Genomic DNA, 57,671 nt, shown 5'->3' with positions numbered 1-57,671 from the left:
AGGGCGGTGAGGGTCGGCGTCTCCGGGGTATTGGTGGCGGTAAAGCCGTGGCGTTCCCCCAGCAGATTGGCCTTGAAGATGGTATCGACCACATGGATATGGTTGAAGATCCTGAGGCAAGTGTGGTGGGCCTCGCCATATTGCTGCGCATCGAGTGTGGCGATCGCATCCAGCAGTTCGCCATCGGCCCAGCGTTTGTAGTGAAAGAGGGATTGCAGTGTCTCGTTGCTCATCGCGTCCTTGGCCTTATCGCTTCGTGAAGTGCGGCATGGTAGCCAAAATGGGTTCAATACGAAACCCGTTCTATTGCTGTTCTGCCCCCGCCATACAAAAAGCCCCGAGAGCAGGGCGCTTTCGGGGAAGAGGAAAAACATCGACAAGGAGTTACCAAGGCATTGGGTCAAACCTGAACCGGATCAGGCATCGACATAGAGCACCTGACCGCTAATAAAACCATCGACGGAGCGCTCAAACGCCTTGCCGACCAGAGCGCCCGGCACCGGCTGGAAGCCGGGCATCATCTCGCCATATACGTCCCACGCCTCTTCCAGTACGGTCGGGTTGACCACATTGATGCGAATGCCGCGGGGCAGCTCGTGGGCCACGCACTGGACAAAGGTATCGATGGCGCCGCTGGTGGTGGCATCGGCAATGGCCAGCGGGATCGGCTTGATATTGAGGATGCCGGAGATCAGGGTGAAGGAGCCCCCCTGATTGATGTAGTTGAGGCCGATATTGACCAGATTGATCTGCCCCATCAGTTTGCTCTGGATGGTGGTTTGCCACTGCTCGTCGCTCATCTCGCCAAAGGGGGCGTATTCGCAAAATCCTGCGGTATTGACCACCGCATCGAAGGAGCCCACGTTTTGGTAGAGCCGTTCGATGGACTCTCTGCTGGTAATATCCACCTGAAAATCACACCCCTCGCCGGAGCGGCTGGCGGTAATGACCTTGTGCTTGCCCAGACCACTGAGGGCGGCTTGCCCCATTTTCCCCTGAGCACCAATCAGAATGACCGTTTTCATCGTTAACCTCGCTTTGCTGGAAGAGCTGCAAGGTTAGAGAGCCACTGATACAATGTAAATCATTGGTAATTTGTATGTGATACAACTGAAATTGGTGAGGTAAGGGTGGAGAAGATCGATATCAGGCAGATGCGGGTGCTGGTGCTGCTGGTCAGATACAAGAGTGTGTCGCGGGTGGCCGAGCTGCTGGAGATCTCCCAGCAGGGGGTGAGCAGCCATCTGAAAAAGCTGCGCGAGCTCTTTCCCGCCGAACTCTTTATCCGCCAGAGCGCCGGGTTGCAGCCGACCGATTACGCCTGCGATCTGGCTGACAAGTGCGAGCAGATCCTGGCCGATATTGACGGGGTCTTTGTGGCAACCCCCTTCGACCCCGCCAGCAGCCAGCGCACCTTCAGGGTGATGGCGAACGAATATGCCCAGCTCGCCATTATCCCAAGGTTGGCGAGCGCCCTGCGCACTCAGGCGCCCTCCATCCGGCTCGATGTGGTGGACTTTCAGGCCGAAGCGCATCTGGAGGCGCTGGCCAGCGGCGAGGTCGATCTGGTGATTGGCTTTGATGCCTATCTCGACCCGGGGTTGCTGCGTGCCACCCTGCGCCGGGATCACTACTGCTGCGTGCTGCGCCGCGACTCCCGATATCTTCCGGACAACGCCCCGCAGGATCTGGCGGCCATCCCCTTTGTGCAGTTCGCCAACAGCGTTGGCAATTTCGAAGGGCAGATGAGCCCGCAGCAGGTCGCCAGCGCAGCGGTGGCGACGCTCCCCTGTTACACCTCGCTGCAAGCCTTTATGTCGGTCAATGACGTAGCGGCCTGCATTCCGTCGGCCATCGCCGTCCTCGGTGATTTTCGTGTGCTGGAGCTGGCCGGAGCGCCGCAGCCGTTTGAGGTGGTGGTCGGCAGGCATCGCAAAAGCCAGGGCAATCTCGCCATCGAGTGGCTGGCCGAGGTGATCAAGTCGGTCAGCGATCTTGTCGTGCCCGGATAACGTCGCCGTTTGCACAGAGCGGCCGCCACCAGCCAGCGCGCTAACGGCAGGCTGGATCTGCGGGAGAAATCCTGCGATGGTGCGGGCAGTTATCCGCTTGTCCCGTTATCGAGTGAAAAGGAGTTGAGATGCGCATTGCCATGATTGGTCTGGGGGATATCGCCCAAAAAGCCTATCTGCCGCTGCTGGCGAGCGATGAGCGGGTTACCCCGCTGCTCTGCACCCGCAATCCGGCGGTGCTGGAAAAGCTCGCCCGCCAGTATCGGGTCGCCGAGTGCTTTACCGATGTGGCGGCCCTGCTGGCCAGCCGTCCCGACGCCGTGATGATCCACGCCGCCACCGCGGTGCATCAAGAGCTGGCCGAGCAGTGCCTGCGCGCAGGGATCCCCACCTTTGTCGACAAGCCGCTGTGCGACAATCTGGTCGAGGCAGAGGGGCTGGCCAACCTCGCCATCGCGCAAGATTGCGCCCTCTTTACCGGCTTTAACCGCCGTTATCTGCCCGCCATGGCCGAGGCGCGCGCCCAGCCGCTCACCGAGCTGAACTGGCAAAAGCACCGCTTTGCCCTGCCCGGCAAGGCGCGGGATTTTATGTTCGACGACTTTATCCATGTGCTCGACAGCCTCTGTTTTTATGGTGGCGTGCCGGGCGGCGACTTTCATGCGGTATTGCGCCCCTGTGCGCAGGATAACAGCCTGTTGGCCGGGGTAAGCGTCAGCTGGCAGAGCGGCGATCGCGCCATCAGCGGCAGCATGAACCGCAGCGCCGGGATCACCGAGGAGCGCATCGATGCCTACGGCGACAACCTCTCCCTGCACCTTGAGAACTGCACTCGCGGCATCATCGCCCGCGACAAGCAGGCACAGATGCTTGCCCCCAACGACTGGCAGCCGGTGCTGGCCCAGCGCGGCTTTGCCGCCATGCTGGAGCACTGGTATCAGCAGATTGAATTGGGCAAGGCAGACAGCGAGCTGATCGCCTCCTACCTGCATGGTCACCGGCTGGCGGAGCAGCTGGTGGCGCTGGCTGACCAGCGGAGTTAAGGCTGGCTGGAAGCCTGAGAGATATGAATACGAGGTGCGCGAAGATAGTGCACCAAAAACAACGGGGGCCGCAGTTGCGGCCCCCGTTGTTATGGGATGAGATGCATGGGATCAGATGCACTTCACCGGCTTGGGCAGCCCGCCAATCTTGGTCGCCTGCTTGGCGGGCCCTTCCGGGAACAGCTTGTAGAGATAGCGGCTGTTGCCCTTCTCGGGGCCGTACTGTTTCTCCATCGCCTTGACCAGCGCGCGGATGGCGGGGGAGGTGTTGAACTCCAGATAGAAGGCGCGCACAAAGCGCACCACTTCCCAGTGCGGCTCCTCAAGCGTGATCCCCTCCTGCGCGGCCAGTACCAGCGCCAGCTCCTCGCTCCAGTCGTTGCTGTTGAGCAGGTAGCCCTTGGCATCGGTCTCGATGAGTTGGCCGTTGAATTCCAGCTGATGTTTTTCGGACGCAGACATGGGGGCTCCTCGCTAATGGGGCTATCAGGATTGGGCGGGCATGGTAGCGCCTTGATCCCCGGTGAGCAACCGGCTCTCGTTGGCCAGATGCAGCAGCTGATCCGCCAGCTCGCTGATCAGGTTGAGCTGCTGGGTCAGCATCAGCTGCTCCTCACTGCTGTCTGGACTGCTGTCCGTGCAAAGAATGGGGCACTGACCACCGATGGTGCTGGAGGGGTTGCCCGCCAGATGACCGGCGGCCTGCTCCAGGGTGTGGCAGATGTGGTGGCGCACCTCATCCAGCCCGCTGATGGCCTCCAGCTTGTCGCGATGGGCCCCCAGTGCCGAGATGTAGGAGAGCAGGGCGTGGTTGCGCCAGGTGAGGGTAAAGCAGAGATCGAGGAAACGGCGGCGCTTTTGCGGCTCCACCAGCATGCTCTGCCAGGCGGTAGCCAGTTCGCTGTCCGCCAGATGGGCGCTCTTGCGTGCCACCCGATAGTCGATGGACTCGTCGCGCTGCTGCTTGAGGCTTGCCAGCACCGCCGAGAGGTAGCGGGCGTTGGCCGAGAGCGAATTGGCGATAAGGGTCGGCAGCCGCTTGTACTGCCAGTCCGGCCAGAGCCAGGCCACCAGCCCGTAGGAGATGAGGCAGCCGAGCAGGGTATCGAGCAGCCGCGGCCCGAGGATCGCAAAGCCGATGCCATCGAGCAGGTTGAACGCCATCAGCACGTAGAGGGTGATAAAGCAGACCGCGGCGCTGTAGTTGTTGCGCACCTGGGTGAAAAAGAGGAAGGCGGCCAGCCCCATCACTACCAGCTGAATGTGCAGCTCAGGGAAGAGCCAGAGCACCGGAATGCCCACCAGTATGCCGGCGAAGGTGCCGAGCATCCGCTGCACCAGTCGGCGGCGGGTGGCGCTGTAGCTGGGCTGGCAGACAAACAGCACGGTCAGCAAAATCCAGTAGCCCTTTTCCAGATCAAAGGCTTGCAGTATGCCGTAGCCGATCACCAGCCCGAGTGACAAACGCAGCGCGTGGCGAAACACCATGGAGTGCAAGGTGAGGTGCTGCTTGAGCTGGGTCAGCAGCGGTAGGCGGGGTGGCTTGGCCAGCGCGGGCAGCTCCTGCTCTGGCAGCTCGGGGTTTTGCAGCACTTCGGCGCTGCCGAGCAGCTGGTTGATGCTGGCCAGATTGCGGCGCAGGAACTTCATCGGCGTCAGCAGGGTTTTCGGGTAGTGCTGCTTGAGATTGGTGAACTCCAGCTGATCGCCAAGGGCCTCAAGCGTCCAGTGGATGCGCTTGTTATGGGCGTAGGGCTTGTGCACCAGAATGGCGTAACCGAGCCGCTGGCACGCCTCTGAGAGCTGCAGGAACACCTCCTGAAATCCTTCCAGTACGATGCCCTGCTTGAGCTCAGCTTCCAGCCGGCTGTAGGGGTAGTGGCTGGAGGTGGCGCGCTCGTGAATCTCCAGCGCCAGCAGATAGAGGCGCAGCAGGCTGGCCAGCTCCGGGCTCGCCGGATGGCGGCGGCTCAGGCGGGCGTTGAGGGCCGACTTGGTGAGGGTCAGCGCACTCACCAGATTGATGTTGAGCTGGGCCAGATTGTGGCGAATGGCCTGGGCGCCGTGCTCGTCCGCCGGGAAGAAGCGGGATTTTTCCAGCAGGTAGCGGCCAAGGGCGAAGTAGCTCTGGGCCAGCTGCTCGTGCAGGGTCTTGTAGGGCAGCAGCCAGAGCCAGATAAACGAGACCAGCCCGTACCAGAGGGCGCCAGCGCCGAGGGCCAGCGGCTGGTAGAAGAGATCCGGCGCCTTGGCGGCTCCCAGCATGGTGTAGATGGCGATGAGCAGCGAGCCGAAGCTGATGGTGGCGTAGCGGGCGCCGAGCGCTCCCACCATCACGAAGATAAAGGTGGAGCTGGCGAGCCCGATGGCAAACAGCCAGGGGGTGGGGTAGAGATACTGCACGCACAGGGACGCAAACATGAAGCAGATGAGCGTCATGGCGAGGTTTTTGAGGCGTCCCCACAGGCTGTCGTCGGTTTCGGCGATGGCGCCCGCCACGACCCCGAGAGAGAGCAGCACGGTGAGCTGGATATTGCCTGTAGCCAGGGTGAAGGCGAGCAGACCGAGAATGGCCAGCAGCACCTTGAGAGCGAAGTAGATGTGACTATCGGTCAGCAGTCGGCGCAGCAGGCCAGAGAGATCCATCGGCATGAAACAGGAACAACCCTTGAACGAAACGAGGGCAGGATGTTACCCCGCCAAGCGAGAAGCGGCCCTGATTTGGATCAGGGCCGCTTCGCATCATATCCTTGATTTGCAACTTATCCTGACAGAAACAGGAGCCAATAAAAACCCCGCCGAAGCGGGGTTTTTGATTAGTTGCGGTTGCCGCCAAGCAGGCTCAGCAAGCTCAGGAAAATGTTGTAGATGGAGACATACAGGGTGACGGTGGCGGAGATGTAGTTGGTCTCGCCGCCGCGCACGATCTGCTGGGTAGTCAGCAGGATGGCGCCGGAGGAGAAGAGCATGAACATGGCGGACAGAGCCAGGCTCAGGGCGCTCATCTGCAGGAAGATGTTGGCAATCATGGCCACCAGCAGTACCCAGAAACCGACGAACAGCATGCCGCCGATGAAAGAGAGGTCACGCTTGGTGGTCAGGGCGTAGGCCGACAGACCGAAGAAGGTGAGCGCGGTACCGCCAAGGGCGGTCATCACGATCTCGCCACCACCATTGTTCATGTACATGTTGATGATGGGGCCCAGGCTATAGCCCAGCAGACCGGTCAGGGCGAAGGTGAAGACCAGGCCCATACCGTTGTTGCGATTCTTCTCGGTCAGGAACATCAGACCGTAGACACCGATCAGGAACACGGCCCAGTGCAGCGGCGGCATGTTCATCACGGTAGCGACCCCCGCCACCACGGCAGAGAAGCCCAGAGTGAGGGAGAGCAGCATATAGGTGTTACGCAGTACCTTGTTGGTATCGCGTACGGCACTTTGGGTGCCAGTGTAGATAGAACGGGTATCCATCTTGGGTGTCCTCTTGATGTCCGGGTGAGACGGCGAGCAGCCGCCTCGTGATCGCTGTTTGTTACTGCATGTTTACGCATTGTATGTAGAACAAATAGGGATGACGAGGAACAATTTCAAGCCACCTGCCATTTTGCTCCCGCACACTATCCCACAGGAAATATGTATTGCATATGAACAAGGGCTTAGCGTAGTATGCACGCCGTTCGGAGGGGTGGCAGAGCGGCTGAATGCACCGGTCTTGAAAACCGGCGATGGGCGACCATCCGTGGGTTCAAATCCCACCTCCTCCGCCATATTCAAAGAGAAAGCCCAAGCGGTCACCCGCTTGGGCTTTTTTGTATCTGCGGTTTTTATCGGTCCACCTGATGGCGTGCTGGCTATTGCCACTCCCGATAGCTGGTAAGGCGGTAGCCGCGCTCCGCGATCAGGGCGGGCAGGGACTGGTCGGTCAGGATCGCCAGTTCGTTGAGGCGGGGCTGGCAGTAGGAGCTGTCCTGCATCTCCAGATCGATAAAGGAGGGGTGGCACATGATCTCGAGCGAATGGGCCCCCTGTTCACTGGCCTCATCGAGCAGTTGCAGCAGGTCGGCCTGGGTCAGTTGCGTGCCGTAGAAGCGGTCGTCGAAGCGATCGCAGCTGTGCGGATGGTTGACGGTCAGGCCGTGGCGGGCTATTTCTCCCCGGTCGATGCGAAGGGGCAGACCATGCGCCTTGGCGAAGGCTTCCACCAGCGGGTAGATAGTCGGCAGCATATGAACATGGTGGTGGCTGTCGATATGGGTCGGCTGCTTGCCGAAGATCGCGACAAAGCGCTGATACTGACTCGCCAGCTCACCGGATATCTCGGCCAGATCCAGCTCTCCCGCCTCGCTCTTGTGCCAGATCCCCTTGTTGAGCTCGCCCAGCTCGTTCACCAGCGAGGTGAGCGGCGTGAGCGGCTTCCCCCAGCTGAGCATAAAGTGCAGCCCGACTGGCAATTCTGGGAAGCGTTCGGCCAGCCAGGCGGCGTGTGCGATAGCGGGGGAGGTGACGATGGCGCTGGTGGAGCTGACGACTCCGTGCTCGAACGCCTCTATGATGCCGTAGTTCTGGGCGCGGCAGAGGCCGAAGTCGTCGGCGTTGATGATCAATCTCTTGCTCATGAGGGTTCCCTTGCGGTTAAGCGCCCCGCCGGTTCGGGCGGGGCGTGCTGGCCTCAGGCGAGGGCGTCGATGGCGGCGGCGAAGTTGGGCAGGTGTTCGCGGTGGGCCAGCAGCAGCTCGCGGGCGACGATGCGGGCATCGTTGTCGGAGTGGATCAGCGGGTTGAGGTTCATCGCCAGCAGCAGGTCATCGAAGTCGCCACTGATGGCAGCCTTGGCGGCGGCTATCTCGAAGCTCTTGATGAGGTGCACCAGCCCGTTCACTTTGTCGTCAAAGCGGGTGAGGCGCGGGTGGGGGATGGCACCGTCACGCCCGATAAGGCAGCTCATCTCCACCGTCCAGTCGGCCGGGATATTGGTGACATGGCCCTGATGGGGCACGATGACGTAGTGCTCGCTCTGCTTGTCGTTGTAGATGGCGCTGATCACTTCGCAGGCTGCATCGGAGTAGTAGGCGCCGCCACGCAGCTCCAGCTCTTTGGGCTTTTCGCACAGCTCGGGGTTCTGGTAGAGCTCGAACAGCTTCTTCTCGACCTGCTGTACCACCTGAGCTCGGGCACCGCCCTTGTAGAACTCACCCATCTCGATCCCCAGCATCTCTTTCTCCTTAAAGTAGTAACGCAGGTAGGAGCAGGGAAGCAGGCGCAAGCCGCGGATAAAACCGTGATCGAACGGCAGGTCGAAGATGTTCTTGACCGAGCTGGCGCGGGTCAGGCTGCCATCGGCGACCCCTTCCAGCAGCTCGTCAAAGCGGGATTCGCCGTTGACCAGCACATCGCCGATAAAGACCAGATGGTTGAGGCCGAACAAATCCATGGAGAGGTGATCATGCTCGGTCAGCTGGAGGGCATCGCGTACAAACATCTGCATGCCGACCGGAATATTGCACACCCCGATAAAACGGCGGAAGTTGGTATGACGGCGCACTGCTTCGGTCACCATGCCAGCCGGATTGGTGAAGTTAATCAGCCAGGCATCCGGGCAAAGCTCTTCGACGTCGCGGATGATGTCGAAGATGACCGGTATGGTTCGCAGCCCCTTGAACAGGCCGCCTGCGCCGTTGGTCTCCTGCCCCAGCATGCCGTGACTGAGCGGGATGCGCTCATCCTTCTCCCGCGCCTGCAGCTGGCCGACCCGCAGCTGGGTGGTGACGAAGTGGGCGCCCACCAGTGCCTCGCGGCGATCCAGGGTTTTGTGCAGGGTCATGGGGATGCCTGCCTGGCGGATCATCCGTTGGCAGAGGTCGAAGATGATGTTCAGTTTCTCTTCGCCAGCGGGAATATCTACCAGCCACAGCTCGCTGATGGGCAGCTCGGCATAGCGCTTGATGAAACCATCGACCAGCTCGGGGGTGTAGCTGCTGCCGCCGCCTATGGTCACTACCTTGATCTTCTCGCTCATAAATCCCTCTTCATCGATCTTTCTAGGTTTGATGGTGGCCGCTCTGTCTTCATGGTGAGAGGGGCCGCAGCCGCCTGTGGCAGGGGCTGGTCACAATGGATTGGTTCTCTTGAACCGGGTTGTTTAGGTCAGCAACTCGCTGGTCTCAGGCTGAACTTTCGAATTTCGGATAGAGATATTTGCGGTAACTGCCCGGGGTAAACGAGGTGAGCTTCTTGAAGTTTTTGATAAAGAGGCTGACGTCGTTGTAGCCGGTCTCGAAGGCGATATCGGCCACCGAGTTGTTGGTCACCTCCAGCTGCATCTTGGCGTAGTTGATCCGGATCTCGTTGATGATCTGCATCGGCGTCTTGTTGTAGTAACGCCGGGTGGCCCTGGTCAGATACTCCTGGCTCTTGCCACTGAGGGAGACCATGTTGGCCAGCGCATCCTCGGCAAAGAGGGGGCGATCGTGCATCCTCTCCACGGTTTCGTGGAGCCAGAGCGGAAGATCATCGCTGGCGGAGGTGTCCTTGTAGTGACGCAGCCGGTTCATCACCGCGTAGGTCACCACTTCGAGAAATTCGGTCAGCGCCTCTTCCCTAAAGCCCGGCGAGACCAGCACCGATTCGATGTAGCTGAGGAACTCGCTCTTGAGCGCATAGGCCTGTGAGGCGACGAAGTGCTCCGGCAGCAGGTATTTGAAGTGCTCGTCGAAATAGGTGCGGGTGATCCCGACGTTGAAGATGCGGGTGGTGCCGAACTCGTAGAAGCTCTGATGGCGGGAGCCGAGCGGGATAAACACCACGTCCCCCCGCTCCAACAGCACCCGCTTGCCGTTGACCTCCTGATAGTAACGACCGGTCAGTACCAGGGTGAACTCGTAGTAGTCGTGCTGGTGCAAACCGGTTCCGCTCACCTGTTTGTTGTAGATGAACATGTGGAACGGTTTGTTGTTAAACAGTTCGGTTTCCCGGATTGTTTTAACGCTCATGAGTCGCTTCCTGATCTGCGGGCCGATGACGGGGCCTCTCGCCCCGTCCGGAGGTTATTGGTTCTGCAGCTTTTCGTGCAGCTCGATCAGCTCGCAGATCAGCTCACGGGCCAGCATGGAGGTCATCAGGTGATCCTGGGCATGGACCAGCACCAGGGTGACCGGGATCTTGCCTTCCCCCTGATCGTCCTCGATCAGCTGGGTCTGCACCAGATGAGCGGCATTGAGCGCCTCGCGGGATTGGGCCATCAGCTGGTGAGCGGCGGCCAGATCCCCCTCCTTGGCCTTTTTCAGCGCGGTGTAGGCGAGACTGCGGGCCTGCCCGGAGTTGATGATGAGCCCCATTACCACCTCTTCCAGATCGTTGCTGGTGGTGGCCTCTTCAGTGATGTTGTCCAGATCGAACATGTGTCGTTCCTTACGTAAATGCGTTGATTGAAACCGTTAGTCGAAGCCGTTAATTGAAACCATGGTTGCGCGCGACCTCGGTAAACCAGTAGCCGCTCTTCTTGATGGTGCGCTGCTGGCTTTCCAGATCGAGGCGGACGAAGCCGTAACGGTTCTTGTAGGCGTTGAGCCACGACCAGTTGTCGATAAAGGTCCACAGGTGATAGCCGCGACAGGCGCTGCCCTCTTCCAGTGCGCGATGCAGCCACTCGAGGTGCTCGCGAATGAACTGGATGCGGTAGTCATCCTCCACCCGACCCTCGGGACCGATAAAGCGCTCTTCCCCTTCGACCCCCATGCCGTTTTCCGAGATGTAGCAGGGCAGGTTGCCGTAGTTGACTCGCAGGTCGGTGAGGATGTCGTAGATCCCTTTTTCGTAAATCTCCCAGCCGCGGTGGGGGTTCATCTTGCGGCCCGGCATCTCGTAGTAGTCGAACAGATCTTCCGGCGTACGCGGTACACCCTGCCACGCCACCTCTTTGGCCTTGACCCGGCGCGGCTGGTAGTAGTTGATGCCGAGGATATCCACCTTGCCGGCGGCGAGCCGCGCCTTGTCACCCTCTTCGCTCTGCGGCAGCAAGTCGTACTGCTCTAGCAGCGCGACCAGCTCGGGGTCGTAGCTCCCCTTCAGGGCAGGATCGAGGAAGCTCTTGTTGAGCAGCAGATCCGCGATGCGGGAGGCGGCGAGATCTGCCGGATCCTGCGAGCGGGGATAGGTCGGGCTCAGGTTGAGGATGATGCCGATCTCGCCATCATGCTGGCAGGCGCGATAGGCCTGCACGGCACCGGCATGGGCCAGCGCGGTGTGATAGGCGACGGTGGCCGCCCTACCAAAATCGACCACGCAGGGGTAGTGGTAGTGGCCAAGGTAGCCGCACTCGACCGGCACAATCGGCTCGTTGAAGGTGAACCAGTGCTTGATGCGACCGCCAAACAGGTCGAAGCAGCGGGTGGCGTAGCGCACATAGGCGGCCACCACTTCCCGGCTCTCCCAGCCGCCACGCTCCTGCATGCACATCGGCATGTCGAAGTGGTAGAGGTTGATAAGCGGGGTGATCCCCTCGGCCAGCAGCCGGTCAAAGACGGCGTTGTAGAAGCTGACCGCCTCCTGGTTGATTTCGCCCACCCCGTCCGGGATCAGCCGTGACCAGGAGATGGAGGTGCGAAAACTGTTGTGCCCCAACTGCTTGAGCAGTTTGATGTCGCTCTCGAAGTTGTCATAGAAGGTGGAGGCATCGGTCGGGCCGACCCCGTTGTGGAAACGCTGCGGTTCGATGGAGAACCAGTAGTCAAAGATATTGGCGGATTTGCCGCCGCGGTTGGCGGCGCCTTCCATCTGCGGGGCCGAGCTGGCGCTGCCCCACCAGAAGTTATCCGGAAAACGATACTGCATGGGTTACTTCTCCAGGCTGTTAGGGGAGGAGTTTTGCTCCTCCCTTGCTGTCATTGGAATGGCTGTTATCAGAACTTCAGAGCCAGAGCTATATCCTCTTCGCTCTCCTCTTCTTCATCGATGACGTTCTGCGCTTTGTTGGCAATCAGCACGAAGGGGATGTACATCATGGTCGCGACACCCAGGTTGAATATCGCCAGACAGAAGGCGGCCACGCTGCCGTTGGTGTTGAAGAAGGCTCCCAGGCCGGTCGGCATGGTCCATGGCGCTATGTTGGTGATGGGCGGGATGATCCCGGCGTAGTAGGCCGCCATAGTGATCCCCATCAGTACCGGGTGCACCAGGATGAAGGGCACCAGCAGGATGGGGTTCATGATGACCGGCAAGCCGAACAGAATGGGCTCGTTGATCTGGAACATGCCGGAGGGCAGACCCAGCTTGGCGACCTGACGGTAGTCATCGCGGCGGGAGACCATAAAGATGGCGATGATGAGGCCCAGCGTGGCACCGGTGCCGCCGAGGAAGACGAAGGAGTCGGTGATCGGCTTGGCCCAGAAGTGGAACTGCTTGCCTGCCTCCAACGCCGCTTCGACCGAACCGTACTGGTTGTAGAGGGCTACGTTTTCCAGGGCGAAGGGGAAAAGTACGCCTGACTCCAGCGCAGTGAGCGCCAGCATGCCGTGTACACCGAAGAACCAGAGGAAGGAGGAGAAGATCACATAGACCCAGCCCACCAGACCCCCCATATTGGCCAGCGGGGTGGAGATACTGTCCATGATCAGCTGGTGGAAGTTGGTGCCGGCATTGTTCAGCAGGTAGGAGATCACCCCCATGATGGAGAGGATGATAAAGCCCGGAATCAAAGCCGAGAAGGAGCGGGAGACAGAAGCTGGAACGCTGTCTGGCAGGGTGATGACCCAGTTGCGACGGACGATAAAGGCGAACATTTCGGCCACGGCGATACCGATCAGCATGCCGGAGATGATGTTGGCTCCGCCCAGCCAGTTGGCGCCGACCGCATAGGCTTCGCCCACGCTGAACGGCGTGACGGTCATAAAGGCTGCAACCGACAGCAAACCGGAGGCCAGGGGGTCGGTCTTGCGCTCTTCGGCCAGTGCCAGACCAATAAAGAAGGGGGCCATCAGGGACATGATCCCCAGGGTGCCGTTATAGACGTTGCCGCCGATACTCTTGAGGCCATCAAGGATGGCGATGGTGGCGGGATCGATCCGCACGCCGATAGAGTAGAAGAAGGAGCCTTCGCCAAAGCTCAGAAAGACGTTGTTGATGAGAACAAACATGGCCCCGACCAGCGTCAGGGGCATCAGCTTGATAAAACCGTTCTTGATGGCGTTGACATGAGGTTGTTTGCCCAGCTTGACGGCTATGGGCAGTATGACCTTCTCCAACGATGCGATGATGTTGCTCACAGGGGTCTCCTTACTGCGCGAGGCTCTTCTTGATGGAGGCTACCGCTGCCTTCAGTACGCCGAGGCCATCGACCTTGCCGTAGAGCAGGGTGTCGATCACCTCGACCGGCTTGCCCGGCAGTTGCTGCTGGATCTCCGGCAGCATGTAGGCGATTTGCGGGCCCAGCAGCACCAAATCGGCATCCTGTCCCTTCTCGCCAGCCAGGGTCTCCGGATAGGCATCGATCAGCACCGGCACATCATATTTTTCTGCCTGCGCCTTCATCTTTGAAACCAGCAGTGAAGTGGACATCCCGGCAGAGCAAAACAGGTAGATACGCTTCTTTTCCATAACCCTTCCCTCAACGCTTGAAAACCAAATGAACAGATCGGTCGAGATGGTTGCCTGTTGTGTTATCAAGACAAATCAATCATCTCCAGTTGACTTCATTGTATCGGCATCTGGGTTCCATCTGGTATTTCGATGTTTTTATCAATAGTTTCTGGTTGACCTGTTGTTTTGCCGTTGCTCACATTTCTGATGGGTTGGCACAAAGGAAATGAGATTGAATGGGGCGTGAAGAGGATGACTCTCTTTTTTAATCGTTATTTTTCAGCTAGTTATTTTTATGCTTTTGTGGGCGGCTGTAATGTGGCTGGAAAAGATCAATAACGGGTGACAGCTCACATTTATCAAACGATGCAATCTTATTGATATTTAATTTGGCTGTGGCGAGTTGCCACTTTTTGAGCAAGGTGTGCGCTCATTGACCATTTACGGCAAATGGATTGACGAGTGAGGCTGGTTGTTGCTGAGCAGAGCGGGTTGAAAGAGAGGGGGATCAGACACTCTTGCAGGGGATGTGGCGGTACGTCAGAGTTAAATGAGTAAGGGCTGAGGGGGTCAGTGCAGTGAGAGGAGAAGGCACAAAGGGATAAACAAGCTGACCCCGGAGTGGCTCCGGGGTCGGCGGGATAGGGGTTAGAATCCGCCCCTGATAGCGCAGGGGGAAGCGGCCCTGACTGTCGGGCTGGCCGAGGAAGGGGAGTCCTTGTTGCATCTGCGGTGGCAGTTCTGGGCCCGGTTTCAGGGTGCCCTGGAACAGGTATTGGCCATTGGGTTGCAGCTCGAGGCGACCTATGGTCTGCACCGCATCGGAGCCCTGCTTGAGTTCGGCCACCAGTTTGGAGTCGAGGCAGGTGAGTTTCAGCTCGGGGTCGGCCAGATCCAGCTTGCCCGCCGGGGTATCGGCGCTGGCGTTGTACCAGTCGAGGTTGCCGTAGAGGTTGTCACACCAGGGGTTGCCCTGGGCAAACTGCTCCACTTTGAGCTGTAGCTGGCCGGTGACGGTGATCGGGATCGGCAGGCGCATCGGCACCCGGCTCAGCAACCAGGGGGCGGGGGCGTTGAGGGTCAGATCCCGGCCGAAGGCGGCGCCATTCCAGCCGACAACGCCCTGACCATTGAGGCCGTTGCGATCGCCAAAGCGTATGGCCACTTCGGGGGCGAAGCGCAGCAGCGACCAGCCGTTGAGATCCCAGCGCAGCTGGTTCACCGATTCGCTGGCATATTGCAGTCGGGCAATCTGGCCACTCCAGAGGGTGCCGCTCACCCCTTCCAGTTTCAGCAGATTGGCGACGTTGACAGGCAGCGGCAGATGGCGAGCCACCAGCGCTGCGGGCAGGGTGGCCAGCAGGAAGAGCAGATAGGCTGCCAGAAACAGGCTGGCAATCAGGATGCGTTTTTTCATTGTGGACGACTCAACTGCAAACGTCTGACCTTGACCAGACCCGGGGCCAGATCCTCGCGGGCGATCTCGATGATTTGCACCTGAATGCCGTGCTGCTCCACCAGGGTGGAGAGCCAGAGCAGCAAGTCATCAAACTGGACCGTATCGATCCACACTTGCAGCTCCTGCGCCTGGGGTTGCAGCCGGGCAATCTTGATCTTGTGATTGAAGGCGGTGCGGTTGACCACCCCTTCCAAGGTGCTGCTGGTGTCGATCTGGCGACCCGATCCACCCTGCATGGCCAGCACCTCTTCACCCTTCTCCTTGAGCCAGGCGAGGGTCTGCTGCTGGTTCTGCACCTGCCGCTCCCGCTCGGCAATGCGATTATTGATCGGTTGCCAGACGCTCCAGTAGAAGAGGCCGACCAGCAACAGAGCGCCACCTGCGACCACCAGCCGCTGTTCCCGTGCGGTGATGCCGTGCCACCAGCTCTGCAATTTTTCCATCATGATGATTTACCCTTGAGCACCAGTGCGCCCTCTACCTTGCCCTCGGTGCTGCGCACCTCGCCTTGCTTTACCTCGAATTGCTTGCCAGCCAGCTCGCGGAACCGCTCGATCTCGGCAAAGCCGGGAGCGGTCACCTGCAGCCTCAGCTCGCGGCGACTGGCATCAAAGCGCATCACCTGCGGCTTGAGACCGGGTACTTCGGCAAAGGTGGGGGCCAGCTCGGTGAGCATCAGCAGTACGCCGTTTTGCGGGGCTTGTCCCATCTGTTGCAGATGCTGGTTCATCTGGCTGCGCACGTTCACGATGCGGCTCTCCCCCGGGAAGATGCGGGTATAGACGGCACGGATCTCCGCTTTCAGCGCCTTGTCCTGCTCGGTGAGCTGATAAAGCTGCACCCCGCGCTGGCCGAGGGCCACCAGCAGCAACAGACCCACGGTGATGGCTACCTTGCGCCACTGCAACCAGTAGCGGGCATATTCGGTCTGAGGGCGGTAGGGGCCGGTCAGCAGGTTGGCGCGGCAGGTGAGTGCCCCCTTGGCCAGCAGCAGCATGGGGAGTTCAGGCTCCGCCGCCTGCCAGTTGGCGGCGGCAATGGCGGGCACCGGTGTGTGGCTGTGGATGGTGACCGGCTCCGCTTCGGTTGCCAGCAAGATGGCCAGCAGCGGCTCGTCGGCGACGATCCCCTGACAGGGGCCCTGGCGTACCAGCCACTCGCTGCCGAGTTGCAGCGCAGACCAGCCATCAGCGGCCTGTGGCAGCGCCAGCACATCGGGCAGCAGTTGCAGGCTCTTGAGGCCAGCGGCATCGAGCCAGCCGAGCCACTCGGCCATCTTCTGCCGATCCACCGCCATCAGATCCACCTGCTGGCCCTCGTGGGCCAGCACCACCAGATGGAGCTCGTCCACGTCAGAGGCGATCTGCTCCTCCAGCAGGTAGGGGAGGGCCGCTGCCGACTGGCGGTTGTAGCGACCCGGCAGGGTGACGCGCCGGAAGATCAGATCGCTGCCCGGCACTAGCGTGACCACGGGGCGGCCACCGGCCCGCTCCTGCAGCTCGCCCAGGGCATCGGCCGAGGGCAGGGTGCCGGAGGCGATGATCTCCCGCTCCTGACCGGACCAGACCAGCCAGGCCACGGGTTGTTGTTTATTGGTCCCCAGTCGGATGACCAGACTTTCGCTCACGCATCTCTCTCCTGCGATACCGGTTTGCAAAGGGCCTTGTGCGCCCTGGCAACCGGTGCGCAGCCCGCAGGCTGCATCCAACATCTCTCGTACCCGCGGGCGATGGCCTGCAGGTGCGCTGTTTATTCGGCGCCGCTACTGAGGCGGCGCAGCATCACCAGTTTATTGTCCTTGCCCCGCTGGAACAGAGTTTCTAGCCAGGCCCGGTTGTCGCCGACCTCGGCCACGACTCGGGCTTCGAAGAAGTCGCTTTTCACCACCAGCGCATCTTTCAGCCCTTTCACCGAATCGACCGGAGCGAGCATGTCCGTCATCAGCTTGCTCTCTTTCCACCCCTTCTGTGGCCGCTCGTTCAGCACCCGCTTGGCGTCATCCAGCCCGATAGTACCCAGATAGAGGGCGACCAGCAGCTCGGGGCGCTGGGGGGCAAGGGTATTGATATTGATCTTCAACTTGTCGTTGGGCAGGGTGCAGACATAGGGGGCCAGTTTGGCATAGACCCTGGCAGTCACCCCGCGCACCGCCCTCAGCTCATCCTTGCCCAGCATCCACTGGTTGGCGGTCAGATAGGGTGGCTTGAGCCCCTCGTAATAGGCGTCCTCTGCACCAAGGCTGGAGACCAGCACAGTATCCTTGTCAGTCCAGTCACGGATGGCATCGGTGAGCTGGGCCGCCTCGTAATCATCCATCGCCAGCTGCTTGAGCAGTTCGCGAAACACCTGCACCGGGTAGGGCTGCTGCGCCAGCTCCTCGTCGCTTCCCGCCTTGGAGGCCACGCTCAGGCTGTTGAGGTTGAAGCAGGATTGCAGGTCGGTCACCTCGCCCTTGAGCTGGCCATCGTCCACCGGAAATACAGTGTTCTTGCGGGCCCAGTTCTGGCTGAGGTTGACCACCTCGGGATTGTCCTTGAAATCCTGCGTCAGCACCTTGCTCACCAGCGCTTCTGCCGAGAGGGCATACCACCACGCCTGTTTGCCGGTGGTGATGTTAGCGGTGCGGCGCAGCTCAAGCTGCAGGCGGCCGCTCATATTGCTGGCGATGATCACCATCACCGAGAGGATCAGCAGCACCACCAGCAGCGCCATGCCGCGCTGGCGACCGGGGGCGACGAGATTAGCCCGCATTGGCGCTCCCTCCGTTCTGGCTGTCACCATTACCGCCATTGGTATTGCCGTTGCCGCCGTTGTTCCCGTTGTTGTTGCCACCTTGGTCGGGGTTGCTGCTCTGGCTGTTCTCTTCGGCGCGCTGGCCACCGGCACCAATCAGGAACTGACGGCGAATGGTGCCGTAATCCTCCAGATCCAGCTCCACTGCCAGTCCGTGGGGCAGCACGCTACGCTGGGTCCACTCCTCTTTCCAGTTGCCCTTGTCGAAGAAGTAGAGGCGAAACGCCGTGACCCCCGTCAGCACCGGCTGGATGCGCGGCTCGGTGCCGATCACCGGATCCGGATAGAGGTAGCTCAGGCGCTCCAGCTTCTGATCCTTGAGACGCCAGCCGACCCGCTGCAGATGGGAGCGGGGCAGCATGCCGTCCGGGTTGAGCCAGCCGCTGCGCATAAAGGCCATGCCCCAGTCATCGCTCTGCTGGCCGAACCGGGAAGCCGCCAGCAGCACCTTGTTGTTCTCCCCCTCGATGCGACCGCTGCGCGGCACCATCTGGGTGATGTCTCGCTCCAGCAGGGTGAAGGCGAGCTGCAATTCGTTGAGGCGGGCCTCCTTGCGCTTGGCTACCTCGTCGCTGGTGAGCACCCCTTGCAGCACCTGATAGGCGCCCATGCTGAGAGTGGCGAAGATGGCGATAGCCACCAGCATTTCGAGCAGGGTAAAACCGGCGTGGCGGACGGGGCGAGGCGTGCGGGCGGAGTGCTGGGTCATCGGCTGATATAGGTCCGCATCATGGCGACCGGGTTCTCGGCCTTGGCCTCGGTACGCACTTCCATATCGAGCGCCCGGAAGTTGTTGTCGGCGGTGGCGACACCGCGATAGCGCCAGTACCAGGTGCTGCCCGCCATCTGCTCATCCCCTTCCACCCAGCTGTCGCCGGGCCACTTGTTCTCGAGCTTCTGCTGCACCAGCTGGTTTTCTACCACCCAGGTGGCGAGTGTCTTCTGCTCCAGATAGTTGAGGGCCGAGAGGTGTTCGCTGGCGGTTTTCATTACCGCCAGCCCCGCGATGGCAAAGACTGCCAGCGCCACCATCACTTCGAGTAAGGTCATCCCGCGGGCTTTCATTCGCTCACCTCTTCATCTTCATCGCCGGTGAGCAGGGTGAGGCGGCCGAACTCGTCTCCTTTGACGATGCGGGTGTAGCGGGCATCCTCATCCTGCTGGGTGAAGGTGAGCACGAACGGGCTCAGCTCGCCGCCCGGGAAGATCAGTAGCTGCGGCGTGCGCTCCTTCTCGTCGCGCTTCTGTTCGGTTTTCTCGTCGGAGTCCGGCTGCCAGCCAAAGCCTTCCAGCTCCAGTGCCAGCGTCATGTTCTCGGCCAGTTGTACCGGCCCCAGCTGCTTGTCGCCAGTCAGGGCCAGCCACTTGCGATCCTTGGCCTGACGCTGCATAAACTGCCAGCCGTTATCCTCGATGCGAATGCCTACCAGCCGACCATCCATCACCGCGTACTCCTGCGCCAGCTGCAGGGTCGCCATCAGGCGACGCGCCTGCTTGTCCAGCTCCCGATCCCCTCGGGCGCCTCCCATGCTGAGGGTGACAGCGGTGGCCACCAGCCCCATCAGCATGGCGACCAGCAGCACTTCCAGCAGAGTAAAACCGGCCTGGCGATGAAAGGAGAGAGATCGCTTCATGCAGTCAGCTCACAAGGAGTGCGGTGGCGACATATCACTTATTGGAAATCCTTCAGGTTCCAGTTGCCGATGTCGTCATCGGTACCGGCTTCGCCATCCAGACCCATGGAGAAGATGTCGATCTTGCCGAACTGGCCCGGGCTCAGCAGCTGGTAGGGGTTGCCCCAGGGATCTTGCGGCAGGCGCTTGATGTAGCCGCCATCGCGGTAGCTGCGCGGCGCCGGCTCGATGGAAGGCTTGGTCACCAGCGCGTCCAGACCCTGTTCGGTGGTCGGGTAGCGGTTGTTGTCCAGCTTGTACATGTCGAGGGCGTTTTCCAGCGCCACGATATCTGAGACCGCTTTCTGCTGGTCAGCCTTCTCCTTGTTGCCCATCAGGTTGGGCACCACCAGACTGGCCAGAATGCCGAGAATCACGATGACCACCATGACTTCCAGCAGGGTAAAACCGGATTGACGACGTTTGTTCATGAGTTGCTCCGTAACGAATGAGATGGGATGGCCCATCAGAGAGTGATCACTGGGTGGGTTCGACGGGCCGCCAGCGGCGCCACCGAGCACCGGGAAATTACATATTCACCATATTGTTGAGCTCGAGGATCGGCTGCAGGATCGACATCACGATAAACAGCACCACCCCGGCCATGGAGACCACCAGCATGGGTTCGAACACCCCGAGGGCGATATTGACCTGGGATTCAAACTCCCGATCCTGGTTGTCCGCCGCCCGCTCCAGCATGCTGTCGAGCTCGCCGCTCTGCTCGCCGGAGGCGATCATGTGCAGCATCATGGGCGGGAAAATCTTGGTCTCGGTCAGCGACTTGCGCAGACTGGTCCCCTCGCGCACCCGTTCGGCGGCTTCGAGAATGCGCATTCTGGCAAAGTCGTTGGAGAGCACTTCGCCGGAGATTTTCATCCCCTCCAGCAGCGGCACCGCACTGGCGTTGAGGATGCTTAAAGTGCGAGCGAAGCGGGCGGTGTTGAGACCGCGACTGACCCGGCCAATCACCGGCAGACCGAGCAACACCTGATGCCAGCGTCGGCGGCGCTTTTCATCGGTGAGCCACCAGCGCCAGACAAAGCTGCCAAGGAAGATCAGCAGCAGGAACCAGAGGCCGTAGGCCTGCATCAGTTCGCTGGTACCGATGAGAAAGCGGGTGGTGCCCGGCAACTGTTGACCCATGTGTTCAAACTGGGCCACCACCTTGGGCACCACGGCGGTAAGGAGGATCGAGATAACCCCGATAGCCACGCAGGTGAGCACTATGGGGTAGATCATCGCCTGCAGCAGCTTGGTGCGCATATGCTGGCGCTGCTCGGTGTAGTCGGCGAGGCGGTTGAGCACCTTCTCCAGATGACCCGACTTTTCACCGGCCGCTACCATGGAGCGAAACAGCTGGTCGAATACATGGGGAAAGGCCCCCAGCGAGTCAGCCAGCGAATAACCTTCCACCACCTTGCTGCGCACAGTGGCCACCAGAGAGCGCAAGTGGGCCTTTTCGCACTGCTCGGCCACCGCCTTGAGCGCCTCTTCGATGGTGAGACCGGCCCCCACCAGGGTCGCCAGCTGGCGAGTGATCAGAGCCAGCTCGGCAGTGCTGGCACCGCGCCGAAACAGGGCGAAGCGGGTCGCTTCCCGTTTCGCCTTCTCGGTGGTCTCGTTCACCTCGAGGGGAGTGAGCCCCTGCTCGCGCAGCAGCTGGCGTACCTGACGGGCCGAGTCGCCCTCCATCACGCCGCTCTTGCTGCGCCCCTTGTTGTCGAGGGCCTTGTATTCGAATGCCGCCATCTTAATCTTCCCGGGTCACGCGCAGCACCTCTTCGAGGCTGGTCTGCCCCTTGAGCACCTTGTCGATGCCATCACGGCGGATGCTGGGGGTGTGGCCGCGGATCAGTCGCTCGATGGCGAGCTCGCCGCTGGCACTGTGAATGGCTTCTCGCACCGCTTCGTCGATCACCACCAGCTCGTGAATGCCGGTCCGGCCACGGTAGCCGGTGTGGTTGCACAGCTCGCACCCGACCGGACGCCACACCTGCTGATCGGGGGCCAGCTCGATCCCCATGGCGAGGCGCTCCTGCTCGGTGATGGGGCGCGGAGCACGGCAATCGGGGCAGAGGGTGCGCACCAGCCGCTGGGCCAGCACCGCCAAGAGCGACGAGGAGAGCAGGAAGGGCTCGATCCCCATGTCACGCATCCGGGTGATGGCACCGATGGCGGTGTTGGTGTGCAGGGTCGACATCACCAGGTGACCGGTCAGCGACGCCTGCACCGCAATCTGGGCGGTTTCCAGATCTCGAATTTCCCCCACCATCACCACATCCGGATCCTGGCGCAGAATAGCGCGCAGGCCGCGGGCGAAGGTCATGTCCACCTTGGTATTGACCTGGGTCTGGCCCACCCCTTCGAGGTCATATTCGATAGGGTCTTCCACCGTCAGAATGTTGCGATCCCGCGAGTTGATTTCTGACAGCGCCGCATAGAGGGTGGTGGATTTACCGGAACCGGTCGGGCCGGTGACCAGAATAATGCCGTGGGGCTTGCGAATAAGCTCGCTGATGATGGTGCGGTTGGCCGCGGTCATCCCCAGCTGCTTGAGCTCGAGGCGCACGTTGTTCTTGTCGAGCAGACGCAGTACCACCCGCTCGCCGTAGCTGGACGGCATGGTGGAGACCCGCACGTCGACGGCGCGGCCGCCGATACGCAACGAGATACGGCCATCCTGCGGCACCCGCTTCTCGGCGATATCCATCCGCGACATCACCTTGATCCGCGAGACCAGGAGTGATGCCAGCTTGCGATGGGGGCGCAGGATCTCCCGCAGCACCCCGTCGATGCGAAAACGAATGACCAGTGCCCGCTCGAAGGTCTCGATATGGATATCGGAGGCCTCCTCCTTGATCGCCTCGCTCAACATGGCGTTGATGAGGCGAATGATGGGGGCGTCGTCATCGGCATCCAGCAGATCTTCGCTCTGGGGCAGCTCTTCGGCCAGGGCGAAGAAGTCCATCTCGTTGCCGAGATCTTCCATCAGCTGGCGTGCCTCGGAGGAGTCTCGCTGGTAGTGAGCCATCAGCAGCTCTTCGAAGGCCTCGTTGTCGAGCTGCTCCACCGCGAAGCTGCAACCCGCTACCCGCCGCACTTCCAGCAGGGCTTGCGGGGTGACGCCGGGGCGGCACTGCAGCCGGGGGCGCCGTCCCGCTCAATCAGGATCACCCCGAAATTGCGGGCAAAGACAAAGGGGAGCTCGGGCAGTGGCGCAGGCCCGACGCTTCCATCCAGATGGTAGGCACTCATCAGGGCTTACTCTGCACAAACGGGGTGGTGGTCTCGACAGTGTTCTGCTGTCTGCTCCGCATCTCGTTGATCTGCTTCTGGATCTCTTTTTGCAGCTCGGGCGACACCATTACATCCTGGCCATAGGCAGGCAATACCTGACGGGCGGGGGAGGTGAGATACCCCTCCTGCGAGGCGGCATTGAGCTGCTCGGCGCGGAACAGGCTGTATTTGTTGCTGGAGACACCGGTATAGACGTCCGCATCACGCAAGATGGTTGGCCGGATAAAGACCATCAGGTTGCGCTTGGAGGTGGTGTTGGAGGTAGAGCGGAACAGATAGCCCAGCACCGGGATATCGCCCAGCAAGGGCACCTTGGAGACTTGCTCCTTGGTCTGTTCGTCCATCAAACCGCCCAGCACCACGGTTTCGCCGCTTTTGACCAGCACCGCGTTCTTGACGGTACGGGTATCGAAAGTGGGGCCAAGGTTGGCAGTACCGGTCGCCTGGGTCTGGGCGACGCTGGAGACCTCCTGCTCGATATTGAGCAGCACCGAATCCCCTTCGTTGATCTGCGGGGTCACCACCAGCTTGGTGCCCACCGTCTTGCGCTCGATGGTGTTGAACACCTGATCGCTGGTGGTGGAGCTTTGCGAACCGCTCTGGACCGGGACCTCCTGACCGACGTTGAAAGAGGCCTCCTTGTTGTCCATGGTGACGATACTCGGGGTGGAGAGAATATCGTTCTTGGTATTGGAGGCCAGCGCCGTGGCCAGCATGGCCCAGTCGCCGTGATAGAAACCGGCGGCCATGCCGTTGAACTCTTTCAGCAGACCGGCAGCGGTGTCGGTCTTGCCATTCTGGTAATCCTTGCCCGCCGCAATGGCGCTGCCGAGGGGCAGACCTGAGTTGGTGAACTGGGTGCCACCGCCGTTGGCATTGCCCCACTGGACGCCAAGGCTGAGGCCGTCGCCATCCTGCATCTCAACGATGATCGCCTCCACCAGCACCTGGGCGCGGCGGATATCGAGCTTGGCCACCACCTGCTCCAGTTCGGACATCACGTCCGGCTGGGCGGTGATGACCAGCGCATTGGTGGTCTCGTCGGCTGAGATGGCCAGCTTGCCACCGCCGATGCTGGCGCCACCTGTGGTTGCGCCGCCGCCCTTCTTGTCGGCCTCGATGCTGGAGCTAACGCCCTTGAGCACCTCGACCATGTCTTTGGCCTTGCCATATTTGAGGTAGAAGACCCGGGTGTTGCCCTGGCTCTGCAGGTCGCGGTCGAGCTGGCGCACCATCTGGATGATGCGGGCGCGCGCTTTCGGCTCACCACTCACTACCACCGAGTTGGTGCGCTCGTCGGCCACCACCTTGGGGGAGAGCAGCAGGGAAGCGGTGCCGCCCTGTGGGTTGCCATCCTTGTTGAGATTGGTTACCAGCCGCACCATTTCACCCGCCGAGGCGAACTTGAGCTTGATGATGTCCACATCCTGATCGCCTGCGCGGTCGACCCGGTTCACCACCTCCACCAGACGGTTGACCACGGCGGCGCGGCCGGTGATCAGCAGCACGTTGGAGGGCTCGTAGTGCACCACGTTGCCACCACCGGCGTTGTCGTTGAGTTGGCGCAGCAGCGGCGCCAGTTCGCGGACCGAGACGTTGCGCACCGGTACGACCCGGGTCACCATCTCGTCGCCGGAGCCCGGGTTGCTGCCATCCACCACCGGAATGGCGGAGGTCTTGGCATCCCGCGAGCGCAGCACCTTGAGCACCCCGTTGTCCATCGGCACCACGGCAAAGCCGTAGACGTCGAGCACGCTCAGGAAGAACTGGTAGTACTGCTCCTCATTGAGCAGGTCGTAGCTGCGCACGTTGATCTTGCCGCGCACCGAGGGCTCTATGATGATGGTTTTATTGAGGTTCTTGCCCACCGTATTGATGAACTCTTCAATGTCGGCGTTCTTGAAACTGGCAGAGTATTCGGTGGCCCAAGCTGAGCCCGCCATCATCAGTGCCGCTGCGATAGTGGCCAGACGCCAGCTTTTCCCTTTAGTGGTCATTATTGGTACGACTCCAAATCATTATTCTGACAAGCGCACATAGATGTCGAACTGTTCGCCCTGTCGCTCGACGGTCACTGTCATTTCCGTTGCGCCAGCCATCTGCTGCATCGCCTGCATGGCTTGCATGTTGTCCCGTAAATCCAGCCCGTTGATGCTGATGGCCAGGTCATTGGCCTGCAGCCCGCTCTGGTTGAAAAACTCAGGATTGCTGCCCGGATTGAGGCGATAGCCGGTCATGCGGCCATCCACCTGAACCGGTGAAATATTGAGGTAATCGGTGATCTTGCCCGGATCGGCCATCAGCTCGCTGCGCAGGGAGCCAAGGGGGGCTGTGTTGGTCTGCGGCAGCGGCTTGCCATACTCCTCGCCATCCAGCATCAGGGTTTCGTCGCGGCCATCCCGCTCGATGATCACCCGATCCGGATAGACCTGCCGGATCCGCGCCTGGGTGCCGTCAATCATGTCACCGACCCCGTAGGAGTTCTGGATGCCGGACATGGCGATGATGGCGATGGATTTGGCGGGATCCGAGCTGGCCAACACCCCGTTGAGCTGGGCATTGAGCTGGGTACGCGGCGCATTGGCGGCCACGGCGGCTTTGGCCTGTGCCTTGGGGATCGCCTTGCCAAACAGTGCCAGTCGGCTTACCTCGCCCAGTTCAAGGCGCGGGTTGCTCTGGCCGCTGACCGCCACTGCGGAGGGTTGCCACGGTTGGCTGGTTTGCGGGTTTGCCAGGGTGAGCAGACGCCAGGTGAGGGCTGCGCTCTGCTGGGCCAGCATGATCAGCAGCGCCAGAAAGGCCACCTGGGTGACTCTGGTCATGGGAAGCCGCCGGCACTGGGCCAGCAGCATGGTCAAGATGTCATCCCTGAATCGTAGCGTCATATTAATCAACAAATTCCAGGCTCTGGGGCGGCTGCGTATTGTGTACGGCGGAGTGCTGTGACACAACGGGTCGGGGCGCGCCAAACCGTAAAAATGGATATTTCATCACACCGTAAACCTTTGAATGCTCACAAAAGTGGCACTCAGGTGAGGTGCATCCTGCTTGCCAGCGAACATCAGGGTACGGTGCGTACTCATCCTCGCCAATCCTGCAGCGCCTTGAGGGTCACGCTCTGTCCGGCGACCTGCAGCACTATGTATTGCTGGTCGATGGTGGCGAGCACGACTCCCGGGGCGATTTCGCTCCCCTCCCGGTATTCCCGGCCATTGAGCACCACGGCCCGCTTGGCGGGGTTGGAGGAGAACACATGAGAGCCATAGCTCAATTGCGGTACCTGCTGGCGCACCGACTGGGGCGCCGAGCCCAGCGCCATCAACTGGGCTGGTTGCACGTTGTTATGGCCGGTGGCGTGTGGCGTCTCCTGCAATGGGGTCTCATTGAGGGCTTTCATCAGCTGCTCGGCCAGACTCAGCGCGGGGGTATTCCCCTGACTGGGCCCTTCGTTTTTGGCCACTGCTCTGGGTTGGACCACCGGCTCCGGCAGGGGCGGGGGCAGCGGACGGGTCACCATTGCCTTGGGTTCGACCCGCACGAAGGGCGGGGTGATCACCTCTTTCACCTCCACCTTCTCCTCGATGGGGCGCAGGTGGATCAGATGCCAGCCATAGTTGGCGCCCGCCCCCAGCAACAGGGCAAGGGGAGCCAGCAGCCAGCCGATGCGGTGTGGGCTGCGCTCCTCTTCCCGGGGCATGGGCAAGCCCATGGCCGGTATATGGGCAGATAGTTGCGGTTGCTGCGCCCGGCGCAGCGCCTTGAGCAGGGTCGACATCAGGAGGCCTCCTCCAGTCTGGGCATGGGTTCACCGGAGAGGGCGTTGAGACGCAGCAGGGTGTTGCTGCCCGCGATGCCATCAGGGGTGAGCCCCTGATCCCGCTGGAACTGCTGCAGCTTGTTCTTGAGCTCGCCATCGAAACGGCGCACCTTGCGCTCGGGTTGTTGCAGCGCACGGCTGAGGGCATTGTCGAGCCACTGAATCTGGGTCTGACCGGCATTGCTGGCGATCAGGCTGACGCCCCCTTTGGGCATGCGCCAGAGCAGGGTGTAGCTGCCGCCCCAGTTGTCGCTGAGCCACTGGCGATCCACCTGCCAGCTCTGGTCACCGATCATCAGGCTGGCCTTGTTCGGCCCCAGATTGACCAGGGTCGCGTAGTAGAGGCCGCCAGTCTGGTCAGTGAGCGTGATCATGGCGGGATACTGCAGGGCGCGCAGCTCGTCGAGGCTTGCCTCTCCCTCCTGACAGCGCAGACCGGCACGGGGCGCATTGTCACAGGTTGCCTCGAACGGTTCCGGTTCATAACCCCAGACCCGATAGAGATTCTGCATGGCGCTGTCGGGGTCGATGGCCTGATTGATCGCCTCGGTCAGCTGCTCCTGCTGCTCGGCGGTCTCGTCGATGGTGACCGGCACCTCGACCTTGACTACCGGACGGGTGGGGAACACGCCGAAAAATTGCCAGCCCCACCAGCCTGCGGCCACCAGCAGGGCGCCCGCCAGCGTCACCATCAGACCGGAGGCCCAGCTTCCTTCGTCCCGCACGCCATTGACCTCGAAGGCAGCCTGGCTGATATCGCTGTGGACAATCTTGTAGCTGCCACGGGCGAAAGCGGCGATCAGGGCGCGGTCACAGATGAGGTTGATGAAACGGGGGATGCCGCCACTCAGGCGATGAAGCGTCTTGATGGCGCGCGGGGTAAAGATGGGTTGTACGCAGCCTGCAACTTGCAGCCGGAAGCGGACGTAGGCATCCACATCGCTGTGAGAGAGCGGCAGCAGGTGATAGCGGGCGGTAATGCGCTGGGCCAGCTGACGCAGCAGGGGTTGGCGCAGCATCTGTTGCAGCTCGGGCTGACCGATCAGCACCACTTGCAGCAGTTTTCGTTCGTCGGTTTCGAGGTTGGTGAGCAGACGCAGCTGCTCCAGTACGCCGGGCAGCAGGTGCTGCGCCTCATCCACCAGTACCACGCTGCGCTTGCCTGCCGCCAGGTTGGCCAGCAGGTGATCGCGAATAAGGTCGAACAGCCGCTTGATCCCGGCATCATCGGGATAGGGGAGTTGAAACTCGTCGCAGATGGCGGCCAGCAGATCCCGTTCGGTCAGGGAGGGGTTGAGGATGTAGGCGATCTCGGTCTCGGCGGGGAGCTGTTGCAGCAGGCAGCGGGAGACGGTGGTTTTGCCAGTGCCCACTTCGCCGGTCAGCAGCACAAAGCCGCCGCCATCCTGCAATCCATAGTTGAGATGAGCAAGGGCTTCGCCGTGGCGCTCGCTCATATAGAGGTACTTGGGATTGGGCGAGATGGAAAACGGGTGTTCCGAGAGGCCGAAGAACTGTGTGTACATGAGGGTATTCTTTTGTAGCCGGCGACAGATGAAAAATGTCTCCGGATGATAGCAAACCTCGCTTTCATTGGAAGCCATCATTGGCGCCGGAGGGCAAATTGCGGCCTTTTCCTGCCATCTTGTGATCCCGGTTGCGTCATCGGCACGAATCCGGATCACAAAATGACAAAAAATAGCTGTAAATAAAGGGAAATATCAATATGGGGACGGCGTGGCAAAGGCCGTCAGCATGGTGCTGAGTCGGCCATGGTCAGACCTGTTTGTGTACAATTTATGACGCCGGTTGCCCTGTCAGCCATCAGGGCAAGCTGGTCGGCATGTACTTGCTCAGTGGTGATCCTGAAACTGCGCGGCAATCTCCCTGAACTGCGCTTCGCAGGCGAGAAACGCCGCGACAATGCCGGGATCAAAATGGCTGCCGCTCCCCTTCACGATGATCTCCTTCGCTTCTTCATGGCTGAAAGCAGGTTTGTAGACCCGTTTCGAGATGAGGGCATCGTAGACATCCGCTACCGCCATCAAACGCCCGGAGAGGGGAATGTCCTCACCCGCCAGCCCAGCCGGATAGCCGCTGCCATCCCACTTTTCGTGGTGGGTGAGGGAGATCTCCCGGGCCAGCCGCAAGAAGGAGTTGGAGCCCAGCTGCGCCTCGGCACTCGCCAGCGCATCGGCGCCGATCAGCGGGTGGCGCTTCATGATGGCGAACTCTTCGTCGGTCAGCTTGCCCGGTTTGAGCAGGATTGCATCGGGAATGCCCACCTTGCCCACATCGTGCAGCGGGGCCGACTTGAACAGCAGGTCGATGGTGGCGTCATCGAGCGGATAGCGATCCCAATCGCTGCGACTGAGGTATTGCGCCAGCGCCTTCACATAGTGCTGGGTGCGGATGATATGGGCGCCGGTCTCGTTGTCACGGGTCTCTGCCAGCGAGGCGAGGCCGAGGATGGCCACGTCGCGGGTCAGGTTGAGCTCGTCACTGCGGGATTTCAGCTCGCCGATCATCTGATTGGTGCTGGCGGCGATAAGGCCAAACTCGTCATCCCGGGTGACCGGCACCCGGGCGTCGAAGTCACCACACTGTACTCTGGCCATTGTGCTGGTCTGCTGGCGCAGGGATAGGCCGAGATTGCGACCATAACCGTGGATGATGAGGGCGAGATAACAGAAGGTCACCGTCATTACGAAGGCGATCTCCCACAGGATGTAGTGCTGGGCATCGACCCTCGGCAGACTGCGCTCCACCGTCACCAGCCACTCCAGATCCTTGTTGAACAGCAAGAAGAAGACGCCCCCCAGCAGGGTGAGGGTCGCCAGGGTAAAGAGGGTGAACTTGCGTGGCAGCGGCATGGCCAGCGGGTGGCTCAGTGCCAGGCTCTGCTCGGCTTGCCGTGTTCTGGCCCGATTCCAATCCCGCTCCAGAGTCAGGTCGGCCGCCACCAGAAAGCCGAGGGTGGTCATCCCCAGCAGCACCTTGAGGTGACTCTCCAGCGGGAAGTCGTGGGCCAGGGCGTTGTAGCCCGACAGCAGCAGTGCTCCCAGCAGGTAGAAACCGACCTCCAGTCCAAACCCGTCCAGCCCGTTGCGCGCCAAGGGCCTTCTTGAGAGCAGCCAATTGCGCACGGCGAACATGATGGCGAACGTCACCAGGGTCGGCCCCAGCAACTGGGGCAGGGTGAGACTCTCGAGAAACGGGCAAACCTGCCAGCCATAGAGACAAAATAGTGACAGGGTTACCCCGTAGTGCAGGGCGCAGCGCCCCGTGATCCTCTGCATATTCCCACCCATGTTGCTGGTTATTGTTATGTCGGCGGGAGGCCCGCCATTACAGGCGTCGCAGCAGCAGGCTACCGATGGAGTAACCTGCGCCAAAGGAGCACAGTACGCCGCGAGCCCCCGCAGGAAGGTCGCGATTGTACAGATGAAACGCGATGATGGAACCCGCCGAGCTGGTATTACCATAGCTATCAAGAATGACCGGCGCCTCCTGCTGGCTGGCATCGTGGCCGAGCAGCTTGCGACCGATGAACTGGTTCATGGTGAGGTTGGCCTGATGGAGCCAGAGCCGGTTCAGGCTCTCGGCAGGCCAGCCCTGCTCATCGAGCTGGCCGGCAATCTGGTCGCACACCAGCGGCAACACCTCCTTGAACACCTTGCGCCCCTGCTGGCGAAACAGCTTGTCGTCGCTGTAGCGGGTGCGCGGGCTCAGCCGGTTCAAAAAGCCGAAGTTGTTGCGGATGTTGTTGGAGTACTGGGTCACCAGCTTGCTGGCTACCAGTTGCCACGGATTGGCCACCTTGCAATCTTCCGCTCGCTCCAGCAGCACCGCGGTGCAGGCATCGCCGAAGATAAAGTGACTATCACGATCGCGAAAATTGAGGTGCCCCGAGCAGATCTCCGGATTGACCACCAGCGCCAGTCGGGCGGTGCCAGCCGCCAGCATGTCGGCGGCTGTCTTGATGCCGAAAGTGGCGGACGAGCAGGCCACGTTCATGTCAAAGGCCATGCCGCTCGCCCCCAGATAGTGCTGCAGCTCGATGGCCAGTGCCGGATAGGGGCGCGGCATGTTGGAGGCGGCGACGATCACCAGGTCGATCTCGCCGGGCTCACGGCCGGCGGCGATCAGTGCCTGCTCGGCGGCGGCCACCGCCATCTCCACCATGATGGAGGGCATCTCATCGGGCCGTTCCGCCAGCAGCGGCTGCATGATGTCGGGGTTGAGCACCCCTTCGCGGCTCACCAGATAACGACTCTTGATGCCGGAGGCCTTCTCGATGAACTCGCAGTTGGAGTGCTGCTTGGCGGGAAGCTGGCCGGCGTCGATGGCGGAGGCGTTTTCCTCGTTGTAGAGATCCACATACTGGTTGAAGGCGGCCACCAGCTCTTCATTGCTGACGGCAAAGGGTGGGGTATAGAGGCCTGAGCCACTGATCACGATAGAGGTCATGTTTGCTCCTCGCCGGGTGTGTTCCCGGCTTGTCGGTTTATAGGGTAGATAGGGTTACAGCTGGTCGATTGCCGCAGCGAGACCCGCCAGGGTCAGCGGATGCATCCGTCCGCCAACCACGTCATTCATCAACTTTATCGAAGGGTGCCAGAGCCACTCCCGCCGTGGGGTTGGATTGATCCACACCAGTTTGGGGAAGTGCTGCTGCAATCGGGTAAGCCACACCTGACCCGACTCCTCGTTCCACTGCTCGACGCTGCCGCCGGGCCAGGTGATCTCGTAGGGGCCCATGGTGGCATCCCCCACCAGGATCACCCGGTAGTCGCTGCCGTAGGTGCGCAGCAGCCGCAGGGTATCGAACCGCTCCTCAAAACGGCGGGCGTTATCCTTCCAGACGAAGTCGTAGAGGCAGTTGTGAAAATAGAAGTACTCCAGATGCTTGAACTCGTGGCGCAGAGCCGAGAAGAGGCGCTGTACCTCGGCCACGTGAGCATCCATGGAGCCCCCCACATCGAAAAAAACCAGCAGCTTGACCCCGTTGTGGCGCTCGGGCCGCAGCTTCACATCGAGCCAGCCTTGGCGGGCCGAACTTTTTATGGTGTCGTCGAGATCCAGCTCGTCGGGATTGCCTCTGCGCACCCAGCGTCTGAGCTTGCGCAGCGCGAGCTGAATGGCACGCTGGCCGAGCGGTGAGTCGTCGCTGAAGTTGCGATAGTGACGGGCCTCCCATACCTTGGCCGCCTTGCCGTGCTGCCCCTCTCCACCCATGCGCACCCCCTCGGGGTGAAAACCGCCATGGCCAAACGGGCTGCTGCCACCGGTCCCTACCCACTTGTTGCCACCGGCGTGGCGCTCTTTCTGCTCGTTCAGCCGCTGATTAAGGGTTTCCAGCAGCTTGTCGAGTCCGCCGAGGGATTTGAGCAGCGCCTTCTCCTCTGGGCTCAACAGTCGCTCGAACTCCTTGCGCAGCCACTCCTCGGGCAGGCTCTCCGGCAGCAGGGGAATGGCTTCCAGCCCCTCGTAGTATTCGGCGAAGGCGCGATCGAAGCGATCGTAGTGGGCCTCGTCTTTTACCAGTAGGCAGCGGGAGAGCTGGTAGAACTCGTCCATATCGACAGCGACCAGCCGGGCAGCCAGTGCGGCGTGCAAGTCCAGCAGCTCACGCAGGCTGCACGGCAGCTTGTGGCGGCGCAGGTGGGTAAAAAAGTCGATCAGCATGGGTCAGCTGCCGCGCCGGGCCAGAAAGGCGAGCTTCTCGAAGAGATGCAAATCCTGCTCGGTCTTGAGCAGAGCGCCATATAGCGCGGGCACCAGCTTGCCGGGCTCGCGGGCGCGCATCGCTTCGGGGGCGATATCGTCGGCCAAGAGTAGGCGGATCCAGTCCAGCAGCTCCGAGGTGGAGGGTTTCTTGCGCAGCCCCTCTACCTCGCGCAGCTCGAAGAAGAGATCCATTGCCTCGCCAAGCAGGCTCTCCTTGAGGTCGGGGTAGTGGAGTTTGACGATGGCCTGCATCTCGGCCTTGTCGGGGAAGCGGATGTAGTGGAAGAAACAGCGGCGCAGGAAGGCGTCCGGCAGCTCTTTTTCGTTGTTGGAGGTGATGATGACCACCGGCCGCTGGCGTGCCTTGACTCGCTCGCCGGTCTCGTAGACGTCGAACTCCATCCGATCCAGCTCCAGCAGCAGATCGTTGGGGAATTCGATGTCGGCCTTGTCGATCTCGTCGATCAGCAGCACAGGTCGCTGCTCGGCGCTGAAGGCCTGCCACAACTTGCCTTTACGAATGTAGTGGCTGATATCGGCCACTCTGGGGTCGCCGAGCTGGGAGTCGCGCAGCCGGGCCACTGCATCATATTCGTAGAGTCCCTGTTGGGCCTTGGTGGTGGACTTGATATGCCAGGCAATGAGGTCTGTGCCGAGATGGTCGGCGACCGCTTCCGCCAGCACCGTCTTGCCGGTGCCCGGCTCCCCTTTGATCAGCAGCGGTTTTTCGAGGGTGATGGCGGCATTGACCGCCATCTTCAATGCATCGGAGGCGAGATACTGGCTGCTTCCTGAAAATCCCATAACGTCGGTTCCTTTGACGATTGGCGCCCGTAGTCAGGGGCCAGAGAGAATAAGCTCTATATGTTGTAATACCATATGGTTATAACGAATAGTCACTTCTCATTCAGAAACCACAGGGTAATCTTGTTTCATCGTCGTAACAAACACAGGGATAGCACCATGAGCAAAATTTTTGAGGACAACAGCCAGACTATCGGTCACACCCCGCTGGTTCGTCTCAACCGTGTTACCAAAGGCCGCGTGCTGGCCAAGATCGAGAGCCGTAACCCCAGCTTCAGCGTCAAGTGCCGTATCGGTGCCAACCTGATCTGGGACGCCGAGAAGCGCGGTATCCTGACCAAGGGTAAGGAGATCATTGAGCCCACCAGCGGCAACACGGGTATTGCTCTGGCCTTTGTCGCGGCAGCTCGCGGCTATCCCATCACCCTGACCATGCCGGCCACCATGAGCCTGGAGCGCCGCAAGCTGCTTAAGGCGCTCGGTGCCAATCTGGTGCTGACCGAAGGGCCCCTCGGCATGAAGGGGGCCATTGCCAAGGCCAACGAAATCCTCGAGTCCGAGCCGGGCAAGTATGTGTTGCTGCAACAGTTTGAAAACCCGGCCAACCCGGAGATCCACGAAAAGACCACCGGCCCCGAGATTTGGGATGCCACTGACGGTGAGGTGGATGTGTTCGTGGCCGGAGTAGGTACCGGCGGCACCATTACCGGGGTCTCCCGCTATCTGAAGCAGACTAAAGGCAAGGCGGTGGTCTCTGTCGCCGTTGAGCCTGCCGAGTCGCCGGTCATCAGCCAGAAGCTGGCCGGGGAAGAGATCAAACCGGGCCCCCACAAGATCCAGGGGATCGGCGCCGGCTTTATTCCGGGCAACCTGGACCTCTCCCTTATCGATCGGGTGGAGAAGGTGACCAGCGATGAAGCCATCGAGATGGCTCGCCGCCTGATGGAGGAGGAGGGGATCCTGGCCGGTATCAGCTCCGGTGCTGCGGTGGTGGCTGCCAGCCGTCTGGCCGAGCTGCCGGAATTTGCGGGCAAAACCATTGTAGTCATCCTGCCGAGTGCGGCGGAACGTTACCTCTCCAGCGCCCTGTTTGCCGGGGTGTTCAGCGAGCAGGAGCTGCAGCAGTAACTGATCGGAATCTTTCAAAACAGCGGCGCTCCCAGGAGCGCCGCTTCTTTATGGGCTAGACTCAACCCCTGTTAGTGTCACTTGATCCTTATTTTTTGGGGTAAAATAACAAGTTCCAGAGTGAGAAAAAAAGCAGACATTCCGCTCTAAATCTCATATCCTGTGCGGCGTCACGCGGTGTTTGCTGGCTGGGTATCACAAAGTAACAAAGTGTTATTTTTCGTTATAAAATAATTTCAGGCCAGTCCTGATGCGGCTTGTAGCCCAATAACTGAAAATTGCCAACCAGCGCGCCGATTACTGCACAGAAACTTGACCTGGATTAAACCATTGCGGGTCTGCTTTCGTTACTTTACAACATATCCATACTGACACGGTGGGTCAGGTTGCTTCAAAAACGACCAACCCACCAAAAAATATCAATAATATGGGGTGAAACCATGTACGAGAAGTCTGTTGTTATTACTGCTGAAAACGGCCTGCACACCCGTCCGGCAGCTCAGTTCGTGAAAGAAGCCAAAGAATTCCAAAGCGAGATCACTGTGGTCTCCGGTGGCAAGTCCGCCAGCGCCAAGAGCCTGTTCAAGCTGCAGACCCTGGGCCTGACCAAGGGTACCAACGTAACTATCCAGGCTGACGGCCCGGATGCTCAGCAAGCTGTTGAGAAGCTGGTTGCCCTGATGGACGAGCTGGAGTAATCCAGCTTTAGATTCCTCCCCCACAGTCGTTTTAATAGGAAGGATTATGATATCTGGCATTCTTGCGTCCCCCGGTATCGCATTCGGTAAGGCGCTTCTTCTTAAAGAAGATGAAATCGTTATCAATCAGGGCAAAATCTCTGCTGACCAGATTGATGCCGAGATCAACCGTTTCCTCGAAGCTCGTACCAAGTCAGCTACCCAGCTGGAAGCCATCAAAGAGATGGCTGGTCGCACCTTCGGTGAGGAAAAAGAGGCCATCTTCGAAGGCCACATCATGCTGCTCGAAGATGAGGAGCTGGAAGGGGATATCAAATCCTTCATCAAAGAGAACAAGGCTTCCGCTGACAAAGCCATCTATGAGGTGATCGAACAGTACGCCAAGATGATGGCCGAGCTGGATGACCCTTATCTGCGCGAACGCGCTACCGACTTCCGTGACATCGGTACCCGTCTGGTCAAGAACGTACTGGGCATCGCCGTTGTCAACCTGAGCACCATCGACGAAGAGGTGATTCTGGTCGCCAAAGACCTGACCCCGTCTGAAACCGCTCAGATTAACCTGAAATATGTGCTGGGTTTCGTCACCGACATCGGTGGCCGTACCTCTCACACCTCCATCATGGCCCGCTCCCTGGAGCTGCCGGCCGTGGTAGGCACCAACGACATCACCGAGCGCGTCAAGAACGGTGACATGCTGGTGCTGGATGCGATCAACAACCAGATCATCATCAATCCGACCGCTGAACAACTGACCGAAGCCAAGAAGTTCCAGGCTCAGTTCCAGGCCGAGAAAGATGAGCTGGCCAAGCTGAAAGATCTGCCTGCCATCACGCTGGATGGCCATCAGGTCGAAGTGTGCGCCAACATCGGTACCGTCAAGGATACCGAAGGTGCCATCCGCAATGGCGCCGAAGGCGTGGGTCTGTACCGTACCGAGTTCCTGTTCATGGACCGTGACGCGCTGCCGACCGAAGAAGAGCAGTTCAAAGCCTACAAAGAAGTGGCCGAAGCGATGCCGGATCAGCCGATCATCGTGCGCACCATGGACATTGGCGGCGACAAAGAGCTGCCGTACATGAATTTCCCGAAAGAGATGAACCCCTTCCTGGGCTGGCGTGCCGTGCGTATTTTCTTCGACCGCGAAGACATCATGCACGCTCAGCTGCGGGCCATTCTGCGCGCCTCTGCCTTCGGCAAGCTGCGCATCATGTTCCCGATGATCATCTCTGTCGAAGAGTTCCGTAGCCTGAAAGCTACCGTAGAGACGCTGAAAGCCGAACTGCGTGCCGAAGGCAAAGCCTTTGATGAATCCATCGAAGTGGGTATCATGATCGAGACCCCGGCCGCTGCCGTGATGGCTCATCATCTGGCCAAGGAAGTGGATTTCTTCAGTATCGGTACCAACGACCTGACCCAGTACACTCTGGCTGTCGATCGTGGTAACGAGATGATCTCCGCCATGTACAACCCGCTGTCACCCTCCGTCCTGACCCTGATCAAGATGGTTATCGATGCGTCCCACGCCGAAGGCAAGTGGACCGGTATGTGTGGTGAACTGGCTGGTGACGAGCGCGCTACCCTGCTGCTGCTGGGTATGGGTCTGGATGAGTTCTCCATGAGCGCCATCTCTGTACCGCGTATCAAGAAGCTTATCCGCAATACCAACTTCGAAGATGTGAAGGCAATGGCTGATCAAGCACTGAGCTTTGCCACCGCCGCTGAAATCGAAGCATGCGTAGATAACTTTATTAAGCAGAAAGCAGTCTGCTAAGATCGGCTGCAAACAGCGACAAATCATCTCTAGGAGCTTTATATGGGTCTGTTTGATAAACTGAAGAAACTGGTTTCCGACGATAGCTCTGACACCGGCGGCATTGAAATCTTTGCTCCGCTGTCTGGCGAAATCGTGCCGATCGAAGATGTGCCTGACGTTGTCTTCGCCGAGAAGATCGTTGGTGACGGTATCGCCATCAAGCCGGCTGGCAACAAGATGGTTGCGCCGTGCGATGGTACCATCGGCAAGATTTTCGAGACCAACCACGCGTTCTCTCTGGAATCCGACTCCGGTATCGAGCTGTTCGTTCACTTCGGTATCGACACCGTTGAACTGAAAGGCGAAGGCTTCAAGCGTATCGCTCAGGAAGGTCAACAGGTCAAGCGCGGCGACACCATCATCGAGTTCGATCTGGCCGTTCTGGAAGCGAAAGCCAAGTCTACCTTGACTCCGGTTGTCATCTCCAACATGGACGAGATCAAAGAGCTGATCAAAATGACTGGTGCCGTGACTGTGGGCGAGACCCCGGTTATCCGTATCAAGAAGTAATGCCCGGCTGGCTCACGCCAGTTGCGCAGTAAAAAACCGAAGCCTTGTGCTTCGGTTTTTTTATGGGCGCGAGTCGGCTTTCCGTTCTGGTTACCACTCTATTCCGTCGAGATGACAACCCGGTTACGGCCCTGATCCTTGGCCTGATAAAGGGCCCGGTCTGCCATCATCAGCAGATAGTCGATGCCCTCCTGCCCCTTCATGCTGGCACACCCCAGACTGATGGTGAGGGATAGCTGCGTCCCCTGCCATGGCAAGCGGGTGGTACTGACATGCTGGCGCAGCTGTTCGGCGCGCCGTGCTGCCTGTTCAATATCGCAACCAGGCAGGATCAGCAGGAATTCCTCCCCGCCCCAACGGGCCAGACTCTCCCCCGGCAACAGCTGGCCAGCCATGGCGTGGGCGACGGCGCAGAGCGCGGCATCGCCCGCAGGATGGCCGTGGCGGTCATTGACTTGCTTGAAATGGTCGATATCTCCCAACACCACCGAGAGGGGCTCACCCTGTAACCAAAGGGCCTGCAACTGTTGCTGGGCGCCGCGCCGGTTGGTCAGTTCGGTGAGCGGATCGGTGCAGGAGAGGCGGCTCACCTCTTCCACCATGCACTGCAGGTCGTGGATATCGCGAAAGGTGACGATATGGCCATCCGGGATGGCATCGGCTCCCAGCTGGGCAGTGACGATAAACCAGCGCGACTGACCGCTCTTGCAGCGGATCAGCGCAGGCATCTCGGCAACCTCCAGCCCTTGCGACAAGCTCTGTTCCACCTGGGAGTGCCAGGAGTCGATGATGGTGCGGCGATACCCTTCATCCGGGTAGGCGACCTGAAACCAGGAGGCCATGTCCGGAAGATCGTCAAGGTTGTAGCCCAGTTGCTCAATAAAGGCTTTATTCAGGAAGCGGTGGCGCCGCTGCGGGATCATGTCGGGTGAGCAGCCATCGTGACGGGCAATGGATTCGGACACCAGAATAGGCAGCGGGATCACATCGAAGGAGCGAAACAGGATCTGTTGCAGTTCTCGGTCATTCATAGGAAAAGCGGCTCCACGATGCATCTTTTACATGCTTTACCATAGGTCAGACCTGTTTGGTGGTAAACCGATTTATAGCGGTTAGGCCGCCGGTTTTTCAGCAAAAGGCAAAGGCGAGAAAATGGCGGAGTTGTGTGCCGTGGCCGTATCGGGTGAAAGCAGGGGGGGCCGGGGAGAAGGGGGGGGGCAGAAGGGTCAAAAAAACCCACATGGTCAGGCACATGTGGGTCGGGAAAAACCAGGCAGGGTAAAACAGACACTCCCTGTGTCGGTCATCTTCAGCTCAGGTGGAGGTGATCCATCTGCTGGAGCTTTTCGGGCCAGGGCCCCTGCTGGTGGTCACCAAATCTTCACGCGCTCGGAAGGTGGCAGATAGAGCTTGTCTCCCGGCTTGATGGCAAAGGCGCGGTAAAAGGCCGGCATATTCGCGACGACGCCATTGACCCGATACTCCAGCGGCGAGTGGGGATCTGTCTTGAGCAGGACGGCTGCGAGCTCGGGCCGGTACTTCCCTTTCCACACCTGCGCCCAGCCGATAAAGAATCGCTGCTCGGCGGTGAAGCCATCGAGCACCGCTGACTTGCGGTTGCCCTGGGCGAGCCGGTACGCCTTGTGGGCGATGGTCAGGCCGCCGAGATCGCCGATGTTCTCGCCAAGGGTCAGCTGGCCGTTGACATGCTCCCCCTTGATGGGCTCGAAACGCTCGTACTGTTTCGCCAGTTTTTGCGCTCTGGCGGTGAACTCCTTGAGATCGGCCGGAGCCCACCAGTTGTGCAAGGCACCGTTGCCATCGAATTTGGCCCCCTGATCATCGAAACCATGGCTCAACTCGTGACCGATGACCGCGCCGATGGCGCCATAGTTGACTGCATCATCCGCCTTCAGATCGAAATAGGGCGGTTGCAGTATGGCGGCCGGGAAGACGATCTCGTTGTTGTTCGGGTTGTAGTAGGCGTTCACCGTCTGCGGATTGTCGAACCACTCCTCCCGATCCACCGGTTGATGGAGGCGGGCAAGGTGCTCGTTGTAACGCACCGTGGCCGCGCGCTGGGCATTGCCGACCAGATCATCGGGACGGATCTCGATTGCGCTGTAATCCTGCCACTGGTCGGGATAGCCGATCTTGACCCGTACCTGCTCCAGTTTCGCCAGCGCCTGCTGTTTGGTCGGAGCAGACATCCAGTCGAGCCCACCGATCTCCTGGCGATAGGCGGCGATCAGATTGCGCACCATGCTCGCCATCTGTGCCTTGGCTTCGGCCGGGAAGTAGCGCTCCACGTAGAGTTTGCCCACCGCCTGACCCAGATAGTCGTCCAGCACCTCCATGGCCTGCTTCCAGGGCTCCCTCTGCCGGGGGATGCCGCTCAGGGTCGTACCGTAGAAAGCGAAGTGCAGGGCATTGCTCTGGCTGTCGAGATAGGGCGCATAAGTGCGTAGCAGATGGAACAGGCAGTAGGATTGCCACTGCGCGATGCTGGTCTCCTGCATCACGGCGGTCAGCTTCTCCAGATAGTCCGGCTCACTGACGATGATCTCCCTTTCCCCGGCGATACCGGCCTCTGCCAGGTAGCGTTGCCAATCCAGGGTGGGCAGCAACTGACTGAGGCGGGCGATGGGCAGTTTGTTGTAGGTGAGGTTGTCATCCCGCCGCTTGACTCTGTCCCACTGCAGGCTGGCGAGCCGGGTCTCCAGCGCCAGAATGCGATGGGCCTGTTCGCTCGCACCCTCGACGCCGGCATGGTTGAGCAGGGCGGTAATGAACTGCTCGTAGCTGGCCCGCAGTGTCTTGCTGGCGGCATCTGCTTTCAGGTAGTAGTCCCGATCCGGCAGACCGAGGCCGGATTGCTGCAGGTAGATCCCGTAGCTGTCAGGCTGCTTCTTGTCGGCCATGATCCCGATACCAAAGGGAGCACCGCCGCCCAGCTTGTTAACACGGGCAAAGTAGGTGGCCAGCGAGGTGCCATCATGGATGGCCATGATCTCGTCACGCAGTGGTTGAATGGGGGTCAGCCCTTTGGCATCCCGTCCGGCCTGATCCAGATAGCTGGCGTAGAGATCGGCGATCTGCTGGCGAGGGGTTCCGGCTTGTTGCGGGCGCTTGAGCAGCTCCTCCAGCAACACCTTGCGATCCTCCAGCGACTTGTCCGCCAACAGATTGCCGATGGTCTGCCCCGGCATGTCATCCGGTATCCGGGTCTGTGCCAGCCAGTTGCCGTTGACGTGGCGAAACAGATCGTCCGCCGCGCGCACGCTGTTATCCATGCTGGCCAGATCCACCCCGGAGTGGCCGCTGGCGGCACCGGCGCATGGGGCGAGGCCAAGCAGGGCCAGCGCAATCAGGCTGGCGATCATGCTGCGTTGCTGTTTCATCTTGTGTGTCCTGTATGGGGTGACAGTAGTGAATTGGCTGTAACCGCTGGCAAATCAGCTGCGAACGACCGAGAGGAAGCGACCGTCGTGATTGAAGGTGCAGGTAAAGTCGACCGCATCATCGTCGGTCTCGTACTGGCCATAGACCTTGTATCTGTGGCCACTCTCTTCTGCCGACTCGGTGGTGATATCGCGCGGGGAGACATGGAATTTGCTGGCTGCTTCCCCCGAGCAGTAACGGGGCATCTTGCTGGTGGCCATATGCTGGTCATCGCTATCGTCATGCTGGCCATCATGCTCGTGTTTGTTATCGCTGTGCTTTTTCCCGGCGTAATAGCCAGCGGCGCCGATGGCACCCAGCGCAGCTGCACCTATCAGGACTTTCTTGGTATCCATATTCTGGCAGCCGCTCAATGCCAGACAGGCGGCTATTCCCATTACCATCAAGGGGTGTTTCATCTCTCGGATCCTTTCAATTATCAAATGAGCAAGTCGGTGTCAGCCGGGTGGTGGTCACAGGGCCCGGCGCTGGAATGGCGCCACTTTGCAATAGTCAGGATGAAGAGGACACTCAAATAAAATTAAAAAAAGTTATAAAAATCCGGGAGCCGGAGCGAGCGCGGTATGGGGGGCGCGGTGAGGGGAGAAGGGCGCAGGTTTCATCCATGCGGTAAGTAGTAGTGTAGGGCAAGTGTTTGTTTTTAGACTTTTATTTCTCTTTATATTTTATCAAGGGTGATGGCGGCCTGTTGTGCGGCGGCCAGCCATGTTGGCAATGGATAACTGTCTCTATCGCCATAAACAGGGTATAAAAAAGCCGCTCACCTGGGTGAGCGGCTGTTGTCATCAGATCCGTGCAGTTCGCTATCAGGCTGGCTGCTTGCCATCTTCCGCGGGAGGTGGCAGAGCGGCGGAGTTGGACTCCACCTTCTGCTCTTCGCCCTGCATGTTCTTGATGTAGACATCCATCTGGTTGAAGGCGATCTCGATGCCGTTCTCGCGGAACAGCTGGTCGATCTTGCGGTTCAACTCGTCCACCGCCGGGTTGCGGTCTCCCAGTTCGCTCACGAAGAAGCGCAGCTCGTGATCCAGAGTACTGGCGCCAAAGGTGAGGAAGTAGACGATGGGGGCCGGGTCTTTCAGCACGCGGCTGTTTTCGTCGGCCGCCTGTTTCAGCAGGGTGCGGGTCAGCTCCAGATCCGAGCCATACGCCACGCCCACCCGCACGATCACCCGGGTGACGGTGTCACTCAGCGACCAGTTGATGAGCCGCTCGGTCATCAGCTGCTGGTTGGGGATGATCACCTCTTTGCGGTCGAAGTCGGTCAGGGTGGTGGCGCGAATGCGGATCCGCGAGACGGTACCGGAGAAGGAGCCGATGGTGACGGTGTCACCGATCCGCACCGGACGCTCGAACAGGATGATGATGCCGGAGACGAAGTTGGAGAGGATCTCCTTCATGCCGAAACCGATACCGACTGACAGACCACCCGCAACCCACTGCAGCTTGTCCCACTGCACGCCCATCATGGAGAGAGCGGTGAGGGAGCCGAAGCCGATCAGCACGTAGTTGAGCATGGTGGTGATGGCGTAGGCGGTCCCCTGAGCCAGATTGAGCTTGGAGAGCACCAGCACCTCCAGCAAGCCCGGCAGGTTGCGCGCCAGTGACCAGGCACCGCCGAGCAGCAGGAAGCCGATCAGCACGTCACTCAGGCTGATGGGGAACAGCACGGCGTTGGCGCCGGTGCCTTCACTGCGGTGCCACAGCACCATGCTGTCGAGGTAGGAGAATACAGCGACCAGATCGGACCAGAGCCAGTAGAAGGCGACACCGAAGATCAGCATCAGCACGGTACGGGTCAGACGCAGGGACTGCTGGCTGACATCCTCCAGATCCATGGGCTGCTCTTCGATGGACTCGCCACCTTCCGCATCTTCCGAAGATTTGTGCTCACGCTTGGCCACCGCACGGCGGTAGGCGAGACGACGGGCCGCCAGCTCCAGACCACGCAGGGCGGTGCGGTAGACCAGGCTCCAGATGATGATGAGGTAGAAGGATTCGATCAGGCGACCGGTCAGCTTCAGCGCGGTGTAGTAGTAACCGAGCACCGCCAGCACAATCAGCGCCACCGGCGCCAGCGCCAGGGCGATGGCGATCAGCGACTTCTGCATGCTTGCCTCGCCCTTGATGCGGGCGCGGGAGATAGGGAACACCAGATAGGCGGCCAGCCCCAGCAGGGTCAGGGTCATGGCCTGGCCGATCACGTCGTTGCCCAGGGTGGAGGGTTCAACTACCGCCTTGGTCGCGAGCATGATGAGCGGCAGCAGTGGCAACCAGATGTAGCGCATGCTGTTGCGCTTGGCCTGCAGCTCCGCTTTCGGGATCCGGAAGTGGGTTTCGGCGATGCCGCCCGGGCGCATCACCGCCAGATAGACGCTGAACACCAGATAACCGAGGGCGAGGTTCAGGGTGATCTGGAACATCAGCTTGGGACTGAGCAGACCGCAGTAGGTCAGCAGCAGACCGCCAGCCAGAATGAACATGCTGCCCGGCAGGCGTTGCAGCACGGTATAGAGCAAGGCGCGCGGGGTGTGCCACTGGCTGTCCTGACGGAAACGGCCAAGGTCCTTGGTGATCTTCTTCTCGCGCTCAACCAGCGCCGGACGTTTCCAGACCAGCAGGCCGCCGATCAGCAGCAGCGGGAAGGCAAGCAGGGAGATCCCCAGCAGCTCTTCGCGCCAGCGTTTCCAGTCCGGTTTCAATACCCAGTCGGAGGCCTGTTTGTAGGCCTGGGCGGGCCAGCTGATAAACCACTTGCTGTCGATGGGCTTGTTGCTGCTTACCCAGAAGATGTGTTGCTGCAGGGTAAATTCGATAGAGGCATAGACCCGCGCCAGCTGCTGCTGGGTCAGCTGCAGGCTGATGGCGTTGGTGAGCTGGCTGTCGAGTTGGCGGTTGAGCTGATCGAGCAGATTGATACGGGTGTCGAGCAGCTTGGCAAGGCTCTCCTTGTCCTCTTCGCTCACCGGATCCTTGCTGCCGGCGATCAGATTGTCCAGATAGAGGTTCTTCTGGAACAGCTGGTCACGCTGCTGGCTCAGTTCAAACTGGGCCAGATGCAGATCGGCAATCTGCTCTTCCAGATTTTTGACGGCGATGGTGGGCGCCGCTTCCAACTGCTGGTAGAGCTGATAGAGGATGCGTGACAGCAGCAGATTGCCCTTGAGCATCTGCACCTGTTCATTGAGGTTGCGCTCGGTCTGGATGCCGCGCTCCAGCCAGCTCTTGGCTTGCAGGTTTTTCTGGACCAGCGAGTTGAGGCTGGTGGTGGCACCGATCAGCTGCTGGCTGAGCTGGTGGTTGAGCTCCTGCTCTTTTTGCACCAGCGGGCTGTCTTCGGTCGCCACCAGTTCACCGGTCTGCTCGGCGGTTTTTTCGGTGTCGCCGAGGCGCTTGGCGCTGCTCTGATCCTGCAACAGCTGCAGTTTCTGCTCTTCGCTGGCGAGACGGGCACTCTGGTAGTCGCGCTGCTTGATCGCCAGATCCTGCATGCTGGTACGGTTATCCAGCTCCTTTTGCAGGTGGGCCAGTTGCAGGTCGAGCAGGGCCAGCTCGGCACCGAGCTTCATCTTCTCGGCGCTGGAGACGCTTTCACCGGCGTTGAGGCGGGTACGGATCTCCTGACTGCGCTGGTAGGCGCGGCTCATGCTGGCCTGGGCCCGCTCCGGCAGGGTCTGCAAGCTGGTGAGCTGGCTGCCGATGGCGCCGAGGGCCTCCTGGGCCGCCTGCATGTTGGCCAGCACTTCCGGCTGACGGCTGTCGAGCTCTGCCAGACTCATGCTGGCGTATTCGCTCTTGATCTGCTCGGCACTCTTGCCCTTGGTCAGGGCATCGAGCTTGGCGCTGATCTCTCTGAGTTCGGTGGGCAGGTTGCGGATCCGCTGGGCCTGGGTCTTGGCCTTCGCCTCTTCCTTGTCGATGCTGTCGAGCAGACCGAGGGTTTCGGTCAGCAACTTCTGATCCGCTTGCTGACTGACTGTCAGGGTCTCTGATTTACCCAGACCATCCAGCGCTCGCTGAACTGCGTTGCGAGAGGGGACATCTTGCGCCATGGCTTGCGGGACGCAGAGGCTGGCGAGGAGACAGAGCAGCGGCAACAGGGTGGCCGAGACTCTTTTAAAACGTATTGAGGGCATATAACTTCCGGGTTATTACGCGATATTCGGGAGATTTCCCGCATAGATTAAATTCGCGTGGATTCTAACACCGGGCTTGTCAGGTAAGCAGGGGGGAGGGACAAAAAAAACGGCGCCCGCAGGCGCCGTTTTCAACTCGTTCAGCTCTGATTAAAGAACGTGAACAGAAGCGGTGTTGGTGGTGCCGCTCGGTACCAGAGCACCGGAGACCATCACAACCACGTCACCTTTCAGACCCATGCCGATTTCCAGCGCGGCTTCTTTACCGATGCGATAGAAATCGTCGGTAGAGGCGATGCTGTCAACCACGTGAGCAACCACACCCTTGGTCAGAACCAGCTGGGCAGCAGTTTTCTTGTTGGTGGTGATAGCCAGGATCCAGGCTTTCGGGAAGTACTTGCGAATGGCCTTGGCAGATTTGCCGCCTTCGGTAGCAACCACGATCAGCGGGGCGTCCAGCTTCTCGGAGGTCTCTACGGCGCCTTTACATACGGCTTCGGTGATGCGCAGCTTGTTGCTGTCGTTGGCAGCAGACAGGTTGGACGGCATCACGGCATCGGTACGCTCGCAGATGGTGGCCATGATGGTCACGGCTTCCAGCGGGTACTTACCCTTGGCGGATTCACCAGACAGCATCACTGCGTCGGTACCGTCCAGGATGGCGTTGGCCACGTCACCAGCTTCGGCGCGGGTCGGACGCGGGTTCTTGATCATGGAGTCCAGCATCTGGGTGGCAGTGATAACCACTTTGCGGGCTTTGTTGCACTTGGCGATGATCATCTTCTGGGCGAAGATAACTTCTTCAACCGGGATCTCTACACCCATGTCGCCACGAGCAACCATGATGCCGTCGGAAACAGCCAGGATCTCGTCGAAGTTGTCCAGACCTTCCTGGTTTTCGATCTTGGAGATGATCTGGATGTTCTCGCCACCGTGGGCTTTCAGGTGCTCACGGATTTCCAGAACGTCTTCTTTCTTGCGGATGAAAGAAGCAGCAACGAAATCAACGCCTTGTTCGCAACCGAAGATCAGGTCGCGCTTGTCTTTCTCGGCCAGGGCCGGCAGCTTGATGGAGACGCCCGGCAGGTTAACGCCTTTGTTCTCGCCCAGGTCACCGTTGTTCAGCACTTTACAGATAACTTCGCGCTCGGTGATTTCGATAACGTCCAGACCGATCAGGCCGTCATCAACCAGGATGCGGTTGCCGACGCGCAGATCGTTGGCGAAACCTGCATAGGTCACGGCCACTTTGTCTTTGTTGCCAACCACAGTCTGGTCGGTGGTGAAGGTGAAAGTCTGGCCAGCGACCAGTGCGACGTCGTTGCCGCCTTCCAGCTTCATGGTACGGATTTCCGGACCCTTGGTGTCCAGCAGGATAGCTGCGTGCTTGCCGGTCTCGGCCATTACAGCGCGCAGGTTGCTGATGCGGCTGCCGTGCTCGGCGTAGTCACCGTGGGAGAAGTTCAGGCGCATGACGTTCATGCCGGCGTCCAGCATTTTGGCCAGCATTTCTTTGGATTCGGTCTTCGGACCGATGGTGCAGACAATTTTGGTCTTTTTCATGTCAATCTTCATGGTTAAGGAATTTCCGCCGAGCAATATACACCAGTTTTTGGAATCTTTTTATGATCCAGAAACAACGTTTTGACCAGATAACGTTTTCTTTTCAGGGATAACGTTTTCCTGTGAGTCACATTTTAGAGCATACGGCCACAGGTTCGGGCTGAAGGGATACAAATGTTGCCATCTGTGGTTGTTTGGCCGGGTTGAGGTTCAGATGTTGTAAAATGACCACCCGTCCGCTGTCACCGTCTTGTCACCGGCTTGCGCAAAAATGTTAGTTCATTGGCGCAAGGGTGAAGGAGGTCGGGATGAAAAACAGCCATGAAACCGGATGGGCTCTGCTCTTGCTGGGCGCCGCCTTGCTGCTGGTTCAGACGCTGCCAGCCCGCTACTGGCCTGATAATGCGCGACTGCTGGCGATCTTCTCCCTCCCAGTGAAAGGGGAGGTGGCCGCCGAGGGATTGGCGTGGCGAGAGTGGCAGGATCACAGTGCAGCGACCCGTATGGCGCTTCGCGTAGCCCGACCGCTGCCGGAAGCGCCGCAACCTTGATATCTATTGCCGATTACCTGTCGTGAAGGCGTGAAATTATCAATCATTGGTTGATAGTGCTTATCTATTTTGCTGGATTGTTCACCTTTAATGGCAGGCGGATAATCGATTCCAACAGCGATATCCCCTCCGGTATCGCCCCCTGATACTTTGTTGGAGTCTGCTTTATGTCCCTCGCCCCCGTCTGGTTTATCTCTCACGGCGCACCGGATCTGGTGCTGCGTGAGCAACCCGCCACCCGCTTTCTGCGAACCCTGCGTCTGGGTGAGCTCAAGGGGCTGGTGGTCATCTCCGCCCACTGGTTCAGCCGCGAGCTGCAGATCAACGTCGAGCCCAAACCGGCGCTGATGTACGACTTTTATGGCTTTCCCGAGCCCCTCTACCGGATGCGCTGGCCTGCCAGCAGCCCCGAGTGGCTGCAACAAGGGGTGAGCGACCAGCTGGCACTGGCCGGACTGACCGCCACCCCGATGCGGCGCGAGCTGGATCACGGGGTCTGGTCGCCGCTCTCCCTGATCGACCCAAACAGCGAGATCCCGCTGGTGCAGATCTCCATTCCCGCGAGTTTCACCCCGGCCCAGTTGTGGCAACTGGGAGAGGTATTGGGGGCGCTGCGCAGTCAGGGGATTGGCATCCTCGCCTCTGGCGCCATCACCCACAACCTGCGGGCGCTGGCACCGGAAGGCTCGCCAGTGCCGGAGTGGGCCAGCCAGTTTGTCGACTGGCTGGAGCAGAAGATGGCCGACGAGGATCGTCTGGCGCTGCTCGACTATCGCCAGCAGGCCCCCGGAGCGGTGGAGTCTCATCCCCACGACGATCATCTGCGCCCGCTCTTTGTGGCGTTGGGGGCGGCCGATGGTGTGGCGCCGACCCGGCTGCACGAGAGCTGGGATGGCGGCAGCCTCTATATGGGCGCCTACCGCTTCGGCTGAATTGATTTTTATACAGGTAAGGCAAGGAATATCTTATCGGTTTGTCATATGGATAAAGATAGATGGCATAGGCACAAGTGTATTGAGCGTATTCACATTTATCTTGCGGTATTTATAAGGATAAAATTCCTCGCTAAAGCAAAAATACTAATAACAAACAAGATGCTTTCTGTTTAATTGTTGATCTGTTAGCCCTGAGTTTAACTTATTGTGTTGCGCACGCTAGGATAACTGTGTGGTTGTTGTTGTGAATGGCGCTTTTTGTGGTTTAAAATTTTGCCGGGTTGTTTATTTGCTGTTTTCGTGAATTACAGGTAAAAGATTCATCTTGTCTTTTCATGAGACAAGATTCTTTTAGTTATTTATGGAAATGGATATGACATATCGGATGTTACTTTTTGGCACGGCCGCCATACTGTTATCACCGCTTGCGATCGCCGATGACAGCTCTTCACAGAAGGAGTCACCATGGGGTGGTCTGTTGGAAGCAGACTATACGAGCAACTTCTATAAAAGGGGCTCTTACCATGAGGCGAGGACCGTTGGTTTAACTGGTATTGTTGATTACACATTCATCAATGATAGCAAGTTGAGCTTGAACTTGGCTGGCTTTCATTCACTGGATAACCCAAAAGGGCAATACTGGCGTGATGGCTGGCTTAAGTATGGTCATTCTGAACTGTTCGACTTGAATAGTTGGGCTACATTGGGCATGGATGGCAGCATTCGTTTGCCAATGTCTGAGCAGAGTAAAAAAGATGATCTTCATACATCCCTGAGGATCGCGACACCTCTAACGATTGATCTCGGTCTGCTTCTAACTTCACTTGAATTTACCTGGCAGCCCAGGGTAATGAAAAATTTTCATGAGTACAAAACTCGGGGTGGCCAGACCCTGAAAGAGTGGACTCTGGAAAATTTGCTGAGCCTTGATTATGCACCTTGGGACAAGTGGTCTTTTAATGCCAGCTTGGTGTTGAACAGTCATTGGAGCTACTCAGGCAACCGTAAAAAGGATGACTACATTCATTCGGAGAGTCTGTTCTACGAGTTTAACGAGTCATGGTCTGTTGGATTGATGTATTCCAATACCGGCATTGTCTATGACCTTGAACGAGGAGCTACAGGTTCTGTATCGCTATATGACAAGCAGAATGCCACTTGGTCTCTGTTGGTTGATTACAGTTTTTAATTAATAAAAATAAAATTAAAAGGAAGGATCCCTTTAATATGATGAAGCAAACAATCATAGCTGCCACAGTCAGCTTTTTTCTATTTGGATGTGGTGCTGGCGATGAGCCTTATAAAGAGGTTCCCAAGGCAGTAGAGCAACAGGCATGGCAGCAGTTTAATACTGATGAGCTTTGGCTTTATGTCCCTTCGACGGCAGATGCTCCGAGATATGCAGTGAACATGGATCCCTTCTTTCAGGGGGAGGAGAAAATTGTCAAACTGCAATTTGTTGAGGAGGGATTGCGGGTTGTTGAGGTCGATAGAGATACAACGGCTCCTGGACAACCACCACGTTGGAATGATGTTGCCCCCGTGTTGACTATTCCTGGCGATTATCTGGATTATCGCTGCGCGGAAGATGCTTATGGAGAATGCACTCGCAAGGAAGAGGTGAATAGCGATGCCAATGTACTTTGGGATCAGAAGCGCTATTTCCATCCCAAGTTCAAGGATTTGAAAGGACATGAAGTAAACACCATTGATCTCTGGTACAAAAATGACAACGTGCGGGAAACGGCTACTCCTCGGGTAGTACGGTGGGAGATGGATGCAGCCAAAGGTGTTATTAACGTTGAGCTGGAGCGTACATTTACCGTCAACCGCAGTGCGATGAGTGACTATCTCAATACTGGTTTCAACGACCTCTCTTTTAAAACGAGTTTTTACTACTCACTGGTCAAGCTCGACAAGATTGCATCCAAAGATTATCAGCCGATTCGTTATGCTTCGGCAGATGACGGTGTATTTGGATTTTTTGATTCAACTTTCGAAAAGCTCGATGAACAGGGGGCTGCGACAGATGGTAGTGAACGCGCCTATCTTAACCGTTTTAATCCAGGTAAAAGCACAATTGATTACTACCTGAGCGATACCTTCTTCAAACCGGAAAACAAATTGTTTCTGGATGTTACACTGAGCTCTATCGAGCATATCAACAAGGTATTGGCCGGCACCGGAGTGCCACCGATCAATCTGGTTAATCCGGACAAAGGGAGTGGCAAGCAGGTTGGTGATCTGCGCGTCAATATGATCAACCTGATTGACCGACCGTTGGCCAATGGTTTGCTCGGTTATGGTCCATCTGTTGCCAATCCGCTGACAGGTGAAATTGTCAAAGCGCATGTCAACCAGTACTCAGGAGTAATCCGAACTGCGGTACCGCGTACCTGGAACAGTCTTGTGCGTCATTTCAACCGCGGTGATTTGAAGTCTGTTGGTGAAGCAGTCACCGCCGGGGTGACGTTTGAGGCGGTGAACAATGCGGTGTTAACTGCGGAAGGTGGTCGCACCGAGTTCTTGGCGGACAGTGACTTCCAGCAAGTGCAGGATTCCCTGGCAAGCATGCCGCGCCAGAATCAAAAACAAGGGACATCGGCCACATTGGTACAGCCTGGTGTGGATTCGTCACTAGCCGATTTTATCAAGGCTGATGAAGCCAGAATTAAGCGCTGGTCTGAAAATAATGCGTTTGGTGAAGATGCTATCTGGGTATCGTCGACCAGCAAGGGATTGGTATCGGGCATTGACTATCAGGATGCCAGCCTCTATCTGGATGATCAGAAGACTCGCCTTAAAAAATGGAAAGAGCTAAATAGCGAGCAACGTAGCAAGATCAGCGATGCGATTTCAGCACATATGTATCGCTCCACCTTGGTACATGAGCTCGGGCACAATCTGGGGCTGCGTCACAACTTCGCCGGTTCGACGGACAAACAGAACTTCTATTCGGTGGATGAAGCGAAATCCCTGGGACTGCAACATGTTCCTGCTTATAGCTCCATCATGGATTATGCAGCGTCAGAGTTTGACGAGCTCCCTATTTTCGGCCCATATGACAGAGCTGCATTGCGTTTTGCCTATGCTCGTCAAGTAGAAGTGCCATATGGTCAGCCTGATGACGCTGGCCGTCGGCCAACCGCATTGCTGAGTTTGAGTGAGTTGGACACGGCCTATTTGCAGAATGACTACCGTGTGCGCTTTGGTCAGTTAACTGCGCTGAAAGATCATCTTAAAGATGGGATCCCGCTCTCTTCCTGGAGCAATCTAGACAGCTCTTTCAATACAGCGTTGCAAGATAAGAAGCTGGCGTTGAAAAGCTATGCCTTTTGTACCGATGGTAATGTTTCGCTCAACAGCGACTGTAAGCGATTTGACGAAGGCACCAATCTGGTCGAGATGATGCAGTTCAAACGGCAGTCCTATCTGGACAGCTATGAGCGCCGCAATACCCGTGAAGACAAGCAGACATTCCGTGATGACAACCTGGTTGATTACACCATTGGCCGGATGAGGACATTCTCTGAAGTTCGGGATCTACTGGAAGACTACAAGAATATTGACCGGGTATTTACCCAGCGATTCGGTATCGGTATCAAGCAATTGGCTGCCAACCCTGCTTATTGTAACCCACAGGGCTCCGCTGAAAGTGATTACTGGTTCTGTGATTACAGTAGAGCTGCTGTTGATGCAGCAGATTTTCTGCTGGGTGTGGTGGCCAGACCCGACAAAGTCTGTGAAGTCAAAACAGGGAATGGTGCGATTGAGCAGTTGCCACTGACCAAGCTTTACAGTGACGTGAAGTCATCGCTTCCCAAAGGCAAGTCTTTCCCCGCCAGCTGTTTTGATGCGGATTTCACGGTGGCACTGGAACAGGACTCCAGAGGTTATCAGGTGCTCTCTGAAACGCGCGATGGTGTACCACTGGATTCGGTAAGCCCGAATGATCCCAATCATAAGTACAGCAATGACCGGGATGTATTGGGGTCTTGGCCAGACAAGTTGCTGGCAATGAAGTATCTGGTACAAAGAAGTACGGAGCGCTGGACAGACAATGGCGAAGCAATGGCTTTGGTTGATTTGCCGTTGGTGAAGGAGCGGTTGATTGCGCAGATCCGGGCGATGGTATTGGGTGAGGAGTTGCCACAATGGGTCTCTTTTATCGACAAGGATGGTAAAGAGGTGTACCCCTTTTCCCCATACCGCTGGGAGACCAAGCGCACACTTGAGAGCCTCAGTCCTAGCCTTATGTTGTTGAACCGCTATTTCGGCCTGCCATTCGACGCCAATACACGTCTGGATAAGGCGTTACTTACTCAAATTGAGAAGTGGGGCAAGACAGATGATGTTCGTTTCAGCGATACGGCGCGTACATTGATTGATTATGTCCGTTTGCCTGCTGTGACGACGGATGGATTGGTTGGACGCCAGATAGAGTACAAGGATGCGCGTTATCAGGTATCACCACGCAATGTGCTGGCCAGCGATACCATCAAGTACTACTTCAACAACACGCCAATTGGTGATACCAAGCGTATTGAGGAGTCCTTTAACCTGGTCAATTCCTTCCAGTTTGGCCTGCGTATGCGTGATGTTTATGGCGATATGATCTTGGCGACTCAAACCCGTGATGCATTTCCGTTTGAGGCTAGGCTAAATATGGTTAAAGTGGCTCATACCATTAACGCTGACATGTTGACTTATTTGAAGGATGCCTGGTCGGCGGGTCAGCCTTACCATGCAACCCTTAAATCGCTGGTTATCAGTGGTGCCGGGTTTAAGCTGGATGGGACCACTAAAACCTATACCGATGGTCAGCTGCAGCTTGCGTGGCGGACGTTTGACAGCATAGGCAGCACTATCGATCAGAAGTATTGGGCGCTGGTAACCGGCTGGCTACCTGAATGGAGTGCCAAGATTGCAGCAAGACGGGTAGATCCGGCACTTTCTGCAGAGGAGAAGAGTTTCTGGCGTGGTGAAAGGGCTGTTATTGCCTATGTGTTGGCTCAAACCAATAACAAAGGTTTGCAAAATGAACTGTTAAGCCCGCTTGAGGCGCTCCCCAGATAACATGTTGCCATTGTAGCCACTGCGATAGTGGCGGATAGCAATGTCTAACAAAAGGCCCCATCTGATGATGGGGCCTTTTCATGTCACGATCTTGTCTCTCGTTTACGGGACGATCACCCGGCTCTCGCCGCCGCCGAGGGCTTCGACCTTGATCTGCACGCCAATCCGCTCCACCAGCGTCTGGACGTGGGAGATGACCCCGATCTGGCGACCTGCGGCTTGGAGGGAGTCGAGGCTGGCGAGCGCCAGATCCAGACTGTCCGGATCGAGGGTGCCAAACCCCTCGTCGATAAACAGCGACTCGACCTGGGTCTGCCGTGACGAGAGGCTGGAGAGGGCCAGCGCCAGCGCCAGCGACACCAGAAAACTCTCGCCACCGGAGAGGGAGTCCACCGAACGCACCTCGTCCCCCATGTCGAGATCCACCACCTGCAGCGCCAGATCGGTGCCGGGTACCCGCTCCAGCCGGTAGCGCGGTGACAGCTCGGCGAGCTGGGCGTTGGCCTCCAGCAGCAGGCGCTCAAGGGTGAGGCTCTGGGCGAAGGTGCGGAACTTGGCGCCGTTGGCCTGCCCGATCAGATCGCACAGCTGCTGCCAGTGGTCGGCCACCGCCTGCTGGGCGGCCAGTTCCTGTTGCAGGCTGCCCGCCTTGAGGGCGGCGGCTTCGGCCTGTGCCAGCTTGCTCTTGCACTCGAACAGCTGTTCTTCAAGGGCGCGACAACGGGCATCGAGCGCCGTCAGCTGCTCGCTCAGCTCTGCATCCGGCAGGGCGGCCAGCTCGGGGTGGTGCTCGCGATAGCGATCCCGCTTGCTCTCCTCCAGTGCCAGCGCCCGTTGCCGCTCGGCAAGGCGGGTGCGCGCCTCGCCAACCGCATCCTCCAGCCCTTGCAGGGCAGTGCGGCGAGCCTTGAGTTCATCGGGGCTGATGGCGAGCAGACGGCGCAGGTCGTACTCGGCAATGCCAAGGGTACTGGCGTGGGCGGCCCAGCGCCCCAGCACCTCCCGTTTGCGGCGGCTGCTTACCTGTTTCTCCTGCTCCACATGGGTGAGGCGGGTTTTGAGCTCGGTCTGCCGTTCGTGCAGAACGCGGGCGCCGCTTTGCATCAGCTCCAGTTCGCTGGCGAGTTGTTGCAGTCGCTGTTGCCAGCGGCTCTCGACCAGCGGGATCTCCTCACCGCCAAGACAAGCGCTGCGGCTGGTGAGCAGTCCCTGTCGCTGCTGCTCGTGCTCCTTGTAGTCCCGCTCCAGCTTGTGCAGCAGTTCGCGCTGGGTCTGCAGGCGCGCCTCCTGTGCGCTCAGGGCGGGTGTGAGGCTGGCGATCTCGCTGGCCAGCCGTTCCCACTCGCTCTGGCCGTGCAGCCAGGCTTCGCAGGTCCGTTGCCACTCGTGCCACTGCTGGCTGCCGAGCCACTGGCGCCAGGGTTGGCCGCCCATCTGTTCATCGAGGCGGCGGGCGCCCTGTTCGAGGCGCTGGCGCAGGGTCGCCTCCTGCTCACCCATGCCTTTCACTTCCCCTTCCAGCGCGATGCGCTGGCGATCGGCCTCCTGCCACTGCTGGTCAAACTGCTGGTGCTGGGCAGCCAGTTGGCTCAGTTGCTGACGCACTCCCTGCAACTGCTGCTGGCCTAGCTGGGCCTGACGCAGCTGCTGCTGGCTCTGGGCCAACCCCTGCTCCAGCGCCTGGCCACGGCCAAGCAGTGTGCTCATCATCTCGTTCCACTCGATGGGGCTCTGGCGCAGCGGCAGCGGATGGCCGAGCAGGGTATCGCCTCCCAGCTGCAGCCAGCGCTGGGTCAGCTGCTCGGCGCGCGCTTCCAGCTCCGGCAGGTGCTGCTGGCGCACTGCCAGCTGGCGAGCCAGCTCCTGACGCTCGCTCTCGCACTGAATGTATTGATGGTTGAGCCGATCCCATTCGAGTTCGAGGCTTCTGACCCGTTCCGCCAGCTGACCCAGGATCCCCGCCACCTGGGGCTGGCTCTGGCTGTAGGGGTGCTCCCCGGAACCGCACAGCGGGCAAGGTTCGCCATCGCTCAGGATATGGCGATACTGCTCGAAGCTGGCGATGGCGCGGGACTGCTCCAGCGCGTGGCGCGCCTCATCCCGCTGCAGGGCGAGCCGCTCGCGGGCGGGAACCAGCTCTTCGCCAAGGGTAGCGAGCTTGCCGAGGGCCTGCTCCAGCTGGGCAATCTCCTGTTGCAGGCGGCCATGCTGTTCGCCGTGGTTGCGGCCATAGTCGGCCAGCTCCAGCAGCTGGCGCAGCTGACCCAGCTGTTCGGTTTGCTGCTGCCACTGCTCCTGCGCCTTGGCGAGGCGGCTCTCCCACTGCTGCTCCTGCAGCTCGTTCTGTTGCTGTTGCAGCCGGGCTTGTTCATGTTGCCAGTAGTCGCGCTCTTGCTGGCCTTGCTCCAGCTGGCGCTGCAACTGTTGCAGGGCGCGCAGCTTGTGATCCCGCAGGGTGAGCAGTTGCTGCAGCTTGTCGGCATCCTCGGCCCAATCCTGCATGGCGGTGAGCAGGGGCTGCCACTGACGGGCCACTGGTGCCAGCTCCTTGTGCTCTTCGAGCCAAAGGCCCCACTGCTGGTGCTGCTGCTTGAGCAGTTCTACCTGTCGGCTCTGCTCGCGCCAGCCCTGCTCCAGCGTGAGTTGCACTTCTCGCTCCTGCGCCCCCTCCTGCTGGATCTTCTGCAACTGCTGCACTTTTTCCCGGATGCGGGTATCGAGCTCCTGCGCCCGCTTGAGTTCGGGTTGCAGGGCGCCCCATTCCCGCTCGGCGGCGATCTTCTCCGCCAGCAACTGCTGCTCGGTCAGCGCGCTCTGCTGGGTCTGCTCCTCGAGTTTGGCCAGCTCCGGGCCCAGCTCGGCGATCACCTTCTCCTGCTGCTGCACTTCCAGAGTGAGGCGGGCCAGCTCGTCATGATCGGCGCGGGCCACCTGGGCCTGTTCGGCACGGGCAAACTCCTCGCGCTCGGGGGCCGCGGCGCCGTGGGCCTGCAGGGCGGCATCGAGCGCCGCCTGCCCCTCGGCGCAGCCCTGCAGCTGGGCGGCAATGCGGCTATTGAGGTCGCGCAAGTCCTGCATCAGCTGCTGCTGTTGCTGCTCGTGCTTGAGGGTGGTGGAGAGGCTCACCTGCTGGCTTACCCAATGCTCGCGGGTCGCTTCGTCCATCAGCGCCACGTCGCCGAGGCGCTGGGCGATGGTGGCCAGCTTCTGCTGCTCTTCCCGCGCCCGTTCATAGGTCTGGATGGAGATGGCGGAGTAGAGCTCGGTGCCTGTCATCCGTTCGAGCAGGGCGGAGCGCTCGTTGGCGTCCGATTTGAGGAAGGCGGCAAATTCCCCCTGCGGCAGGATCACCGCGCGGCGGAACTGCTCCCAGGAGAGACCCACCAGCTCGTCGATGCGATCCTGCAGCTCCCGCTTGCTGCCGGAGAAAACTTGCCCTGACTCCACATCGGTCAGGGTGCGCTCCTGCGCCTGAAAGCGCCCCTCCGAGCGGTTTCGCGCCCGGCGCACCGCCCAGCGGGCCAGCCAGATGCGACCATCGCAGCCACGAAACTGCACCTCGGCAAAACCGCTGGCGTGGCCGCGACTGAGGATGCCTCGTACGTCGTTGGCCTTGAGCTTCTCTTCATCATCCATGCGACCCACTTCGGCCACGTTCTTGCGATTGGCGATAAAGCGCGGCATCTCGTCGTATAAGGCCAGACAAATGGCGTCGAGCAGGGTGCTTTTGCCTGCGCCGGTGTTGCCGGTGATGGCAAACAGACCCGCGGCGCCGAGCGCCCCCCTGGTAAAGTCGATGGTGAAGGGGCCGGTCAGACTGGCCAGATTCTCACCTGACAGAGACAAGATTTTCATTGGTTTGACTCCTTCACCTGCTCCAGGATCTCTTCAAACGAGGCAACCAGCCCGGCCTCGGGCTCCCCTTCAAACTGGCGCTGATAGCAGAGGCGAAACACCTCGGTGGGAGAGAGCTCATCGAGCCTGCGCCGCTCGCGACCATCGGCCAGTCCTTCTCCCGAGCCCTGATACTGGGTGCTGATGCGGGCCAGGCGTACCGGCTTGTCTGCGATGGCCGCCAGAATCCGCTCGCGGATGCGGGCCTCGGGCTTGGGCAGCAGCAGCCGCACTTCGAGGAAGGGTTGTGCCTCTTGTGGACAAGCAGGCAGCTCGAGCGAAGCGATGGCGTTCAACGCGTCGTCGAGGGTGCTCTGGGGCAGGCGGATCATCTCCACCGCGCGGGGCACCGGGATCCGCTCCAGCCCAGCCAGTTTCCCCTCCGCAAAGGTCACTTCCAGCACCTGATGGTTGTAGTTGGCTTCGGCGAGCGAAAGCGGCAGCGGCGAGCCGCTGTAGTGCACCCCCTCGGCCGGGCTCTGGGCCAGATGGAGGTGGCCGAGCGCCGTGTAGTCTGCACCAGCAAAGAGTTCGGCGGGCAGGGCGTGCTGGTTGCCGCCAAGCACCCGCCGCTCCGACAGCTCCGAGAGCTGGCCCGCCGCCAGATAGGCGTGGCCCATGACGATCAGTGGCAGCTCCTCCCCGCAGCGGGCGCGCCCTTCGGCCAGTGCCTCGGCGTAGACCTGTCGAACCCCTTCGA

General features: G+C 59.5%; 44 protein-coding genes, 1 tRNA gene and 3 pseudogenes (2 of these 48 only partly in view). 11 read left to right on the top strand and 37 right to left on the bottom strand.

The features are described 5' to 3' along the window. Both ACTG2W_RS07185 and ACTG2W_RS07180 read right to left on the bottom strand, forming a co-directional pair. Positions 1-233 carry the 5' portion of a DinB family protein gene (locus ACTG2W_RS07185; RefSeq protein ID WP_106842449.1) on the bottom strand. It extends 292 nt beyond the left edge of the window, so only the first 233 of its 525 coding nucleotides appear in the window; its start codon is at positions 231-233; its stop codon lies beyond the left edge, outside the window. Positions 234-416: 183 nt separating this feature from the next. Then, the gene (locus ACTG2W_RS07180) at positions 417-1,025 is read right to left on the bottom strand and encodes a short chain dehydrogenase (RefSeq protein WP_005347588.1); all 609 of its coding nucleotides are present in this window, start codon (positions 1,023-1,025) and stop codon (positions 417-419) included. A gap of 105 nt (positions 1,026-1,130) precedes the next feature. Between ACTG2W_RS07180 and ACTG2W_RS07175 the strand changes: the two genes are divergently transcribed. Both ACTG2W_RS07175 and ACTG2W_RS07170 read left to right on the top strand, forming a co-directional pair. Then, positions 1,131-2,012 (top strand): LysR family transcriptional regulator, encoded by an 882-nt coding sequence (locus ACTG2W_RS07175; RefSeq protein ID WP_106842450.1) that lies wholly within the window; start codon positions 1,131-1,133, stop codon positions 2,010-2,012. A 128-nt stretch (positions 2,013-2,140) separates the two neighbouring features. Continuing rightward, positions 2,141-3,055: a Gfo/Idh/MocA family protein gene (locus tag ACTG2W_RS07170; RefSeq protein WP_106842451.1), complete on the top strand. Its 915-nt coding sequence runs from the start codon at positions 2,141-2,143 to the stop codon at positions 3,053-3,055. 111 nt (positions 3,056-3,166) lie between these two features. Here ACTG2W_RS07170 and ACTG2W_RS07165 read toward each other — a convergent pair whose 3' ends face one another. The 3 genes from ACTG2W_RS07165 to ACTG2W_RS07155 form a co-directional block, all read right to left on the bottom strand. Then, the gene (locus ACTG2W_RS07165) at positions 3,167-3,517 is read right to left on the bottom strand and encodes a TusE/DsrC/DsvC family sulfur relay protein (protein ID WP_019446869.1); all 351 of its coding nucleotides are present in this window, start codon (positions 3,515-3,517) and stop codon (positions 3,167-3,169) included. 24 nt (positions 3,518-3,541) lie between these two features. After that, positions 3,542-5,707: a YccS family putative transporter gene (gene yccS / locus ACTG2W_RS07160; protein ID WP_106842452.1), complete on the bottom strand. Its 2,166-nt coding sequence runs from the start codon at positions 5,705-5,707 to the stop codon at positions 3,542-3,544. 164 nt (positions 5,708-5,871) lie between these two features. Further along, complete coding sequence (locus ACTG2W_RS07155) at positions 5,872-6,528, bottom strand: Bax inhibitor-1/YccA family protein (RefSeq protein ID WP_005338308.1); 657 nt, start codon at positions 6,526-6,528, stop codon at positions 5,872-5,874. 208 nt (positions 6,529-6,736) lie between these two features. On the opposite strand from ACTG2W_RS07155, the gene ACTG2W_RS07150 reads away from it, so the two are divergent. Then, positions 6,737-6,824: transfer RNA gene (locus ACTG2W_RS07150), tRNA-Ser, on the top strand. An 84-nt stretch (positions 6,825-6,908) separates the two neighbouring features. Here the strand turns inward: ACTG2W_RS07150 and chbG are convergent. The 25 genes and pseudogenes from chbG to ACTG2W_RS07025 form a co-directional block, all read right to left on the bottom strand. Beyond that, positions 6,909-7,673: a chitin disaccharide deacetylase gene (chbG, locus tag ACTG2W_RS07145; RefSeq protein ID WP_440016143.1), complete on the bottom strand. Its 765-nt coding sequence runs from the start codon at positions 7,671-7,673 to the stop codon at positions 6,909-6,911. A gap of 53 nt (positions 7,674-7,726) precedes the next feature. Next, positions 7,727-9,073 (bottom strand): 6-phospho-beta-glucosidase, encoded by a 1,347-nt coding sequence (locus tag ACTG2W_RS07140; protein ID WP_440016142.1) that lies wholly within the window; start codon positions 9,071-9,073, stop codon positions 7,727-7,729. Positions 9,074-9,218: 145 nt separating this feature from the next. After that, positions 9,219-10,046 carry a transcriptional regulator ChbR gene (gene chbR, locus ACTG2W_RS07135; RefSeq protein WP_440016141.1) on the bottom strand — a complete coding sequence of 276 codons (828 nt, stop codon included), beginning with the start codon at positions 10,044-10,046 and terminating at the stop codon, positions 9,219-9,221. Positions 10,047-10,100: 54 nt separating this feature from the next. Next, positions 10,101-10,454 carry a PTS N,N'-diacetylchitobiose transporter subunit IIA gene (gene chbA / locus ACTG2W_RS07130; RefSeq protein ID WP_440016140.1) on the bottom strand — a complete coding sequence of 118 codons (354 nt, stop codon included), beginning with the start codon at positions 10,452-10,454 and terminating at the stop codon, positions 10,101-10,103. A gap of 49 nt (positions 10,455-10,503) precedes the next feature. Further along, on the bottom strand, positions 10,504-11,886 hold the full coding sequence (locus ACTG2W_RS07125) for a glycoside hydrolase family 1 protein (RefSeq protein ID WP_440016139.1): 1,383 nt from the start codon (positions 11,884-11,886) through the stop codon (positions 10,504-10,506). Between the two features lie 68 nt (positions 11,887-11,954). Continuing rightward, entirely contained in the window at positions 11,955-13,316 is a 1,362-nt protein-coding gene (gene chbC, locus ACTG2W_RS07120) for a PTS N,N'-diacetylchitobiose transporter subunit IIC (protein ID WP_440016138.1), read from the bottom strand. Positions 13,317-13,326: 10 nt separating this feature from the next. Further along, a complete protein-coding gene (locus ACTG2W_RS07115) occupies positions 13,327-13,647 on the bottom strand; it encodes a PTS sugar transporter subunit IIB (protein ID WP_005350034.1) in 321 nt (106 codons plus the stop codon). Positions 13,648-14,281: 634 nt separating this feature from the next. Further along, positions 14,282-15,046: pseudogene (locus ACTG2W_RS07110) on the bottom strand (type II secretion system protein N); the annotation flags it as partial. Further along, positions 15,043-15,534, bottom strand: a complete 492-nt coding sequence (exeM, locus tag ACTG2W_RS07105; RefSeq protein WP_440016137.1) for a GspM family type II secretion system protein ExeM — start codon at positions 15,532-15,534, stop codon at positions 15,043-15,045. The pseudogene ACTG2W_RS07110 and the gene exeM, both read right to left, overlap by 4 nt. Next, positions 15,531-16,715, bottom strand: a complete 1,185-nt coding sequence (gene exeL / locus ACTG2W_RS07100) for a GspL family type II secretion system protein ExeL (protein ID WP_440016136.1) — start codon at positions 16,713-16,715, stop codon at positions 15,531-15,533. The genes exeM and exeL overlap by 4 nt, the downstream gene beginning before the upstream one ends. A 122-nt stretch (positions 16,716-16,837) precedes the next feature. Next, the gene (gene exeK / locus ACTG2W_RS07095; RefSeq protein WP_440016135.1) at positions 16,838-17,839 is read right to left on the bottom strand and encodes a GspK family T2SS minor pseudopilin variant ExeK; all 1,002 of its coding nucleotides are present in this window, start codon (positions 17,837-17,839) and stop codon (positions 16,838-16,840) included. A 103-nt stretch (positions 17,840-17,942) separates the two neighbouring features. Next, positions 17,943-18,590: pseudogene (gene gspJ / locus ACTG2W_RS07090) on the bottom strand (type II secretion system minor pseudopilin GspJ); the annotation flags it as partial. Then, complete coding sequence (gene exeI / locus ACTG2W_RS07085; RefSeq protein ID WP_021229089.1) at positions 18,587-18,946, bottom strand: GspI family T2SS minor pseudopilin variant ExeI; 360 nt, start codon at positions 18,944-18,946, stop codon at positions 18,587-18,589. The pseudogene gspJ and the gene exeI, both read right to left, overlap by 4 nt. Continuing rightward, the gene (gene exeH / locus ACTG2W_RS07080; RefSeq protein ID WP_106842464.1) at positions 18,943-19,515 is read right to left on the bottom strand and encodes a GspH family T2SS minor pseudopilin variant ExeH; all 573 of its coding nucleotides are present in this window, start codon (positions 19,513-19,515) and stop codon (positions 18,943-18,945) included. The genes exeI and exeH overlap by 4 nt, the downstream gene beginning before the upstream one ends. A gap of 38 nt (positions 19,516-19,553) precedes the next feature. After that, on the bottom strand, positions 19,554-19,985 hold the full coding sequence (exeG, locus tag ACTG2W_RS07075) for a GspG family T2SS major pseudopilin variant ExeG (protein ID WP_106842465.1): 432 nt from the start codon (positions 19,983-19,985) through the stop codon (positions 19,554-19,556). 97 nt (positions 19,986-20,082) lie between these two features. Further along, positions 20,083-21,303 carry a GspF family T2SS innner membrane protein variant ExeF gene (gene exeF, locus ACTG2W_RS07070; protein ID WP_005338296.1) on the bottom strand — a complete coding sequence of 407 codons (1,221 nt, stop codon included), beginning with the start codon at positions 21,301-21,303 and terminating at the stop codon, positions 20,083-20,085. A gap of 1 nt (position 21,304) precedes the next feature. Beyond that, positions 21,305-22,809, bottom strand: a pseudogene (exeE, locus tag ACTG2W_RS07065) (GspE family T2SS ATPase variant ExeE). Next, a complete protein-coding gene (gene exeD, locus ACTG2W_RS07060; protein ID WP_106842466.1) occupies positions 22,809-24,848 on the bottom strand; it encodes a GspD family T2SS secretin variant ExeD in 2,040 nt (679 codons plus the stop codon). The pseudogene exeE and the gene exeD overlap by 1 nt, the downstream one beginning before the upstream one ends. Positions 24,849-24,869: 21 nt before the next feature. Further along, positions 24,870-25,703 (bottom strand): GspC family type II secretion system variant ExeC, encoded by an 834-nt coding sequence (gene exeC / locus ACTG2W_RS07055; protein WP_106842582.1) that lies wholly within the window; start codon positions 25,701-25,703, stop codon positions 24,870-24,872. Between the two features lie 227 nt (positions 25,704-25,930). Next, positions 25,931-26,626, bottom strand: coding sequence for a GspB family T2SS assembly factor variant ExeB (gene exeB, locus ACTG2W_RS07050; RefSeq protein WP_106842467.1), 696 nt, complete (start codon positions 26,624-26,626; stop codon positions 25,931-25,933). Continuing rightward, positions 26,626-28,194 carry an ExeA family protein gene (locus ACTG2W_RS07045; protein ID WP_106842468.1) on the bottom strand — a complete coding sequence of 523 codons (1,569 nt, stop codon included), beginning with the start codon at positions 28,192-28,194 and terminating at the stop codon, positions 26,626-26,628. Before ACTG2W_RS07045 ends, exeB begins: the two co-directional genes overlap by 1 nt. 327 nt (positions 28,195-28,521) lie before the next feature. After that, positions 28,522-29,967: an HD domain-containing phosphohydrolase gene (locus ACTG2W_RS07040; protein ID WP_106842469.1), complete on the bottom strand. Its 1,446-nt coding sequence runs from the start codon at positions 29,965-29,967 to the stop codon at positions 28,522-28,524. Positions 29,968-30,016: 49 nt separating this feature from the next. After that, positions 30,017-31,138 (bottom strand): beta-ketoacyl-ACP synthase III, encoded by a 1,122-nt coding sequence (locus ACTG2W_RS07035; RefSeq protein ID WP_106842470.1) that lies wholly within the window; start codon positions 31,136-31,138, stop codon positions 30,017-30,019. A gap of 54 nt (positions 31,139-31,192) precedes the next feature. Continuing rightward, entirely contained in the window at positions 31,193-32,356 is a 1,164-nt protein-coding gene (locus tag ACTG2W_RS07030) for a vWA domain-containing protein (RefSeq protein WP_106842471.1), read from the bottom strand. 3 nt (positions 32,357-32,359) lie between these two features. Beyond that, on the bottom strand, positions 32,360-33,202 hold the full coding sequence (locus ACTG2W_RS07025; protein WP_013723987.1) for an AAA family ATPase: 843 nt from the start codon (positions 33,200-33,202) through the stop codon (positions 32,360-32,362). A gap of 159 nt (positions 33,203-33,361) precedes the next feature. Between ACTG2W_RS07025 and cysK the strand changes: the two genes are divergently transcribed. The 4 genes from cysK (at position 33,362) to crr (ending at position 37,354) form a co-directional block, all read left to right on the top strand. Next, positions 33,362-34,330: a cysteine synthase A gene (cysK, locus tag ACTG2W_RS07020; protein ID WP_005338267.1), complete on the top strand. Its 969-nt coding sequence runs from the start codon at positions 33,362-33,364 to the stop codon at positions 34,328-34,330. A gap of 440 nt (positions 34,331-34,770) precedes the next feature. Continuing rightward, positions 34,771-35,028, top strand: a complete 258-nt coding sequence (locus ACTG2W_RS07015) for an HPr family phosphocarrier protein (protein WP_005338266.1) — start codon at positions 34,771-34,773, stop codon at positions 35,026-35,028. A 46-nt stretch (positions 35,029-35,074) separates the two neighbouring features. Then, positions 35,075-36,802: a phosphoenolpyruvate-protein phosphotransferase PtsI gene (gene ptsI, locus ACTG2W_RS07010; RefSeq protein ID WP_019446785.1), complete on the top strand. Its 1,728-nt coding sequence runs from the start codon at positions 35,075-35,077 to the stop codon at positions 36,800-36,802. A gap of 42 nt (positions 36,803-36,844) precedes the next feature. After that, a complete protein-coding gene (crr, locus tag ACTG2W_RS07005) occupies positions 36,845-37,354 on the top strand; it encodes a PTS glucose transporter subunit IIA (protein WP_005338264.1) in 510 nt (169 codons plus the stop codon). A 98-nt stretch (positions 37,355-37,452) separates the two neighbouring features. Here crr and ACTG2W_RS07000 read toward each other — a convergent pair whose 3' ends face one another. From ACTG2W_RS07000 to pykF, 5 genes are all read right to left on the bottom strand, one after another. After that, positions 37,453-38,385 (bottom strand): GGDEF domain-containing protein, encoded by a 933-nt coding sequence (locus ACTG2W_RS07000; RefSeq protein ID WP_106842472.1) that lies wholly within the window; start codon positions 38,383-38,385, stop codon positions 37,453-37,455. A gap of 339 nt (positions 38,386-38,724) precedes the next feature. After that, on the bottom strand, positions 38,725-40,755 hold the full coding sequence (locus ACTG2W_RS06995; RefSeq protein ID WP_106842473.1) for a M13 family metallopeptidase: 2,031 nt from the start codon (positions 40,753-40,755) through the stop codon (positions 38,725-38,727). A gap of 54 nt (positions 40,756-40,809) precedes the next feature. Then, positions 40,810-41,214 (bottom strand): hypothetical protein, encoded by a 405-nt coding sequence (locus tag ACTG2W_RS06990; protein WP_106842474.1) that lies wholly within the window; start codon positions 41,212-41,214, stop codon positions 40,810-40,812. 408 nt (positions 41,215-41,622) lie between these two features. Beyond that, a complete protein-coding gene (mscK, locus tag ACTG2W_RS06985; RefSeq protein ID WP_005359039.1) occupies positions 41,623-44,952 on the bottom strand; it encodes a mechanosensitive channel MscK in 3,330 nt (1,109 codons plus the stop codon). A 150-nt stretch (positions 44,953-45,102) separates the two neighbouring features. Next, positions 45,103-46,515 carry a pyruvate kinase PykF gene (gene pykF / locus ACTG2W_RS06980; RefSeq protein WP_031227651.1) on the bottom strand — a complete coding sequence of 471 codons (1,413 nt, stop codon included), beginning with the start codon at positions 46,513-46,515 and terminating at the stop codon, positions 45,103-45,105. A 308-nt stretch (positions 46,516-46,823) separates the two neighbouring features. Between pykF and ACTG2W_RS06975 the strand changes: the two genes are divergently transcribed. The 4 genes from ACTG2W_RS06975 (at position 46,824) to ACTG2W_RS06960 (ending at position 53,077) form a co-directional block, all read left to right on the top strand. Next, the gene (locus ACTG2W_RS06975) at positions 46,824-47,066 is read left to right on the top strand and encodes a hypothetical protein (RefSeq protein ID WP_064336987.1); all 243 of its coding nucleotides are present in this window, start codon (positions 46,824-46,826) and stop codon (positions 47,064-47,066) included. 167 nt (positions 47,067-47,233) lie between these two features. Then, a complete protein-coding gene (locus ACTG2W_RS06970) occupies positions 47,234-47,998 on the top strand; it encodes a DODA-type extradiol aromatic ring-opening family dioxygenase (RefSeq protein WP_106842475.1) in 765 nt (254 codons plus the stop codon). A 376-nt stretch (positions 47,999-48,374) separates the two neighbouring features. Continuing rightward, the gene (locus ACTG2W_RS06965; RefSeq protein WP_106842476.1) at positions 48,375-49,190 is read left to right on the top strand and encodes a hypothetical protein; all 816 of its coding nucleotides are present in this window, start codon (positions 48,375-48,377) and stop codon (positions 49,188-49,190) included. 38 nt (positions 49,191-49,228) lie between these two features. Continuing rightward, on the top strand, positions 49,229-53,077 hold the full coding sequence (locus ACTG2W_RS06960) for a zinc-dependent metalloprotease (protein WP_106842477.1): 3,849 nt from the start codon (positions 49,229-49,231) through the stop codon (positions 53,075-53,077). A 102-nt stretch (positions 53,078-53,179) separates the two neighbouring features. Here ACTG2W_RS06960 and ACTG2W_RS06955 read toward each other — a convergent pair whose 3' ends face one another. After that, a complete protein-coding gene (locus ACTG2W_RS06955; RefSeq protein WP_106842478.1) occupies positions 53,180-56,932 on the bottom strand; it encodes an AAA family ATPase in 3,753 nt (1,250 codons plus the stop codon). After that, positions 56,929-57,671 carry the 3' portion of an exonuclease SbcCD subunit D C-terminal domain-containing protein gene (locus ACTG2W_RS06950; protein ID WP_106842479.1) on the bottom strand. The gene runs 484 nt beyond the window's last position, so only the last 743 of its 1,227 coding nucleotides appear in the window; its start codon lies beyond the right edge, outside the window; it ends in the stop codon at positions 56,929-56,931. Before ACTG2W_RS06950 ends, ACTG2W_RS06955 begins: the two co-directional genes overlap by 4 nt.

Origin of the sequence: Aeromonas sp. 96A (assembly GCF_051919165.1) — a bacterium.
In the GTDB taxonomy this organism is placed as follows: domain Bacteria; phylum Pseudomonadota; class Gammaproteobacteria; order Enterobacterales; family Aeromonadaceae; genus Aeromonas; species Aeromonas veronii.
The sequence above is the reverse complement of the archived record's forward strand: the minus strand, read 5'-3'. Positions and strand labels throughout refer to the sequence as shown.

Bases quoted from the DNA above. Each gene is read 5' to 3' on its own strand.
- ACTG2W_RS07125 (WP_440016139.1), bottom strand. From the start codon at position 11,886: ATGCAGTATCGTTTTCCGGATAACTTCTGGTGGGGCAGCGCCAGCTCG.
- ACTG2W_RS07165 (WP_019446869.1), bottom strand. From the start codon at position 3,517: ATGTCTGCGTCCGAAAAACATCAGCTGGAATTCAACGGCCAACTCATC.
- ACTG2W_RS07040 (WP_106842469.1), bottom strand. From the start codon at position 29,967: ATGCAGAGGATCACGGGGCGCTGCGCCCTGCACTACGGGGTAACCCTG.
- ACTG2W_RS06960 (WP_106842477.1), top strand. From the start codon at position 49,229: ATGATGAAGCAAACAATCATAGCTGCCACAGTCAGCTTTTTTCTATTT.
- mscK (WP_005359039.1), bottom strand. From the start codon at position 44,952: ATGCCCTCAATACGTTTTAAAAGAGTCTCGGCCACCCTGTTGCCGCTG.
- ACTG2W_RS07115 (WP_005350034.1), bottom strand. From the start codon at position 13,647: ATGGAAAAGAAGCGTATCTACCTGTTTTGCTCTGCCGGGATGTCCACT.
- ACTG2W_RS07155 (WP_005338308.1), bottom strand. From the start codon at position 6,528: ATGGATACCCGTTCTATCTACACTGGCACCCAAAGTGCCGTACGCGAT.
- exeD (WP_106842466.1), bottom strand. From the start codon at position 24,848: ATGACCACTAAAGGGAAAAGCTGGCGTCTGGCCACTATCGCAGCGGCA.
- exeB (WP_106842467.1), bottom strand. From the start codon at position 26,626: ATGTCGACCCTGCTCAAGGCGCTGCGCCGGGCGCAGCAACCGCAACTA.
- ACTG2W_RS07025 (WP_013723987.1), bottom strand. From the start codon at position 33,202: ATGGGATTTTCAGGAAGCAGCCAGTATCTCGCCTCCGATGCATTGAAG.
- ACTG2W_RS06955 (WP_106842478.1), bottom strand. From the start codon at position 56,932: ATGAAAATCTTGTCTCTGTCAGGTGAGAATCTGGCCAGTCTGACCGGC.
- ACTG2W_RS06965 (WP_106842476.1), top strand. From the start codon at position 48,375: ATGACATATCGGATGTTACTTTTTGGCACGGCCGCCATACTGTTATCA.
- ACTG2W_RS07000 (WP_106842472.1), bottom strand. From the start codon at position 38,385: ATGAATGACCGAGAACTGCAACAGATCCTGTTTCGCTCCTTCGATGTG.
- ACTG2W_RS06970 (WP_106842475.1), top strand. From the start codon at position 47,234: ATGTCCCTCGCCCCCGTCTGGTTTATCTCTCACGGCGCACCGGATCTG.
- exeF (WP_005338296.1), bottom strand. From the start codon at position 21,303: ATGGCGGCATTCGAATACAAGGCCCTCGACAACAAGGGGCGCAGCAAG.
- chbG (WP_440016143.1), bottom strand. From the start codon at position 7,673: ATGAGCAAGAGATTGATCATCAACGCCGACGACTTCGGCCTCTGCCGC.
- exeK (WP_440016135.1), bottom strand. From the start codon at position 17,839: ATGCGGGCTAATCTCGTCGCCCCCGGTCGCCAGCGCGGCATGGCGCTG.
- ACTG2W_RS07140 (WP_440016142.1), bottom strand. From the start codon at position 9,073: ATGAGCGAGAAGATCAAGGTAGTGACCATAGGCGGCGGCAGCAGCTAC.
- ACTG2W_RS07015 (WP_005338266.1), top strand. From the start codon at position 34,771: ATGTACGAGAAGTCTGTTGTTATTACTGCTGAAAACGGCCTGCACACC.
- ACTG2W_RS06995 (WP_106842473.1), bottom strand. From the start codon at position 40,755: ATGAAACAGCAACGCAGCATGATCGCCAGCCTGATTGCGCTGGCCCTG.
- ACTG2W_RS07180 (WP_005347588.1), bottom strand. From the start codon at position 1,025: ATGAAAACGGTCATTCTGATTGGTGCTCAGGGGAAAATGGGGCAAGCC.
- exeC (WP_106842582.1), bottom strand. From the start codon at position 25,703: ATGCTGCTGGCCCAGTGCCGGCGGCTTCCCATGACCAGAGTCACCCAG.
- ACTG2W_RS07170 (WP_106842451.1), top strand. From the start codon at position 2,141: ATGCGCATTGCCATGATTGGTCTGGGGGATATCGCCCAAAAAGCCTAT.
- crr (WP_005338264.1), top strand. From the start codon at position 36,845: ATGGGTCTGTTTGATAAACTGAAGAAACTGGTTTCCGACGATAGCTCT.
- ACTG2W_RS07030 (WP_106842471.1), bottom strand. From the start codon at position 32,356: ATGCTGATCGACTTTTTTACCCACCTGCGCCGCCACAAGCTGCCGTGC.
- pykF (WP_031227651.1), bottom strand. From the start codon at position 46,515: ATGAAAAAGACCAAAATTGTCTGCACCATCGGTCCGAAGACCGAATCC.
- ACTG2W_RS06990 (WP_106842474.1), bottom strand. From the start codon at position 41,214: ATGAAACACCCCTTGATGGTAATGGGAATAGCCGCCTGTCTGGCATTG.
- exeI (WP_021229089.1), bottom strand. From the start codon at position 18,946: ATGAAAGCCCGCGGGATGACCTTACTCGAAGTGATGGTGGCGCTGGCA.
- ACTG2W_RS07045 (WP_106842468.1), bottom strand. From the start codon at position 28,194: ATGTACACACAGTTCTTCGGCCTCTCGGAACACCCGTTTTCCATCTCG.
- ptsI (WP_019446785.1), top strand. From the start codon at position 35,075: ATGATATCTGGCATTCTTGCGTCCCCCGGTATCGCATTCGGTAAGGCG.
- exeM (WP_440016137.1), bottom strand. From the start codon at position 15,534: ATGATGGAAAAATTGCAGAGCTGGTGGCACGGCATCACCGCACGGGAA.
- cysK (WP_005338267.1), top strand. From the start codon at position 33,362: ATGAGCAAAATTTTTGAGGACAACAGCCAGACTATCGGTCACACCCCG.
- exeH (WP_106842464.1), bottom strand. From the start codon at position 19,515: ATGAAGCGATCTCTCTCCTTTCATCGCCAGGCCGGTTTTACTCTGCTG.
- ACTG2W_RS06975 (WP_064336987.1), top strand. From the start codon at position 46,824: ATGAAAAACAGCCATGAAACCGGATGGGCTCTGCTCTTGCTGGGCGCC.
- chbA (WP_440016140.1), bottom strand. From the start codon at position 10,454: ATGTTCGATCTGGACAACATCACTGAAGAGGCCACCACCAGCAACGAT.
- exeG (WP_106842465.1), bottom strand. From the start codon at position 19,985: ATGAACAAACGTCGTCAATCCGGTTTTACCCTGCTGGAAGTCATGGTG.
- ACTG2W_RS07035 (WP_106842470.1), bottom strand. From the start codon at position 31,138: ATGACCTCTATCGTGATCAGTGGCTCAGGCCTCTATACCCCACCCTTT.
- yccS (WP_106842452.1), bottom strand. From the start codon at position 5,707: ATGCCGATGGATCTCTCTGGCCTGCTGCGCCGACTGCTGACCGATAGT.
- chbR (WP_440016141.1), bottom strand. From the start codon at position 10,046: ATGAGCGTTAAAACAATCCGGGAAACCGAACTGTTTAACAACAAACCG.